General features: G+C 49.1%; 48 protein-coding genes and 1 pseudogene (2 of these 49 running past the window's edge). 19 read left to right on the plus strand and 30 right to left on the minus strand.

What is annotated here, in order from left to right; genetic code table 11:
* From ACQ5BJ_RS14815 to ACQ5BJ_RS14825, 3 genes are all read right to left on the minus strand, one after another.
* A protein-coding gene (locus ACQ5BJ_RS14815) for an acetyl-CoA C-acyltransferase (protein WP_005543274.1) crosses the window boundary here: on the minus strand, positions 1 to 578 show its beginning. It extends 604 nt beyond the left edge of the window; only the first 578 of its 1182 coding nucleotides appear in the window; its start codon is at positions 576 to 578; its stop codon lies off the left edge, out of view.
* A gap of 34 nt (positions 579 to 612) precedes the next feature.
* A complete protein-coding gene (locus tag ACQ5BJ_RS14820; RefSeq protein ID WP_268598941.1) occupies positions 613 to 3009 on the minus strand; it encodes a 3-hydroxyacyl-CoA dehydrogenase/enoyl-CoA hydratase family protein in 2397 nt (798 codons plus the stop codon).
* Positions 3010 to 3413: 404 nt separating this feature from the next.
* Positions 3414 to 5585 (minus strand): (Fe-S)-binding protein, encoded by a 2172-nt coding sequence (locus ACQ5BJ_RS14825; RefSeq protein ID WP_289356981.1) that lies wholly within the window; start codon positions 5583 to 5585, stop codon positions 3414 to 3416.
* Positions 5586 to 5805: 220 nt separating this feature from the next.
* On the opposite strand from ACQ5BJ_RS14825, the gene ACQ5BJ_RS14830 reads away from it, so the two are divergent.
* The 3 genes from ACQ5BJ_RS14830 (at position 5806) to ACQ5BJ_RS14840 (ending at position 8418) form a co-directional block, all read left to right on the plus strand.
* Entirely contained in the window at positions 5806 to 6390 is a 585-nt protein-coding gene (locus ACQ5BJ_RS14830) for a TetR/AcrR family transcriptional regulator (protein ID WP_163974339.1), read from the plus strand.
* A 232-nt stretch (positions 6391 to 6622) separates the two neighbouring features.
* Positions 6623 to 7381: an electron transfer flavoprotein subunit beta/FixA family protein gene (locus tag ACQ5BJ_RS14835; protein ID WP_005543278.1), complete on the plus strand. Its 759-nt coding sequence runs from the start codon at positions 6623 to 6625 to the stop codon at positions 7379 to 7381.
* A gap of 56 nt (positions 7382 to 7437) precedes the next feature.
* Positions 7438 to 8418 carry an electron transfer flavoprotein subunit alpha/FixB family protein gene (locus tag ACQ5BJ_RS14840; RefSeq protein ID WP_005543279.1) on the plus strand — a complete coding sequence of 327 codons (981 nt, stop codon included), beginning with the start codon at positions 7438 to 7440 and terminating at the stop codon, positions 8416 to 8418.
* 228 nt (positions 8419 to 8646) lie between these two features.
* On the opposite strand, the gene ACQ5BJ_RS14845 is transcribed toward ACQ5BJ_RS14840, so the two are convergent.
* A complete protein-coding gene (locus ACQ5BJ_RS14845) occupies positions 8647 to 8970 on the minus strand; it encodes a hypothetical protein (RefSeq protein ID WP_005543280.1) in 324 nt (107 codons plus the stop codon).
* 339 nt (positions 8971 to 9309) lie between these two features.
* On the opposite strand from ACQ5BJ_RS14845, the gene ACQ5BJ_RS14850 reads away from it, so the two are divergent.
* Together ACQ5BJ_RS14850 and ACQ5BJ_RS14855 are read left to right on the plus strand one after the other, a co-directional pair.
* Entirely contained in the window at positions 9310 to 10296 is a 987-nt protein-coding gene (locus ACQ5BJ_RS14850; protein WP_005543281.1) for a hypothetical protein, read from the plus strand.
* A 30-nt stretch (positions 10297 to 10326) separates the two neighbouring features.
* A complete protein-coding gene (locus tag ACQ5BJ_RS14855) occupies positions 10327 to 11400 on the plus strand; it encodes a hypothetical protein (RefSeq protein ID WP_289356977.1) in 1074 nt (357 codons plus the stop codon).
* 127 nt (positions 11401 to 11527) lie between these two features.
* On the opposite strand, the gene ACQ5BJ_RS14860 is transcribed toward ACQ5BJ_RS14855, so the two are convergent.
* The 13 genes from ACQ5BJ_RS14860 to ACQ5BJ_RS14920 all read right to left on the minus strand — a co-directional run bounded on the left by ACQ5BJ_RS14860 (position 11528) and on the right by ACQ5BJ_RS14920 (position 27867).
* The gene (locus ACQ5BJ_RS14860) at positions 11528 to 12469 is read right to left on the minus strand and encodes a hypothetical protein (protein ID WP_005543284.1); all 942 of its coding nucleotides are present in this window, start codon (positions 12467 to 12469) and stop codon (positions 11528 to 11530) included.
* On the minus strand, positions 12462 to 13850 hold the full coding sequence (locus ACQ5BJ_RS14865) for a nucleotide sugar dehydrogenase (RefSeq protein ID WP_430111201.1): 1389 nt from the start codon (positions 13848 to 13850) through the stop codon (positions 12462 to 12464). The genes ACQ5BJ_RS14860 and ACQ5BJ_RS14865 overlap by 8 nt, the downstream gene beginning before the upstream one ends.
* A gap of 39 nt (positions 13851 to 13889) precedes the next feature.
* Positions 13890 to 14696 carry a response regulator gene (locus tag ACQ5BJ_RS14870; RefSeq protein ID WP_268598947.1) on the minus strand — a complete coding sequence of 269 codons (807 nt, stop codon included), beginning with the start codon at positions 14694 to 14696 and terminating at the stop codon, positions 13890 to 13892.
* 28 nt (positions 14697 to 14724) lie between these two features.
* On the minus strand, positions 14725 to 16113 hold the full coding sequence (locus ACQ5BJ_RS14875; RefSeq protein WP_005543287.1) for a glycosyltransferase family 2 protein: 1389 nt from the start codon (positions 16111 to 16113) through the stop codon (positions 14725 to 14727).
* A gap of 31 nt (positions 16114 to 16144) precedes the next feature.
* Positions 16145 to 17338 carry a HEAT repeat domain-containing protein gene (locus ACQ5BJ_RS14880; protein ID WP_005543288.1) on the minus strand — a complete coding sequence of 398 codons (1194 nt, stop codon included), beginning with the start codon at positions 17336 to 17338 and terminating at the stop codon, positions 16145 to 16147.
* 124 nt (positions 17339 to 17462) lie between these two features.
* The gene (locus tag ACQ5BJ_RS14885; protein ID WP_430111205.1) at positions 17463 to 19682 is read right to left on the minus strand and encodes a hypothetical protein; all 2220 of its coding nucleotides are present in this window, start codon (positions 19680 to 19682) and stop codon (positions 17463 to 17465) included.
* Positions 19683 to 20086: 404 nt separating this feature from the next.
* A complete protein-coding gene (locus tag ACQ5BJ_RS14890; RefSeq protein WP_430111208.1) occupies positions 20087 to 21625 on the minus strand; it encodes a PH domain-containing protein in 1539 nt (512 codons plus the stop codon).
* Entirely contained in the window at positions 21615 to 22100 is a 486-nt protein-coding gene (locus ACQ5BJ_RS14895; RefSeq protein WP_040735244.1) for a PH domain-containing protein, read from the minus strand. Before ACQ5BJ_RS14895 ends, ACQ5BJ_RS14890 begins: the two co-directional genes overlap by 11 nt.
* Before the next feature lie 32 nt (positions 22101 to 22132).
* A complete protein-coding gene (locus ACQ5BJ_RS14900) occupies positions 22133 to 23179 on the minus strand; it encodes a LolA family protein (protein ID WP_262866377.1) in 1047 nt (348 codons plus the stop codon).
* Between the two features lie 5 nt (positions 23180 to 23184).
* Complete coding sequence (locus ACQ5BJ_RS14905) at positions 23185 to 24681, minus strand: HAMP domain-containing sensor histidine kinase (protein ID WP_430111211.1); 1497 nt, start codon at positions 24679 to 24681, stop codon at positions 23185 to 23187.
* Complete coding sequence (locus tag ACQ5BJ_RS14910; protein ID WP_005543296.1) at positions 24678 to 25385, minus strand: response regulator transcription factor; 708 nt, start codon at positions 25383 to 25385, stop codon at positions 24678 to 24680. The genes ACQ5BJ_RS14905 and ACQ5BJ_RS14910 overlap by 4 nt, the downstream gene beginning before the upstream one ends.
* Before the next feature lie 313 nt (positions 25386 to 25698).
* On the minus strand, positions 25699 to 26802 hold the full coding sequence (locus tag ACQ5BJ_RS14915; protein ID WP_197266293.1) for a D-alanine--D-alanine ligase: 1104 nt from the start codon (positions 26800 to 26802) through the stop codon (positions 25699 to 25701).
* A 60-nt stretch (positions 26803 to 26862) separates the two neighbouring features.
* Positions 26863 to 27867, minus strand: coding sequence for an amidase domain-containing protein (locus tag ACQ5BJ_RS14920; protein WP_268598951.1), 1005 nt, complete (start codon positions 27865 to 27867; stop codon positions 26863 to 26865).
* A gap of 325 nt (positions 27868 to 28192) precedes the next feature.
* Between ACQ5BJ_RS14920 and acnA the strand changes: the two genes are divergently transcribed.
* The 3 genes and pseudogenes from acnA to ACQ5BJ_RS14935 all read left to right on the plus strand — a co-directional run bounded on the left by acnA (position 28193) and on the right by ACQ5BJ_RS14935 (position 33322).
* Positions 28193 to 30916 (plus strand): aconitate hydratase AcnA, encoded by a 2724-nt coding sequence (acnA, locus tag ACQ5BJ_RS14925; RefSeq protein WP_268621285.1) that lies wholly within the window; start codon positions 28193 to 28195, stop codon positions 30914 to 30916.
* A gap of 490 nt (positions 30917 to 31406) precedes the next feature.
* Positions 31407 to 32027 (plus strand): annotated as a pseudogene (locus tag ACQ5BJ_RS14930) (flavin reductase family protein).
* Positions 32028 to 32236: 209 nt separating this feature from the next.
* Positions 32237 to 33322, plus strand: a complete 1086-nt coding sequence (locus tag ACQ5BJ_RS14935) for a glycosyltransferase family 61 protein (protein ID WP_268598952.1) — start codon at positions 32237 to 32239, stop codon at positions 33320 to 33322.
* Between the two features lie 272 nt (positions 33323 to 33594).
* Here the strand turns inward: ACQ5BJ_RS14935 and ACQ5BJ_RS14940 are convergent, their stop codons facing one another.
* Both ACQ5BJ_RS14940 and ACQ5BJ_RS14945 read right to left on the minus strand, forming a co-directional pair.
* On the minus strand, positions 33595 to 34134 hold the full coding sequence (locus tag ACQ5BJ_RS14940; RefSeq protein ID WP_430111216.1) for an S-layer homology domain-containing protein: 540 nt from the start codon (positions 34132 to 34134) through the stop codon (positions 33595 to 33597).
* A complete protein-coding gene (locus ACQ5BJ_RS14945; protein WP_430111219.1) occupies positions 34115 to 34444 on the minus strand; it encodes an S-layer homology domain-containing protein in 330 nt (109 codons plus the stop codon). Before ACQ5BJ_RS14945 ends, ACQ5BJ_RS14940 begins: the two co-directional genes overlap by 20 nt.
* A 401-nt stretch (positions 34445 to 34845) precedes the next feature.
* Between ACQ5BJ_RS14945 and ACQ5BJ_RS14950 the strand changes: the two genes are divergently transcribed.
* Positions 34846 to 36252 (plus strand): hypothetical protein, encoded by a 1407-nt coding sequence (locus ACQ5BJ_RS14950; RefSeq protein ID WP_005543305.1) that lies wholly within the window; start codon positions 34846 to 34848, stop codon positions 36250 to 36252.
* Positions 36253 to 36388: 136 nt separating this feature from the next.
* Here ACQ5BJ_RS14950 and ACQ5BJ_RS14955 read toward each other — a convergent pair whose 3' ends face one another.
* Entirely contained in the window at positions 36389 to 37102 is a 714-nt protein-coding gene (locus tag ACQ5BJ_RS14955) for a nitrous oxide reductase accessory protein NosL (protein WP_430111223.1), read from the minus strand.
* 211 nt (positions 37103 to 37313) lie between these two features.
* Here ACQ5BJ_RS14955 and ACQ5BJ_RS14960 point away from each other — a divergent pair, with 211 nt between their 5' ends.
* The 7 genes from ACQ5BJ_RS14960 (at position 37314) to ACQ5BJ_RS14990 (ending at position 43961) form a co-directional block, all read left to right on the plus strand.
* Positions 37314 to 38300 (plus strand): YncE family protein, encoded by a 987-nt coding sequence (locus tag ACQ5BJ_RS14960; protein ID WP_268598955.1) that lies wholly within the window; start codon positions 37314 to 37316, stop codon positions 38298 to 38300.
* Between the two features lie 18 nt (positions 38301 to 38318).
* Positions 38319 to 38996 (plus strand): response regulator transcription factor, encoded by a 678-nt coding sequence (locus ACQ5BJ_RS14965; RefSeq protein WP_005543308.1) that lies wholly within the window; start codon positions 38319 to 38321, stop codon positions 38994 to 38996.
* A gap of 4 nt (positions 38997 to 39000) precedes the next feature.
* Positions 39001 to 40404 carry a sensor histidine kinase gene (locus ACQ5BJ_RS14970; protein ID WP_430111228.1) on the plus strand — a complete coding sequence of 468 codons (1404 nt, stop codon included), beginning with the start codon at positions 39001 to 39003 and terminating at the stop codon, positions 40402 to 40404.
* An 80-nt stretch (positions 40405 to 40484) separates the two neighbouring features.
* A complete protein-coding gene (locus ACQ5BJ_RS14975) occupies positions 40485 to 41936 on the plus strand; it encodes a right-handed parallel beta-helix repeat-containing protein (protein WP_430111231.1) in 1452 nt (483 codons plus the stop codon).
* The gene (locus tag ACQ5BJ_RS14980; protein WP_005543311.1) at positions 41933 to 42391 is read left to right on the plus strand and encodes a nitrous oxide reductase accessory protein NosL; all 459 of its coding nucleotides are present in this window, start codon (positions 41933 to 41935) and stop codon (positions 42389 to 42391) included. Before ACQ5BJ_RS14975 ends, ACQ5BJ_RS14980 begins: the two co-directional genes overlap by 4 nt.
* The gene (locus tag ACQ5BJ_RS14985; protein WP_430111234.1) at positions 42388 to 43227 is read left to right on the plus strand and encodes an ABC transporter permease; all 840 of its coding nucleotides are present in this window, start codon (positions 42388 to 42390) and stop codon (positions 43225 to 43227) included. Before ACQ5BJ_RS14980 ends, ACQ5BJ_RS14985 begins: the two co-directional genes overlap by 4 nt.
* On the plus strand, positions 43224 to 43961 hold the full coding sequence (locus ACQ5BJ_RS14990) for an ABC transporter ATP-binding protein (protein ID WP_005543313.1): 738 nt from the start codon (positions 43224 to 43226) through the stop codon (positions 43959 to 43961). Before ACQ5BJ_RS14985 ends, ACQ5BJ_RS14990 begins: the two co-directional genes overlap by 4 nt.
* Positions 43962 to 44239: 278 nt before the next feature.
* Here the strand turns inward: ACQ5BJ_RS14990 and ACQ5BJ_RS14995 are convergent, their stop codons facing one another.
* Complete coding sequence (locus ACQ5BJ_RS14995) at positions 44240 to 44989, minus strand: IclR family transcriptional regulator (RefSeq protein WP_040735265.1); 750 nt, start codon at positions 44987 to 44989, stop codon at positions 44240 to 44242.
* A gap of 339 nt (positions 44990 to 45328) precedes the next feature.
* On the opposite strand from ACQ5BJ_RS14995, the gene ACQ5BJ_RS15000 reads away from it, so the two are divergent.
* From ACQ5BJ_RS15000 to ACQ5BJ_RS15010, 3 genes are all read left to right on the plus strand, one after another.
* Positions 45329 to 46351 carry an alpha/beta hydrolase gene (locus ACQ5BJ_RS15000; RefSeq protein ID WP_005543315.1) on the plus strand — a complete coding sequence of 341 codons (1023 nt, stop codon included), beginning with the start codon at positions 45329 to 45331 and terminating at the stop codon, positions 46349 to 46351.
* Between the two features lie 187 nt (positions 46352 to 46538).
* Positions 46539 to 47825 carry a Fe-Mn family superoxide dismutase gene (locus ACQ5BJ_RS15005; protein ID WP_268598959.1) on the plus strand — a complete coding sequence of 429 codons (1287 nt, stop codon included), beginning with the start codon at positions 46539 to 46541 and terminating at the stop codon, positions 47823 to 47825.
* 187 nt (positions 47826 to 48012) lie between these two features.
* Positions 48013 to 48840, plus strand: a complete 828-nt coding sequence (locus ACQ5BJ_RS15010; protein ID WP_005543317.1) for a DNA adenine methylase — start codon at positions 48013 to 48015, stop codon at positions 48838 to 48840.
* 62 nt (positions 48841 to 48902) lie between these two features.
* On the opposite strand, the gene ACQ5BJ_RS15015 is transcribed toward ACQ5BJ_RS15010, so the two are convergent.
* The 9 genes from ACQ5BJ_RS15015 to ACQ5BJ_RS15055 form a co-directional block, all read right to left on the minus strand.
* Positions 48903 to 49046, minus strand: coding sequence for a hypothetical protein (locus tag ACQ5BJ_RS15015; protein ID WP_163974398.1), 144 nt, complete (start codon positions 49044 to 49046; stop codon positions 48903 to 48905).
* Positions 49047 to 49063: 17 nt separating this feature from the next.
* Positions 49064 to 49909, minus strand: a complete 846-nt coding sequence (locus ACQ5BJ_RS15020; protein WP_289356964.1) for a PhzF family phenazine biosynthesis protein — start codon at positions 49907 to 49909, stop codon at positions 49064 to 49066.
* Between the two features lie 176 nt (positions 49910 to 50085).
* Positions 50086 to 52443, minus strand: a complete 2358-nt coding sequence (gene helD, locus ACQ5BJ_RS15025) for an RNA polymerase recycling motor HelD (RefSeq protein WP_430111240.1) — start codon at positions 52441 to 52443, stop codon at positions 50086 to 50088.
* A gap of 223 nt (positions 52444 to 52666) precedes the next feature.
* Positions 52667 to 53182, minus strand: a complete 516-nt coding sequence (locus tag ACQ5BJ_RS15030) for a YcxB family protein (protein WP_005543321.1) — start codon at positions 53180 to 53182, stop codon at positions 52667 to 52669.
* 236 nt (positions 53183 to 53418) lie between these two features.
* Positions 53419 to 54483, minus strand: coding sequence for a DUF7309 domain-containing protein (locus ACQ5BJ_RS15035; protein WP_005543322.1), 1065 nt, complete (start codon positions 54481 to 54483; stop codon positions 53419 to 53421).
* Between the two features lie 106 nt (positions 54484 to 54589).
* Complete coding sequence (gene folE / locus ACQ5BJ_RS15040) at positions 54590 to 55183, minus strand: GTP cyclohydrolase I FolE (RefSeq protein WP_005543323.1); 594 nt, start codon at positions 55181 to 55183, stop codon at positions 54590 to 54592.
* A 44-nt stretch (positions 55184 to 55227) separates the two neighbouring features.
* The gene (locus ACQ5BJ_RS15045; protein WP_005543324.1) at positions 55228 to 55446 is read right to left on the minus strand and encodes a YneF family protein; all 219 of its coding nucleotides are present in this window, start codon (positions 55444 to 55446) and stop codon (positions 55228 to 55230) included.
* Positions 55447 to 55644: 198 nt separating this feature from the next.
* Positions 55645 to 57351: a tRNA epoxyqueuosine(34) reductase QueG gene (queG, locus tag ACQ5BJ_RS15050; protein ID WP_430111244.1), complete on the minus strand. Its 1707-nt coding sequence runs from the start codon at positions 57349 to 57351 to the stop codon at positions 55645 to 55647.
* Between the two features lie 163 nt (positions 57352 to 57514).
* On the minus strand, positions 57515 to 57671 hold the 3' portion of the coding sequence (locus tag ACQ5BJ_RS15055) for a DUF402 domain-containing protein (RefSeq protein WP_005543328.1). 401 nt of this gene lie beyond the right edge of the window; 157 of the gene's 558 nt are visible here — the last part of the coding sequence; its start codon lies off the right edge, out of view; it ends in the stop codon at positions 57515 to 57517.

The raw sequence follows: 57671 nt of genomic DNA on the forward strand, positions 1-57671 counted from the left end.
ACAGGCACGATCTCGTCACGGAATTTGCCTTCAGCGATAGCTGCCGCAGCCTTGCGATGACTGTCAGCAGCAAATCGATCCTGTTCCTCACGGCTAATGCCGAATCGCTTCGCTACATTTTCCGCTGTGTATCCCATGCCCATATATACTTCTGGCATATCTGAGACCAGCTTCGGATGCGGCGCAAGCTTGAAGCCGGTCATCGGCACCGCGCTCATGCTCTCTACTCCGCCGGCAACAATCGTGTCCGCAGCGCCGGCCATAATCCGTTCTGCAGCGAACGCAATCGACTGCAGGCCAGAAGCACAAAACCGATTAACCGTAACGGCAGGCACCTCCTGCGGATAACCTGCATACAGCGACACAATGCGTGCCATGTTCAAGCCTTGCTCGCCTTCCGGCATTGCACAGCCGAGTATGACGTCCTCAATGTCCGATTTGTTCAAGCCTGGTGCGCGTCGAACAACTTCCTCCAGTACAGTTCTCCCCAGATCCTCGGCTCTCGTCTGCGCGAGGCTCCCTTTCTTCGCCCGGCCAACCGGCGTACGCGCTATAGATACAATGACTGCTTCTTTCATTGCGATCTCCCCTCATTCATAATTTGGAAGGATATTAATTGCGCAGCGGCTTGCCCTTGGAGAGCATGTGCTGCATGCGCGCCTGCGTCTTCGGTTCGCCGCACAGGCTTAAGAAAGCTTCACGTTCCAGATCGAGCATGTATTGCTCGCTCACCAAGCTGTTCGCCGGTACGTTGCCGCCCGCAAGCACATGCGCCAGCTTATTGGCAATCAGCCGGTCATGATCCGAGATATAGCCGCCGAGCTGCATCGTATAGGCCGCCAGCTGCAGCACGGATTTGCCTGGTTCACCAACGACACGGATGCGCTCCTCTTCTCTCGGCGCATATCCGGCCCGATCCATTTCCAGTACAGCCATCTTCGCCTCATGGATACGGCGATCCGGGTTGATAACGACGGAATCGTTAGGTCCCATATAGCCGAGCCGCTTCGTGTCATGTCCGCTCGTCGACACCTTCGCCATGGCAATGGTTTCGAAATAGCTGTTCACGTATGATTGCAGGTCTGGATTCGTCTTGCCGACGATCTGGCTTGAGCGCAAGGCCATCTCTTTGCAGCCGCCGCCCCCTGGAATCAAGCCAACGCCCGTTTCAACCAATCCGAAGTATGTTTCTGCGGAGAAAATGATTTTATCTGCCGGCAGGCACGCTTCTACCCCGCCTCCAAGCGTCATTTGATGCGGCGCAGCTACGACAGGCTTCTCCAGTCTCTTCAGCGTCAGCATCGCATTCTGGAACTGGCTGATGATGAGATCAATTTCATCCCATTCCTCTTCCTGAGCCTCCATTAGAAGTAGCATGACATTTGCGCCCACGCAGAAGTGGCGCCCTTCATTTGCAACAACGAGTCCGCGATAATTGCGGCGAACTTCCTCCACGCTTTTCAGAATCATCGTCAAAATGTCCGCGCCGATAGCATTGTTCGGCGAATGGAACTCCAGACAAGCTACGCCGTCTCCGATGTCGATCAAGCTAGCACCCGGATTAGACAGCACGACCTTGTTCTGCTGCTTAAGCTGCTTGAGGGAAATATGCTCCGCTGCCGGCTCCAGCTCAGTCCACGCCCCGCCATGAACGTAAAATTGTTGTGCCTCCCGCTTCTCATAGAAGTGAGTATGTCCCTCAGCAATCCAGGCACTTACCCAATCCGGCAGCACGTCGCCCTCAGCCTCCATGCGTTTGGCTGCCGGCACCAGGCCGATCGCGTCCCACACTTCGAAAGGCCCGAGCTCCCAATTGAAGCCCCACTTCATCGCATTGTCGATATCGACAATCGAATCGGCGATTTCGCCCAGTTTGTGCGCCGAATAGAGCAGCACCGGCTTTAGCGTGTTCCATGCCAGCTCGGAATAACGATCCTTTGTTCCGAGCAGCGCCTTGATTTTATTCGCTGCACCCTTGGCAGACTTCGATGCTTCCAGGGAGGCGGATGAGATTTTACGTACCGGTTCATATTCCATCGTATCGAAGCGCAGTGCCTGTATGACCTTCCCAGAATCGGTTTTCACTTTCTTATAGAAGCCTTGGCCCTGCTTTTCGCCAATCCAGCCCAGATCAACCATCCGGTTAAGAACGTCCGGCGCACTGAATACATCCTTCTCTACTGTCGCTGCCGTTTGATCATGCACATTCGCCGCAACATGCACGAACGTGTCGAGCCCGACCAGATCGAGTGTGCGGAAGGTTGCGCTCTTTGGACGGCCAAGTGCAGGTCCAGTGACAGCATCCACTTCCTCTACCGTGTATCCAAGCTCCATCATATTCCGCAATGTAATCAGCAGCCCAAATGTGCCGATTCGGTTGGCGATAAAGTTCGGCGTGTCCTTGGCTACAACGACACCTTTGCCGAGGCGACGCTCGCAGAACTCGTGCATGTAGGACACGATTTCCGGATCAGTCGTCTCACCTGGAATGATTTCTAGCAGCTTCATATAGCGTGGAGGATTGAAAAAATGAGTTCCTAAAAAGTGCTTTTTAAATGACTCTCCACACAAAGAAACCATTTCGTTGATGGATATGCCTGACGTATTCGATGTTACGATCGTTCCCGGCTTCCATACTCCCTCGATTCGCTTCAGCAAGTCGCGCTTAACGTCCAGTCTCTCGACGACGACTTCAATAATCCAGTCCACGTCTGCAAGCTTCGACAGATCATCTTCCAGATTGCCCGGTGTAATTCTGCCTGCGAACTCTTCACTATAAAGCGGTGCCGGCTTCGTCTTCTTCAGGCGTGCGATGGCATCCGTAGCTAAGCGATTGCGCACAGCAGGATGCTCCATTGTGAGCCCTTTTTTGGATTCAGCTTCTGTAAGCTGTTTCGGAACGAGGTCGAGCAAAAGGCAGCGAATGCCTGCGCCCGCCAAGTGAGCGGCAATAGCCGCACCCATTACGCCAGAGCCGATAACGGCGGCGCTTTGAATCGGTTGAACCATATGCGAGTTCCCTCCCAATTTGAAATGGTCTGTGTCACATGATGAGAACAACAAGAACGATATCGATATGAAATTGTTGGCTGATGACGCTACTCTGAGGTGTTCCCTGCTTCAGGAATGTTGGGTGCACTTCGTAAGATGTTCCCTGCTTCAGGGCTTGTAGGTGTGTGTACTTCGTGAGGTGTGTACTGCTTGAATGGTGTACTTCTGAGATGTGCAATGCTTCAGTTCAGGTCACTGCTCTAAGACAGGCACTTATCTGAACTTTGCTTGTCGTTGTGGTTGCAGATTCATAGAAGAAAGGTTTATGGAGTAGTTCATTGATGGTGAAATTAATGATATTTTGACCCCTGTTCAAAAAATGTGAAGCTGCTACTTTGATGTCTTTATTACAGGTTGTCTGATTATACTGATATCGGCTGTCTGTCATCCGTTTTAACCGAACCGAATACGGCTAGTTCAAGGATTTCAGCGATGTCGCGCGTCTGAACGGATTCATCGGCCTCAAGCAGCTTGGTGCCATCCTCCATCATCGTGAGACAATACGGGCATGCCGATGATATAACGGTCGGCTTCGTGGCCAGTGCCTGTTCGGTGCGCGCTAGATTGACGCGCTTACCTGCGGTCTCTTCCATCCACATCATGCCGCCGCCGGCTCCACAGCACATGCCGTTCTCGCGGCTTCGCTCTATCTCAAGCAGGGTAACGCCTCGGATCGCCCGCAGTATATTGCGCGGCTGCTCGTAAACGCCGTTATAGCGCCCAAGATAGCAGGAGTCGTGATACGTAATTCGTTCGTCCACCTCGTGCTGCGGCACAAGACTTCCCGAACGTATCAACTCGTCAAGCAACTCACTGTGGTGGAGAACTTCGGCTTCCAGCCCGAACTCGGGATACTCATTTTTTAACGTGTTGTACGTATGAGGACAGGCCGTAACAATTCTGCGTACCTTATATTTTTGGAATGTGGCGATGTTTTCCTCGCATAGCTGCTGGAACAAAAACTCATTGCCCATGCGCCGCGGAGTATCGCCCGAATTCTTTTCCTCATTGCCGAGTATGGCAAAGTTCACGCCAGCTTCATTCATTAGGCGCACAAGCGCCCTCGTCACCTTCCGGCTGCGATTATCATAAGAGCCCATGGAACCGACGAACAGCAGAATATCGAACTCTGGATTCTCCTTCACTGTCGGTACATGCAGCACTCCCTCAGGATCGACTTCCTTTACCCATTTCACCCGATCACTGCGGCTGATGCCCCACGGATTGCTTTGACGCTCAATGTTCTGCAGCGCCCGCTGTCCGTCATGCGGCATGCTGCCTTGCGTTAGCACCAGATAACGGCGCATATCTACGATCTTGTCGACATGCTCATTGCCGACCGGACATTGATCCTCACAGTTGCGGCAAGTCGTGCATGCCCATATTTCAGCTTCGGACATGACGTCGCCAATAAGCTCTAATTCTTCCGGCGGATGCTGTGCGATTTGCCAAGTGGCAGCCTGTGCCTGCATTGTCGAAGCAATGTCGGTCATTCCCTGTCCCTGCCACTTCCCAAGCTCCGCTCCCTCAGGATTCATTCTGTGCGTGCCCGATGACTTGAATGCAAAAGCAGGGGCCCACGGCGATCGTGATGTAACGGCCGCCCCTTTCTCTGTCAGGTGATCGCGCAGCTTGACGATCATGTGCATGGGCGACAGCCATTTCCCTGTGCCGGCAGCCGGACATACATTCGTGCAGCGGCCGCACTCTACGCATGCGTACAGATCCATCAGCTGCTTCTGAGTGAACTCCTCCACTTTGCCCACACCGAACGATTCCGCTTCCTCATTTTCCAAGTCAAGCTTGCTCAAACGTCCGACCGGCTCTGTGCGCCGAAGCAGTAGATTGACCGGCGCCGACAGCAGATGGAAATGCTTGCTCTGCGGTACGTAAACAAGAAATGCAAGCAGAATCACCAAGTGCGCCCACCAGAATGTCATATAGAGCGCCTCGGCCACTCCGTGAGAGATGCCGGTAAATGCCCCTGCAATAAGAGAAGAAATTGGCGCGTATCCCGATGCGCCTTCTCCTTCGGCTAATCGATGGAATCCCATCGTCAATAAGACAGACAGCATTAGAGAGTAAATGAAGAAGACGACAATAGACGGCTTCCATCCACGCTTCAGCCTCCCCAGCTTCTCGCCGTATCTGCGATAGGCGGCATAGCCCATGGCGATGAGCACCAAGGTCACGGTTGCTTCTTGCAGAAGCTCGAATGCCTCATACCCGGGAATAGGCAGCGGCTTGCCCGACAGTCCTTTATAAATAATATCCAGCGCGCCGACTTGCAAAATGATAAATCCATAGAAGATGACAATATGCATCAGACCGCTTTTCTTATCCTTCAGCAGCTTCGTTTGCCCGAACACTTGAGCGGCAAATGCATGCAAATTGTGCTTCACACGTCCGCTCCAATTCACCGGCTGCCCAAGCTTGACATACATGAATCGGTGATAGACCGCTTTGGCAAACCAATACACGCCGAGTCCCGTGACGGCCAAAAACAGGACGAGCTGCACGATCGCTCCCGGCATCGGAACCATCCCCTTTCTCAGTATTGAAAATGAATGAACTACCCATAGGAAGCGTTTACATCCCATTAGCATCATGAGCTTATCATGTGCTTATCTACTGCCTAAACCCAGATCGATATCCAATGATTGACAATGATCTCAGTTCTATTTTATGATAGCAGCAGAAACTGAATGAGCATTCATTCATTTGTATTCCATATTCTAGCACCGAGGTGATTCCATGACAAGTCAGAAAAAAGAAAAATATTCCCAAATCCTCGAGGCAGCGGTCAAAGTATTTGCAGAACACGGGTTTCACCGATCACAAGTTTCTAAAATTGCGAAAACAGCTGGGGTCGCTGATGGTACGATCTACCTGTATTTCAAACGAAAGGAGGATATTCTGATTTCGTTGTTTCGCGAGAAGCTTGGAGAGATGATCGCCAAATTTCACGCAAGCCTCGAAACCACGACCGGAGCCAAGGATGCGCTGCGCAATGTATGCCAAATCCATTTTACCGTGCTGGAAAACAATCCGGATTTAGCGTTCGTCACGCAAATCGAGCTGAGACAAAGTTCTCTTGAGCTGCGGAAGGAAATCGGAAAAATTATTAAGCCCTATATTGTACTTATTGAGCGTATTATAAAGCAGGGCATTGAAGAAAAAGTGTTTCGCGACGATCTTGACGTCAAGCTTACCCGCCTGCTTATTTTCGGTTCCATGGATGAAGTTGTGACGTCATGGCTCATTTCTGGACAGAAGTATTCCCTGGTCGGGCAGCTTGATGGCACAATAACATTTTTTCTAAAGGGGCTTGAGCCTTAGCTCTCTCCCCTTGATTTTCCGATTGCGCAGCCTGTCTTAGGTTAGACTTTTGTTCTGCCAAGCCTCGTCTTGGATTCCTTATCGTTTGATCGCCATAAAGGAAATGGACATCGATGTTGTCAATTCCCCTTCTTAGAGCTGCAGTTCTTCCAAATTTCCTGCATGGCAGTCCACTTGTTCAACAAGTCCGCTTTAGATTACAAGCCAAATAAAGCGAAAGGGGCAATGAACGATGAATATCATCGTATTAGTCAAGCAGACATTCGATACGGAGGAAAAAATCATCATCGAAGAAGGCAAGATCGCAGAAGACGGAGTCAAATTCGTCCTCAATCCCTATGATGAATATGCGGTCGAGCAAGCGATCCGCATTCGCGATGACCTTGGAGGCAAGGTTATTGTCGCCTCTGTAGGCCCGGAGCGTGCTTCCGAGGCGCTGCGCACGGCACTCGCCATGGGCGCTGACGAAGCCATACTGATCAACGACGAGCGAATCGGCAGCGATGAGCATGCCGTAGCGCAAGCTCTGCACGCATTTGTCGGAACGGAATCCTACGATCTCGTTCTTGGCGGCAACTTTTCCGTGGACAACGGTTCCGGCCAAGTGGCCGTCAGACTTGCGAAGCTGCTCGGCATTCCGCATGTATCGTCGATTACGAATCTGGAGATCGCAGATGGCCGTGCTGTCTGCACTCGGGACGCTGAAGGGGATGCAGAGGTGGTAGAGGTGCCGCTCCCGGCGCTGTTCACCGCTCAACAAGGGCTGAATGATCCGCGCTATCCTTCGCTTCAGGGCATTATGAAGGCGAAGAAGAAGCCTTTCCGTGAGCTCACGCTCGATGACTTCGGCGTAAAAGTCGAAGCTCGCACAGCCCAAACAGAGCTATTCCTTCCTCCGCAGCGTCAAGCAGGCAAGCTGATTTCCGGAGAGCCGGCGGATCAAGTCCAGGAGCTGTTCCGACTGCTTCGAACGGAAGCTAAGGTCATATAGTTCTGCATCGAATGCAACGAATCCGGTAAGTTCATATTCCAAGGAGGCGTATTGATATGTCCAGAACGATTCTTGTCGTAGCCGAAGCGAAGGGCGGCAATCTTCGCCAAGTGTCCTACGAAGCGATTGGGGCAGCCCGTATAGCTGCAGGCGATGGGGGCTCTGTAGCCGCTGTGATCATCGGCGCAGATGCAGCCCGCTATTCCAACGACTTGGCAGCCTACGGCGTTGATCATATTTATACTGTTGAGCATACCGCACTCATTCATTATCATCCGGAAGCTTATTTTGCTGCGCTGCAGGCTGTTGTGCAGGCAGCGAACCCGGACGGCGTGTTTTTCGGCCACACCGCATGGGGCAAGGATCTGGCACCGCAGTTGGCAGCTTCCCTGCATGGCGGGCAGATTTCCGATGTAATCGCAATCGAAGCAGACAGCAGCGGCAACGTATTATTTACGCGTCCGATCTATGCAGGCAAAGCCATGGAAAAGAAGAAGTTCCTAGCCGCACCGTGGATAGTTACCATTCGACCAAACAACATTCAGCCTCCAGCAGCAGAAGCTGGCCGCACCGTGCCTGTAACAGCTATTGCTTACCCGGAACCGCCGCTTACGGCCATTGTTCGCGAGGTCGTGCAAAATACGGTCGGGAAAATGGATTTGAGCGAAGCGAAAATCATTATTTCCGGCGGACGGGGCGTTCGCAGCGCCGATGGCTTCAAGCCGCTTGAGGAGCTGGCCTCTCTACTGGGCGGTGCTGTTGGAGCTTCCCGCGGAGCATGCGATGCAGGTTATTGCGACTACGCCTTGCAAATCGGACAGACGGGCAAGGTCGTCACGCCAGAGCTGTACATCGCCTGCGGCATTAGCGGTGCCATTCAGCATTTGGCGGGAATGAGCCAATCACGCGTCATTATCGCGATCAACAAGGATCCAGAAGCGCCTATCTTCCAGATTGCCGATTACGGCATCGTAGGCGACCTGTTCGAAATCGTGCCGCTTCTAACCGAGCAATTCAAGCAGGCGCTGCAAGCTTAACATAAAAGCTGTAAGCAGGGCATTCCGATTGCTTAAGATGATCGGAGTGCTCTTTTTTACGCAAAATGCCTGATTAACCATCCCCCAAGCTCCATCTCCATAGAATTTATTCAGTTCCTTCAACTTTAACTACCTATATAAATGTGTATATAAACGTCCATCACCGCATGCAGCGAAGATGCAAAAAGCCCCAATACCTCATGGTAATCAGGGCTTCTACTGACTTATTTATTTGCGGTCCGGATTTCCGAAGAACATTTCATCTGCCAACGCTGTCTGAACGCGTGATTCTTCCTCGTTCAGCTTGCGGACTAACTCCATTTCAACCTCGGTCACTTCATCCCCTTGGAAATTGATTTCCGCGATCGAAGCAACAATCTTCACGATAGCTACGGCCACATTATCCGGCGTGTACGCAATGACCTTCTGTCCTGTCGGAAACACTCGAAAGCCCTGCTTCGTCATTTTGCCTCGCCCGTACTCCAGTAGCTCATTTAGCTCCTGCTCTGTCTTAAATTTGCATACCGAATTGAACTCTGTTTGAAATCCCATGTTATCCGCTCCTTTGCCTGTAAAGTTTGAAAATAAAAGTGATTGCACAACCTAATATGCACTACATCCCCCAGAGAAGACGGAGATAAAGTCAGTCTTAATTCCGGGGGTTTATTATTTCGAAAGCCCCCTCCAAAAAGGATATATTTAGACTGCTGATGAGGCAAGACAAAAGTTAGAACTAGAATATCGGAACAGTCCGCAGCACAACACCTTCTAAGACTAAATAATAGTGATGATGTCACAAATGAGCGGATTGATATTGTTATATATTGTAGGCGATAGTAGGTGATACACCAGTGGTACACAATGAGAATATGAAACATAGGAGGATTTAGTATGAATTTAAAGAAAGTCATTCTAGCATCCCTGATCGTATCTAGTATGTTGGCCACATTGGCCGGCCCAATTCCTGCCGGAGCGAAGGCAGCGCAAGAGAATCAGCAAGAGCAGCAATCCGATAATAAGAAGGTTCCCATCGATAAGAAGTTGGCTCCCAAGCTGCAAAAAGCGGTAAATCAATATGCGGGGAAAGAGGTTAAGCTTAAGGATACCGGTGAACATATCAATAACAATGAGAGTTTGGTCACGGTTCAATCTGCAGATGGAAATTACGGTGTTGGCTTTGATCCCAAAAGAGGAAATATATGGTTTGTTTCCAACAAGACGACAATCGACAAAGTCGACAAAAAATTTCAAGACGAAGCTTTAAAAGAGTTAAAGAACGCCTATGCAAAGAAGAAATACGTATTTAACAAAGACGTTACACAGTCACGATCCTACGATAATAGCAAGGGCAAATTTGGAGATTATATGTTTTATGAGTTTTCCGGGAAGGATTTTACTGTTTCAGTAAATGCTAATATTTCAGAAGGTTATGTCATCCCCGTTGCGAGAATCGATATTGACAAAAAAGAACTTGATCTGAATTTGCTGAAATCGGCAACGGAAGCGATCAAAACGGCGTTCGATCATCAATTCGACGTGACGAAGGCGCAGATTGAGCAACGTACGTGGGTGCTTGAGGACGACAAAGTGACGGTTTACATGGAGAAGGGGAAAGCAATCAGCCTGATCAATAAACAAGGCAATCAGGTCACGACGAACAAAGAGATGACAGAAAAAGAAGCCAAAGAAGCGGTCGCCCCGCTCGCGAAGAAATTATTCAATATCGACATTACGGGATATGAAGTGAAATGGGACAGCTTATTTAAAGATTACCGCTTCATCGAAAAAAATGATGTTACGGCGGTGAGAGCGGCATTGGATGCCGAGAAAAACGTCGTGTATATAAAGTCCGGGAGCAGAGCGGCCGCAGGGAATTAAAAACACAAACAGATGCATAGGAGGATGATCATGTTTATGAAAAAAGCTATCATCGCAACATTGGTCGTATCCGGCATGCTAGCCGCATTGGGAGGATCGATTCCTGTCGAAGCCGCGGCTGCACAGGAACAGAAGCAACCGGAGAAGGTGAAAGTTCAAATCGACAAGAAGATGGCCGACAAGCTGAAAAAAGCAATGAAGGAATTGGCAGGCAAAGAGGTCAAGATGCAGGATGTTGGCGAGAGCTACTCCGGTTCGGGTGGGAGTGCAACAATCCGATCTGTGGATGACAAATATTCAATTGACTTTAATCCGAAAACAGGTGGAATATGGTGGGGTTTTGCAAAAATCTCGATCGATGAAGTCAGTAAGGAGGATCGGAATAAAGTCCTTCAAAGATTAAAAGAGCTGTATCCAAACAAAACCTATGTGTTGAGTAATGAAGTGGAAATGCAACGACGATATGATGACAAGCAGGCTAAATTTGTAGATACGAGATATGTTTTCACAGAGGAAGACTTTTATATCTCGCTCTATAAACCAGGTGCTGGATCTAAAGCAAATGATCAACTCAATGGGTACTCGATTACAGTTGATGCCAAAAAACTTGATCCAAAATGGACAAAAGCAGCAGCAGAAATCGTGAAAACAGCCTTCAATCATGAATTGAAAGAAGTGACGGAGGCAACACTCAGACATGGTAATTATGACTATAAAAAAGTGCTGGCCATACCGAAGTGGGTATTGCAAGGTGACGGTATTTACGTTGAAATAGACACAAAGTCAGGAAAGGCGATAGAAGTCATTCACAAATCGCGTCTAAAGGAAAAGGTAACGACCGACAAGGAGATTACGGCAAAAGTTGCAAAAGAAGTGATTGCTCCACTGGCCCAAAAGGTGCTGGGTGTCGATATTAGCGGATGTGAAGTGGAGTGGGATAACAGACTGAAAGAGTACCGCTTCCACAATGACTATACGGACAAAAAGGACGGAAAGGTAGTTGCAACGAAGCTGAGAGCTGCATTGGATGCTGACAAAAACGCAGTGTATCTGGTGGGTGGGGAGCACGCGATACACGGTTCGATGGAGACGATGGTGAAGTAGACGTTACAACCTTTTTACCTTACACAGTAACGAGACGGTACGAGCCTGTGGATGCAGATCCACAGGCTCGTTACGTTTTCGATAATATGAAGGTTTTACTGCCGTTTATTGAATCGCGAGCAGCTCTTTACTTCACTCGGTCATACCACACGCGCAAATGATGAACCGCTGCTCCTGCGAAGGAGGAGTGGCTTGCGCCCAGTTCCTTCACATCGCGCAGTTGCTCCTCGAAATAGTCCAGCGGCTTGCCGTGGAAGGACAAGTAGCCTCCTTCATTGGTCTTGCCCAGTTCAAGACCAATAATAATCGGCTTGCCAAGCTCGTCCGCCTGTGAGAGCAGCTTTTTGGCCGAATCATAGATTGAATCGGAGTTGTCCCGGTACGCCATAATCGTCAAGGAGTCGAACTGGTCCAGCATCCAACTGCTTACCTTGCCGTTCCCAGTCGGCATGTCCACACGAGGCAGCCAGAAAGGTACATCAGCGGCCATGTACAGACCAGCCCTTCTCCCCTCCTGCAGCCACGTCTCCATGTTGTCGATCCAGCTTCGGACGATGCGTGCTTCATCTTGCTTCCACTCTGGCAGCAAATACGGCTCTACGTCCAGGTGAATGCCGGCAAAACGCTCCTCTGCCGCAACCTGCCGGTTGTAATCATTTACCCACTGAATGAAAGATTCCCCTTCTTCTTCATGCCGTTCCTTCGCCCATTCCGGCGCACCGTTCAATGCATGAACGTCAATTCCGGCTTCATGCGCCTTGCGAATGAACGAACGATACGTATCCGAGCCTACAGTGGAACTAGTTTGCAAATAGATCAGATTCACATGATTCGAGCGGCAGAATGAGACGATTTCCTCCCCTGAATCACGTATCCACTCTGTGTCCCAAAGCCATGTTGCCTTCGTTTTCCCCGCTTCAGAGGATCGAAACGTTAAAAGGATTAGTATTCCCACACAACAGCATAGCAGCAGTGCGATCAGCATCCTCCGTGAACGGAACGCTTGGCGCGGAATACTCAGCTTACGTTCTGCTTGTGCGCGAAACGATTTTTTGTCTGTTTTAGACAAAAGCCGCTGCCTCTTCTACTTCTCTAACAATCTCCTGCTCTCTTACAATCTCCTGCTCTGTATGCCCAAGCTTATGAATGTTCGGGCGTTGAATACCTTTGAACGCATTGCGCGTATCCAGAATCGGAATATTCAAATCCGCGAGCTGTTTGTAATCGAACGATTGATGGTTCGTAATCAGCACCATGCAGTCATATGTTTGGAACGTCGGCAAATCATAATCGATCGTATTCACCGTCTTGCCGGCCTTGTCCTTGAAGTGTGTCGCATGCGGATCATAATAATCGACCTTGGCGCCGCTCGCCTTAAACAGCTCATAGATTTCAAGCCCCGGGGATTCGCGCAAATCGTCAATATTCGGCTTATAGGCCATGCCCAAAATTAAAATTTTCGAATTTTTAATCGACTTCGAGCTTTGATTCAAAATACGCGATGTTTTCTCCATCACATGGTACGGCATATTGGCATTGGTTGCCTGAGCGATATCGATAAACTTGCTGTAGAAACGATACCCCTTCGCCTTCCAGGATAAATACATCGGATCAAGCGGAATGCAGTGGCCTCCAATACCCGGTCCTGGATAGAACGGCATAAAGCCGAACGGCTTCGTTGCTGCAGCGTCGATCACCTCCCAAATGTCGATGCACATCCGATCGCACATCATCGCCATCTCGTTAATGAAGGCAATATTTACGCTGCGGAATGTATTTTCCAACAGCTTTGACATTTCCGCCACCTTCGTTGAGGATACGGGTACAACACTTTCCACAATATTTCCATACAGTGCAGTTCCCAGCTTGAGGCATACTGGCGTTGTTCCGCCAATTACCTTCGGCGTGTTAAACGTATTAAATTTCGGGTTGGACGGATCCACACGCTCCGGAGAGAAGCAGAGGAAGAAGTCCTCTCCTGTCCGGTATCCTAAAGAGGCTTCGATTTCATGTTGAATCAGCTCCTCTGTCGTGCCTGGATACGTTGTACTTTCCAGTGTGATCAGCAGGCCCTTCCGCATATATTTCTTAATTTGTTCCACAACGCGTGTAATATAGGAGGTGTCCGGATCTTGATTCTCACTAAGCGGTGTCGGCACACAAATACTGACTGCATTCAGCAACTGAATATGACTGAAGTCGCTCGTAACGAACAATCGACCTGTGTTCATGCACTGTGTCAACGTGTCATCGCTTATATCCTTAATATAGGAATGTCCGTTATGGATACTCTCAATCTTGCGTGAATCAACGTCAATTCCGACAACCTGGAAGCCCTGCTTGCACATTTCAATGGCAAGTGGCAGGCCGACATAGCCTAACCCGATGACTCCGACTACAGAAGTTTTGTGTTCAATTGCGTGATGTAAATTTGCAGCATACATGTTCACAGTTGTTCACCCTTCCATCCACTAGTTAATTGTATATAGTTATGACAAACAGCGGCTAAGCCGTTCATCAAGTTCTACCGGCGAAAATGGTTTTGTAATATAATCGCTGACGCCCTGCTCGAAGCAATAATCAATCGTCTTCCCTACCCGCTGTTCGGACAAAATCACGATCTTCGGCTGCTTCTCCAAATTCATCTTCTGAATGTGCGAAATGAACGGCAGACCGTTTATTCCATATAAATTCAACTCCGTTAAGATTAAATCGAATTGCCCTCCATCAATGAGATTCAACGCCGTCAAAGCATCCTCTGCCTCGTGCACCTCGTAGCCCTGCATCGTCAGCCATATATTCAAAAACTCTCTTACACTAGCATCATGATCCACGACCAGAATCCGCTTCGCAGCTTCGAGTTCAAGTTGATCATGGAGAATCCGAATATGGGAGGAGTCTGTAGCCGGCCACTCATTCCAGCGACCAAGAATAATGTCCTCTGCCTCCTGAGAATCCGCCACTGCTGCAACCGCACATACAATTGGCGTTCCTGCCAATTGCTCTTCTACCATGCTCTTCAGTACAAGCGCATAGTAGTGGGTCTGATCCAGCGTCGCGCGCGGCAGCATTACAGCAATGACTTGCTGGGCATCGGCAATCATTAGCTCGAATGGGATCTGCTCTCTCTCCAGCGCAGAGCGGAGCTCCTTCTCCCACGTCTTGCCGAGCGGATTCGCATGGATGAAAATAATGCCTACGTCATGTCCGGGATAGCTCATCACCAGATGATTTACGGTTTGCTTAAATGTCGGTACAAATCCAAATTCCGCATTTCGTTCCACCAATTGCAGCATGTGCCGTTTCCACCTTTCCCATCGCCTGTTAGGCGGTTTTCTTTTGTTCTCCTTCTTCCTTCCAGCTTTGGCGCGTCATGGCGCCCCAAGAATTGTTCTTCTGGAAAAATTGAATATGTCCTTGAATGCGCCACAGGCTGCCGAGCTGCCGGTATCCGAAGAACATCAGCACGCTGAACACAAGCATACGCACGAGATCACTGATGCGCGGATATCGCTTGAACGCAATCTCCTCCAACAGAAGTGAGCCTACAGCTAACAGTAAACCTGATAAGAAGTTTATTAGCATAAATATCAAGACAATTTCCCAATGGGTCATGTCATACAGCGCATAACCGATCAGGGACATCAATCCCGTCACTTTAAAATAAGGATTGAGCGCTTCAAAAATAATCGTGTATGGCATCGACAGAAGTCCAAATACCTTATATTTCGGCCTAAACGTCATATCATAGTTTTCGATCATGTTCTTCAAATTGCCTCGACCCCAACGCTTCCGCTGGTTTGATAGGATATGATACGTATCGGGCGCTTGGGTCCAGCAGACTGCCTCCGGACAGAAGGCAATTTTATAAGGCAATTTATTTTCCAGCATATAGCGGTGAAGCTTGATAATGATGTTCATGTCCTCGCCGGGATACCCATCTCGGTACCCGCCAACCTTGATTACGTAATCCTTGCGGAACAGCCCGAATGCCCCCGATACAATAATGAGTCCATTGAGCGCACTCCAGCCGATCCGCCCCCCAAGGAACGCCTTCAAATACTCCAGCGTTTGAAACATTGGCCACCATTTCTTCGGCAAACGAACTTCCTTCACCGTTCCATTTTCGATCGTGCATCCGTTGGCAATGCGCACATTGCCCCCAATCGCTACATATTGTTCCGGATCGGACATATACATGGTCGTCATTTGAATCAAAGAATCTTTCTCCAACAGCGAATCCGCATCAATTGAAGAAATAAGCGGATAATGCGAGAAGTTAATCCCTGCATTCAAGGAATCCGCTTTGCCCCCATTCGCCTTATCAATGACGTACAGGAACGGATATTCCGGATTATGATAAACCGCGTTAATCTTCGTGCAGTTCACGGCGTACCGAATAGACAGGTTATCCATCCGATATAAGCCAAACTCTTCAATCAGCACGTTCAAGGTCTCATCATTGGAGCCGTCATTAATGACAATGACCTCGTATGTCGGATAATTAAGTGTCATTAATGACTTCACATTTTCAATAATAGTCAGCTCTTCATTATAGGCAGGCACGAGCAGCGAAACAGGAGGAACATGCTCCGATCCCGCTATCGTTCCGCTTAGTGCGTAGCGCTTCCTGCGAACGATCGAGAATATATTTTTAAAAGAGAACAGCATAATGCCGAAATAAATACTATTAACGACGATGACATAATACATGGCGAACAGACCATATATCAGAAGCAAATCTCTAAGCAGAATAATCGCCTCCTACACTTCGGAATATCGGTGCGGCCGCTGCCTTGCCGAAATACTGTTCATACAGCATCCGCTTTGTCGCTTGGCTCGCCTTCTGCTTGCGTCGCTTGGCAAAATAGTGCTCGCGCAGCAGCTCCTCGTGGATGCGGTCTTTGGCCATATCCGATTTGTAAGGGTCGTCTTTTTCGAGCGCCGCCTCACACAATGCCCGGAAGCCCTCATCCCCCATCGTAGCTAAGCTCTTCGAACTGTAGTAACGAACCCACCAGTTGGTGTCGGTCAACGCTTCCTTCAGAATGACAATACTAACAACATGGTGGTATGTACCGAGCGACTCCGCAACCGCCGCCCGAACCTCCCATTCCGGATCCTTGAACCAACTGCATAATCTATCTTTCGTCAGTACGCTGCCAGTGCGAACGAGCAGTTTAATTGCCAAGGAACGAATATCCTTATCTTTGTTGTCCGCAAGCTTGAGCAGCGCCGGTGAAAGCTCCGGTCCCGCATGCCCGCGCAATGCAAGCAGAACCGTTTTGACCAAACAATTATTGTTATCACCTAAGCATTTGACAAGAAGCGGAGTAACATCTATAGATGATTCCTCTAATATTTCAGCGGCAAACAGCTCATTATGCTGCTCGCGACCCGCAAGCTCACGCAGCATCACTTCCAAGGAAGTTGCATCGTCCGCACATTTGGCTATCGCCCGGGCAATGACACGCACCAGTTCAGCCGCCTTCTCTTGTCTTAGCAGTTCCAGCAGCTGTGGTACCGCTTGGGGCGATCTCATGCCTCCCAAGCGGAAGGCTGCTTGCATTTGCTTCGCGTAGAACATACTGTTCAGTTTCTTCAAATCTGCTTGAACGAGCCCCATATCCTCACACAGCCTCGTCAGCTTTTCCCGCTGCTTTCCACGGAATCTCTCTATCCATTCCATCAGTTTGTCCTGGATGACCCTAGCCTCCAATTGAGTTACCGCCCCCTTCGGCGGCTGGAAGGAGCCTTCGTCCCCAATATGGCGCTGCAAATAAATGAAATAGGGTTTGAATTTCTTCATAATCGCGTCCTGTTGCTGCATTAGACGTATATTCCTAGCTTTCATGATGAGCAGTATGAATACGCCGACACTAATAAGGCCAAGGCAAACGTAGATGAAAGATACAGCAAAGTCCAACTTGGTATACATGTAACGTGTGCCTCCTTTGTTTCACGAAAATGACAGTCCTAAAGCTCCCTGTTGGCCTTGCAAGCTGCATGGAACTCAGAACATCATTAGGAAATCGTGTGCAGCCTACATATGGCCGCTTATGTCATGGAAGACGATGAAATATTTCCTTCATGTCGTAATAACTTTGCTTCAAGCGTTCAGTGTAACCAACTTTATCCCACTGTTTCCATGTGTAAACTTGGATATTGTGTAAGGAATAGTTCTTCAGTGCACGTGTCTGTGCCCCAGCCATGGATTTCGTTTCTTTGTCGACTACCCAAGGCAAAAATCGAATGCCTTCTGTCTGTATCGTTGACAGATCGCGCTTACGCTCTACTTTCCCGTAAGAAATCACTTGTTTCGTACTTGGGTCGGCGAAGCCAAGCAGCATCCACGGGATTCGAATTTCGACGATGTTATCCTTCGCATTCCAAGTTGCTAACGAATTGTATGACTTACTGTTCGGATCGTTCGTCCCTCTTATCAGCTTGCCTACGACGATATCCTGGAATGGATGGGCAGATCTCGTATCCGGCGGCTCCATTTTCAAACTGACGGCCAGCTTCCATGGATTGAACAGTCCTGAGTTATCCTTCATTTCCTCCGGCTTCGGTTCAACCATCCAATAGCCGGAAGGGCCATATAAACGGTTGTTAAAGTCATAATTTGAAGCGATGCGCACCTCGCTATTTTTACCGATAACGGTCAGCGTTTCCAGCCCTTCATCCAGCTTCAAGCCAGGAAGCTCCTTCATCGAGCGATTGCCGCCAGTCTGCGTATGCGCTCCGATGTACAAGGTCTGCTTCTCTGGATCGAACGGCTTATCCAACTTAAGCATCGTATATACATAGCCTTCGTCATGGGTCGCCCACATCTCCTGGACACCCGGCAAATCTGGCTTCAGCAGCATCTTCTCTTCGTCAGGAATTGCATCCCAATCCTTCGCGTCGCCATCAATAACAATGGCGTCTTCCTTGCTCGGATACATTCCTAGTAGCCCGAACATTTTCTCATTCGTCAATACGTTGAGCCAGTATGGCCTGCGATCAGCTGGAACTTCGATTTTCATCGTATTCCATGTCTTCTTAAACCACTCGTCCTGCCACATGAACAATATGGCTCCCGCATAATGCTCATCATAAATATCCTGCGTGAGCGAAGCATCGATACGCCCTTGTTCCCGCTCATCATGGCCGCCTTGATTGCGCCCACCCATGCCTAAATGGGAGATTCCAATCGAAGACGGTACGCCATATTCCGTTATCATGACTGGCAAGTCCTTGAACTCCGCCTTCAGCTTGCGCAAATAAGCCTTATACGTATTGAACTGTCCCTGCTTATCGCGTATCGTCTGCAATGAAGCATCCAAGTGGAAGAAGTCCGGGTAATACGGATAGACGTGATAGGCAGCAAAATATCCCGCATTCCAAGCCTTCGGCTGAATATGTCTTGCATCGACACTTACCATATCTTCCTGAAACAAGGGCTCTCCCGGATGCTTTAGCACATCCGTCGTCACCCAATTCGTGAATGTCATCGGATGATGCCAACCATATTCGTTCTCCACCGCGGCAGTGTAATCAAGCATTTCGGCGAGCCAACTCTCGAATGGACTCGCTTGCCTTGTGGAGCTAAAATGAGCGCCGGTATAGGCCTCCACTTTGTTATGCTTCTTATTCGTCTGATCAACCATCACAGGATCCCACTCTGTGCCGATATGCCAAGCCATCAAGTAGTCTCCTGCATTTGTTCGGTACTTGCCCTTCGCTGTCCCGGCATTGTCGGGGAGCGTGACATCTCCGTATACGGCGCGAACGACCTTTTCAATTTCACGCTTGAACTTATCCTTGATGTTCGGCAAATAAGCATCCTGAGATTCGATAAGCTCTTCTTCAGGTGACCATATGCCTTGAATAAAATAGAGCGGGCGCTCCGCCTTATCGCGGTTAAACTTTACAAGCGCTTCGTAGAATACCGGATTATGCACCGTGTATACCCGAATCACATTCGCGCCCATATCATGTATTTGTTGGAACCAGCGCAGATAATCCTCCTCTTGAATCGGGAATTCCCCGGGGAAGTAACCTGGCAATGTTGCGCCTAAGTTGACTCCCTTGGCAAAGATCGGCTCAAAGCCGCCTTCTTTGTATTCCAGAATGCGGTCGCCTTCCGTCTTGAATTTCAGCTTGATGCCATCCTCACCAGCATAGGCAACAGGCTTGGAAGACAGCAATTCCGGCATCCAATACAATCCGCCTGCAAGTATGATCACAATCGGCATCAGTATGCCTATTATTAGATTTCGTTTTTGTCTACGGTTCATGAATATTCGCCTGTTCACCCTCTCTGCGAGTGTTGTCCGCAACCTTATCTACTATCTAACCAAGTTTTTTTCTGGAATAACATGGTTATTTAGTCGCGTTTTGAAAACTAGGACCCTGATTTTCCATGATTAATTGCAGCGTTGAAGTAGTGAAAAAGCCTATTGTAAAGCGATTTATCCCCTCCTTTCTCGATATGATAAATGGATCGTTTGGAGAATTTGTAAATCGACTTCATTTGTCATCATTAGACGCTGCAAAAGCAAAAAAGTTTCGTTTTTGTAACCATTTTACCAATAATATGTATTTCTCTCGGACTTTGGTCACCCCTTTTCGTAAAGATCCGTCCATCTGTACCACAGCCATTTGGTGCACACAAAAAAACAGGAGGACAGATCCTCCTGTTTTATTCACCCTTTTTCCGGCTGTACCACAGCCATACGCGCGCAACGTCCTGTTCTGAAAAACAATTCGCGGTATAGGAATGCCCGCTCATAATCGTAACCCGCAGAGAGCGGATGCACCGCTGCCGCTGAAAATAATTGTCCTTCGCCGAGATAGATACGATATGCGGTCTCAGCATGTAATGCGACTTTCTCGCGATCGCGCGAGTACGAATCATGAGCTGCTTGTCCTGAATCCCCATTCCCGCGTCCTTTAGTCGCAGTGTCCCCATTCCAAGCAATATCGGCATCAGGAGCCACAGCCAATGGGCCATCGTCCCCTGCCACCAATAGAGCAGGCCATGAGCAATGAAGAAGAGCAGCAGTTCCATGCGAACATAGTACCACCAAGACCGTCCAGGAGGCCGATGCTGCACTGTATTCTGATCCATATTGACTTGGGGTACAAAATGAGCTACTAAGTCCGGGATATCCCGAACTCGCACAAGCGGATGAAGCAACAGCGATTCCTTCTTGTCCGCCGACAGAACTCCTACCTCCACCTGCGCATAACCGAGCAGTTGCCGAAGCATGCCCTCTTTCACGATAATCTCTTGTACACGTCCTGGTTTAAAGGCGTTCACCTTTTTTTCGAACAGCCCATAGGAAATGACGATTTCCTCTCCCTGTACAACTGCCGTAAAGCGGTAGTATTTCGCAACGAAAAGCAGTGTTGAGATGAACCAGGCAAGGATAAAGCCCCCAACTCCGAGCACAATGTAAGTCAGGTGACTTGGAAGCAAGGACATGACCTGATCCATAATTTTTTTGAGAAGTCCTTCGGGCAAAATCAACTTCAACAAATCATCTGCGAAATTCGTAATCGCCACATAGAAGGCAAGCAGCATGCCCAGATGGATCGTTGTCGCCGAAGAGAGGAATAACGTTCCTATCCCCAGCCTTATGTCCCGTGCCGAGAAGCCCGTGCCCTTCGTCTGCCTGTCCTGATCCATCTGATCCACGCCCGCTGTCGCACGGACATTGTTACTAGACCGCGAATCAACGGCTTCCGCTATCGTCATAGTTGTAGGTACATCGCCGCGTTCCAGGCCGATATGCTCGGTTCCTTGCTTGCGCAGCATCAAGACTGTACGCAGCTCCTCAGCATGTGCAAGCGACAATGTAGGCAGCACGCCGTCTCCATCCGCCTCTCCGCCAGGCGTTTCGATCTTTAGTTGAGCCGTACGGCTTAAGCGCTGCAGGAAGGACTGCTCCAAGCGTACCGAGTGAATGCGCCGATAAAAAATCGTTTTTTCTTCCCGAACAAAAATTCCTTTATTGATGACGAGCTTATCTTCCTCAAAGCGGAAGGTAAACCTTCTCCAATCCAGCACCGCATCTATGAGCGCATAGACAACAATGGCAGCAAAAAGCATCTGTATCCACAAATGATCCTTAGCCTTCCATGCGTAGAGAATGAGGAAAGGCCATATGGCCTTGGCTACCTGTAGAATCGAAAATCCCATGTGCAGCGGATGAAGGCGCATCTCCTTATTCTTCATGGTCATCCACCTTCGCCAACTGTGCGATTCTTGCTTTCAACCACTGGGCCTCCTCCTCCTGCACTGCAAGAATATGATGCGTAGTGGCTGCCGTCACAACAGATACCTGCGACAGTCCAAACTTGCGGAGTAGTGGGCCGCGTTCTGTCTCCACATGCTGTACCCGATTCATAGGTACAATCGTATGTTTCAAATAAATGACCCCTGACTGAATATGCAATTCTTCCTCAAACACTTCAAATGCAAAATAACGATAGGTTAATGACGGCTCAATCCATACGAACCAAACGAATGATAATCCCCATAAGCCTGCTGCAATCCATGCAGGATACAATATCCAGCCCTGTATAGAAGCAATTATGGCATATGCAGCAATAATCGCAGCCAGTATGACGTGGGCAATTACACCTGCAATTCGAGATGCTTTCTTATAATCAGGATGCAGCCTGTGCCGTAGCTTGATGTCCATATCCATATCCATATCCATCCCCTTCACCAGCAGGAAACTTATTTGCTCATACCCTCTGCAATCTTGATCAACTCTTCTTGTCCCACATCCGGATTTGTAGGAATTAATGTATATCGGAAGCCGCCTTCATCCCAAGTTAGCGAGTGTATTTCATCCCAATACCATCCCGTCGTACCGCGTACCTCAACTGCCGTCCCTCGATCCCTTTTGGAGTCGGCAGGCGTTTTGAACAGACTTTCATTTATATAAGACACATTGTTTTTGTCATACTCCAAGGAGATTTCCGTGCGCTTCATTTCTCCCTCCAACTGCGTCAACTCCGTCTTCTTTAATGAAAATTCCTTATCTTTTATTTGTAGAAATGGGGCTCCTGCCGCTTGCTTCGCTTCTTCCAAGGATACCAGCTTCACCGGATTCAGCTCATTAATATCACGTACCGGAATGTCTTTCGGTATGCTCAACTGGAACGTACCTGCCGTAAACTTCGGCGCCATATCCAGCTTCGTATATTCGAACATGGATTTGACCGCACCGCTATCGATTTTGCTCTTTATCACCATCCAAGAAGACTGATCGACCCATAACTCCATTTGCTTCAGCAGGGCATCCTTCTTCTTGGATGCAGCCTTAATATGAACCGTTTGATGCTCGCCGACTTTCTCTTTCCCCATCGATTCAATATGATATGATTTGTTTAAATGCTCCAGCATACTTTTCAACTGCTCCCGCTGTGACATCGGCCGCATCCCGTCGCCTACTTCCATTTTGAACGCCTGCTGATTATGCTCATCCCATACCGTAATCAGCTTGCCGTCACTCACAGATACAGCCCGTTCGTTATCCTTGATTACTTCTTCTCGTTTTTTCTTCGTCTCTGCATCCGACCACTCCTTAATCGCATAACGCTCTGTTTCCTTCCCGTTCTCGTACGTGACCATGACCCCTTCCGCATAGTACGATAGTTCTCTTTTTCCTGCTTCCAGCGCCTGGCTAACGAGCTGCTCTCCGCTCCATTTCGCACTATCGGCACATCCGGTAAAGATCAAGCTGCTTGCCAGCAATAAGCTTCCTGTTATTCGGAACATCTGCTTCATCCTTCCTCTATTTCTGATTCCCGTTCGGACGAAAATCGACATGCTAACAACGTGCCATGCGGTGCGGCCGACCAAACGCCAATGCACCCGCCATGCCGCTCTGCAATCATGCTTGCGATACTAAGTCCGAGCCCCGATGATCCCCCAGTATGAGATTTTGTCCTTGCCCTGTCAGCCTGGTAAAATGGCTGGAACAGCTTCTCCAAATCCTGCGGCGCGATCGGCTCCCCTTCATTCTGAACGAGCAGCACTAATGAATTTCCTCGCCAAGCTTGTACACTGTCTGCAAATTCCGGGAACAACCATTCCGGCAATGCCTGATTCTCTGAAAAGGCCCCCAGCCAAATCCTCTGTTCGCACGGTGTATAACGTATGGCATTGCCCATCAGGTTATCTGTCAGCCGCACCATCTGCTTCGCATGGAACGGGTAGACACCCGACACCTCATTGCTCACTTCAAGATGAATGCTGCGCTGCGCGCATATCGCATCATAACCCGAAAACAGCATATCGAACAGTTCTTCTCCATCGACGAAAACACGCTCCTGCTCATTTCCTCTCTCTGAAGTACGAAGCGCTGTGTAGGTTGCCAAATCGTCCAGCATCTGTTGCATGTAGCCGATTTTGTCGAACATAATGTCGAAGTATTCCCGCTTCTCTTCCTCCGTTACCTGCTTGTCCTGCTGCAACGATTCTGCATACGCTCGAATCGAGGTAAGCGGCGTCTTCAAGTCATGGGACAACGATGCGATCATATAGTCCCGCTCCCGCTGTTCCGCAGCAATTTGCCCTCTGGCCTGCTCAATCTGCTCCTTCATGCCGTGAAAATGTGCGATCAAGGCCCCCATTTCGTCCTTTGTAGTGCGGCCCATATCGGGAACCGGTTCATTGCGGGCAAAGGCTGTCATTTGCCGCATCAGTTGCTTCATCGGCTGATTCAGCTTTCGCTGAATCACCACGAGCGCACCGCCATACAGGGCAATAAAGAACAGCACGGCACAGCCGATGACGGTATACGTACGGTACTGGAAGGCATTAAGCCACTGTTCGCGCACCATCGTGATTTCATAGAACCCAATGAGGGATCCTTTCTCGAACACCGGCTTTTTCACCATATACGTATCATGGCTTTGCTCCAGCTTGTACAGGTTCTCGTACAACTGCTCCGGATTAACACGGTATATAGAAGGGAGCAGCCTATTCTCCATTGAAGTAAATACTTGAACACCATCTGCTCGATACAGCGTGATCTTAAGCGAGTGACTTGCGACTCTACTGACCGTTAGGAACTTATCCTGCGGCTGGATGTGATACAGCGAAGGTGATTCTATCACCTGCTCTACTTCACTTAGGCGCTTCATCACATCCATATATTCGGCTAGTCCCTTCGTCTCATCATAGGACTGCAGCAGCCCAAATAAAGCAGCGAATGCCACAAGGGGCAAAATCATAACGACAAGACAGGTGATCATCAGCCAATGAGTAATTTTCATGTGCACCGCTCACCAATGAATCGATAGCCCGTTCCCCATACCGTCTGTATATATGTGGGATTGCGCACGTCATCCCCGAGCTTCGTGCGCAGGCTCTTAATATGAACGGACACGGTATTGTTGCCTTCCGCATCTGCCTGCTTCCATACATGTTCATACAATTCCTTCTTCGTAAAGGCGCGCTGTGGATGATGAGCAAGAAGTACTAGAAGCGCCCATTCCTTGACTGTTAAGGCGATGGGCTGACCTCCCACGCTAGCGAGTTGCTGCTCTTCATCAATGGCGAGTCCGCCTTCGAAGGACAATCTGTTCGTTGAGACCTCAGACCCATCCGCGTACCGTTTGAATCTTCGCAGGTGCGAATCAATTCTAGCCGTAAGTTCGGACAGGCTGAACGGTTTTGTTACGTAATCATCTGCTCCGAGCTTCAAGCCCTGCACCTTTACCTCATCCTCAAGCCGGGCACTTAATATAAGAAGCGGAGCGTCGCTCGACAGCCGGATATTTTTACATAATGTGAACCCATCCATCTCCGGCAACATCAAGTCAACGATAGCCATGTCATACGCACCGCTGCGAAAGTCCTCCCAGCCCTCCAGTCCTGTGGAAGACCAAGTAACTTTGAACCCTTCCCGGCGCAAATGATCTCCAACAATTCTCGCGATTTCTCTATCATCTTCGACAAGTAATATGTTCGCTTTCATGTGTCCCTCGCTCCTTGTCTACATTATAGTTGTCTCTGTGCGCATTCTTTCGGATTTTATACTTTCTTTATAAGCGATCCGAATTAGATGCTGACATAAATACCTGCGATCTCTTTTACTTTCGAGCAAAATAATAGATATAGCAGATCCAACTTTCGGTTCCTATTTCTGTAATTCTCTGATTTCCATTTCCAACCATAAGATATCCATACTTCCTATCATAAAAAATGGGCCCGCCCAGCAAGTAGATTCTCTACTTACAAGACAGCCCATTCGTATCTTCCTATAAATATGTTACATAAGTGCCGTATGCTTACACGTTCTCAAAATAAAGCTGCTGCTTTACCTCATAGCGTTCAAGCGCCAGTTGAATCAAGCGATCCAGCAGCGCACCGTACGCAAGACCTGTTTCCTTCCACATGAGCGGATACATGCTGAACGGCGTAAAGCCTGGCATTGTATTTACTTCATTGATGAACACCTGCATATCTGAACGGCGTACAAAGAAGTCTACGCGAGACAAGCCGGAGCCATCTATCGCACGGAATGCGGTAACTGCCATCTCGCGAAGGCGATCCAACAGCTCTTCGTCCAGCGGCGCAGGAATGACAATTTGAGATTTGCCGTCGAGATACTTTGCCTTGTAATCGTAGAACTCACCCGAGGACACAATTTCCCCTGGCACGGATGCGTCTGCTTCGTCATTGCCAAGCACGCTTACTTCTACTTCGCGAGCATCTACGAACTCCTCTACAATAACCTTGCGGTCATAACGGAGCGCAACCTCAATCGCTTGTTGCAGCTCCACATCATTGCGCGCCTTCGAAATGCCTACCGACGAGCCCAGGTTAGCTGGCTTAATGAAGCATGGGAAGCCAAGCTCTGATTCAATATTAGCCATAACATCAGCCTGATGATTCTTCCATTCACTGCGAATGAAATGAACATATTTGCACTGAGGCAAGCCCGCATGCGCAAATACCTGCTTCATCACGGCCTTATCCATACCAACAGATGATGCCAGTACGCCTGCGCCGACATAAGGTACGTTTGCCATTTCAAACAAACCTTGGATCGTGCCATCCTCTCCATTCGTTCCGTGAATCAGCGGGAACATGACGTCGATCCGCTGCTCCGCTATCCCATTGCGATCCACTCGAGCGAACAGCATTTCCATTGCATCCTTCGTGTGCCCAGCAGCCTCTTCTAATGTAAGTTCCGATTTATCGCTAAACGGTTGATGGCGCACTTCTCCTATGCGCCATTCCCCTACCTTCGTAATATAGAAAGGAATAATTTCATATTTCTCGTAATCCATTGCTCCCATAACGGCAAATGCCGTCGATAATGATACTTCGTGTTCTCCTGATTTGCCGCCGTACACCAAGCCGACGCGCATCTTCTGCTGTTGTCCCATAATTCCCTCCGTCAGCGCATCAAGCGCCTGTTGTCCCCCTACGCTGTCTTCATTGTCCTTTTATAAGGCATCGACAATATGAAGGAAGCGATATTGCGTCGCCTCTGTCCACGCGTAAGAATCCTGATAGTCCCAATAACGGTGGCGGCTATTTGTCGTATGTGCATTGATGAGCGGCATGCCGTTCACATCAAATGCGGTAACGATCGTTGTATGTTGGTAATGGCCGTTGCCATCCCAGTCATATGCGATAATATCGCCGAGCTGCAGCTCTGTTGGCTGTTCAACCAGTTCCGCCCGCAAACCAGTTCCACTATTCGCAAGCAAACGCTCCAGGCTGTTTGCAACTGCCCAGCTATAGCTCCAACCTTCTTGACCGTTGACCATCCCTTTATACCACCAGCCCGCTTCTCTTCTACCAGTATAGTTCATAGGCACTCCCCCTGCAAAGAGACATTGGGAGACATAATTGGTGCAATCGACCTCAAACGACAGAAAACGGGGATTGGGCTCATTCCACCACTGCTCTGCATATTGTACAGCCTTCTCCCGGCGATACGGAACTGATTTCTGAGGCCGCATATTACCTAACACATCACGATTTAATAAAGGTAAAGAGCGGCTCTGCTTTTCGGCGTAACTTCTCGTCTCTACTAGTTCGCCCTCTACTTGATTGCCATGACGCTCATAGGCCGGTGTTTCTACACGAGTAATAATCCACCTGTCACCGTCACGGTTCAAAATTAACCGCTCGATATCGATTCGCTCATCGAATAAGGTCACGCCCTGCTGGTCATATTCGCGCTGGACATGAAACTCTAAATCAACAGCTACCTCTCCGTCGCCTTCATGCTTGCGCACAATCTTCGCCTTCGTCTCACTTTTCAGCGGTGTCGTTCCGCGTTCGCGATACCACAATTTCAATCTTCTAGCCCGCTCGCTTGCCTTCATGACATAATCCATATCTTCAATAGGAGCCTGAACTGCGTAATTCCGATCATCCACTTCAGATCGATTATGTTGATCTACATATAGGTACAGCGTATTCTTCCAATCTTGCCGCATGCTACTGCCTCCTTGTACGGGCGCGCCTCCGGCGGACAACCGTCCTTGAAAGCCGCGGTATATTGCTACCATTATATGCATCTATCACATCGCTCATGTCGTGAGGATATTTGAAGCAAAGAGCACGTACATTTAGGCATTTTTATGCAGAAAAACCTCTTTACGCTCATACGGGAACACGCTATACTGGAGATGTGAAGCAATTATGAAATTATGTTTCATCTGGTGAAACAGAAAGAAAAACAACTACCTGTAATACCTACCAACATACTTTGATTCAGCATCACCAAGCAAGAGAACACAGAACCAAGAAGGAGGTTTCTCTATGGCAAGAACAGATGCTTTTTCTACAGCACGCGAGCTAACCGTCGGCAATCATTCCTACCGTTATTACAGCTTGGAGGCGTTCGAGGCGCAAGGCCACGATATTTCCCGCCTTCCATTTTCGATCAAGGTGCTGCTTGAAGCAGCCCTGCGCCAATTCGATGGCCGCGCCATTACGAAGGATCACGTGAACCAAATCGCCAATTGGGCGAATGGCCGTGATGAGAATAAAGAGATTCCATTCATTCCAGCACGTATCGTGCTTCAGGACTTCACGGGCGTACCAGTCGTTGTCGATCTTGCAGCGATGCGGGATACAGTGAAAAAAGCCGGTGGAGATCCGAAGCAAATTAACCCGCTTGTTCCGGTTGATCTCGTAATCGACCACTCTGTCATGGTTGATGCATTCGGCTCAAAGGATGCTCTCGAATATAACATGAACGTGGAATTTGAGCGCAATGAAGAGCGCTACCGCTTCCTTCGCTGGGCGCAAACCGCGTTCGACAACTTCCGTGCAGTACCGCCTGCAACAGGTATCGTTCACCAAGTTAACTTAGAATACTTGGCTTCCGTAGCTGCTACGAAGCAGGTCAATGGCGTTACCGAAGTATATCCTGACTCGCTCGTTGGCACAGACTCGCATACGACGATGATCAACGGTCTTGGCGTTGTAGGCTGGGGTGTCGGCGGTATTGAGGCAGAAGCTGGCATGCTCGGACAGCCGCTCTACTTCGTTACGCCAGAGGTAATCGGCTTCAAGCTGACAGGCAGCTTGGCGGAAGGCGCTACGGCGACTGACCTTGCGCTGACGGTTACCCAAATGCTGCGCAAGAAGGGCGTAGTCGGCAAGTTTGTTGAATTCTTCGGCCCAGGCCTTGGAAACATCAGTTTGGCCGACCGCGCAACTGTAGCGAACATGGCTCCAGAATACGGAGCAACGATCGGCTTCTTCCCAGTTGACCAAGAGACATTGAATTACATGAGATTGACTGGCCGCTCCGAAGAGCAAATCGAGCTCGTTAAGGCGTATTATACAGCTCAAGGATTATTCCGCACGGAGGCTACAGAAGATCCGGTGTTCACGGATGTCATTGAATTGGATCTCGGCTCGATCGTACCAAGCTTAGCAGGTCCAAAGCGCCCGCAGGATCGTGTGGAACTGACGAACATGAAGCAATCCTTCCTTGATATCGTGCGTACGCCGATTGATAAGGGCGGATATGGACTCAGCGACGAGAAAATCGAACAGCAAGTTACTGTTGCTCATCCGAACGGTGAGACAACACAACTGAAAACAGGTGCTGTTGTGATCGCGGCAATCACCAGCTGTACGAATACTTCCAACCCTAGCGTAATGATCGGCGCAGGACTTGTTGCGAAGAAGGCGGTAGAGCGCGGCTTGAAGAAGCCAGCTTACGTGAAGAGCAGCTTGACTCCTGGTTCGCTGGTCGTTACAGAATATTTGAACAAATCCGGCTTGATCGAGCCGCTCGAAGCGCTTGGCTTCCACGTTGCTGGCTACGGTTGCGCTACATGTATCGGTAACTCTGGTCCGCTTCCTGACGAGGTAAGCAAGGCGATCGCAGATGAAGATATGACCGTTGCAGCTGTCTTGTCCGGTAACCGCAACTTCGAGGGCCGTGTCCATGCACAGGTAAAGGCGAACTACCTTGCTTCTCCTCCGCTCGTTGTGGCATATGCACTCGCAGGTACAGTCAACATCGACCTTGCGAGCGAGCCACTCGGCTACGACAACAACAATGAGCCTGTATTCTTAAAGGATATTTGGCCTACATCTGAAGAAATTAAAGAAGCTGTTGCCCAAGCGATTTCGCCAGATATGTTCCGTGCCAAATACGAAAATGTATTTACGCAAAACGAACGCTGGAACTCCATTCCAGTTCCAGAAGGCGAATTGTATGAGTGGGATGAAAAGTCCACGTACATTCAGAATCCTCCGTTCTTCTCGAACCTCGGTTCTGAATTGAACGATATTGCAGATATCCGCGACGCGAAGGTATTGGCGCTGCTCGGCGATTCCGTAACAACTGACCATATTTCTCCAGCCGGCAATATTAAGGCAGACAGCCCAGCAGGAACATACTTGATCGATAACGGTGTTGCTCGTCAAGACTTCAACTCGTACGGTTCCCGCCGCGGCAACCACGAGGTCATGATGCGCGGTACATTCGCGAATATCCGCATCCGCAACCAGATTGCTCCAGGCACAGAGGGCGGCGTAACGAAGTACTTGCCTACGGATGAAGTCATGTCCATCTATGATGCTTCCATGAAGTATCAAGCGGAAGGGACGAACCTGATCGTTATTGCAGGTAAGGAATATGGTACAGGAAGCTCCCGTGACTGGGCTGCTAAGGGCACTTATTTGCTCGGCGCAAAAGCTGTTATCGCAGAAAGCTTCGAGCGCATCCACCGTTCCAACCTTGTCGGTATGGGCGTGCTCCCGCTGCAATTCCAAGACGGAAACAGTTGGAAAACACTTGGCTTGACGGGAACAGAAACCTTCAGCATCGTTGGCTTGTCCAACAGCGTAGAGCCGGGACAAACCCTGCAAGTGCAGGCGACACGCGAAGACGGAACGCAATTCGAATTCCCGGTTACCGTTCGTCTCGACAGCATGGTTGATGTAGACTACTATCATAACGGTGGTATCCTGCAAACGGTGCTCCGCCAAATGATTGCGCAAGAACGCTCGCACGCGTAACCATAAATAAGATCGGCCCAACATTGTAAATGAAAGAGCACCCCTTACAGCAATATTGGCAGGGCACCTTATGTGTTCATCCAATAAAGTGTAAGGGGTGCTTTTTAGTTCAAAGAAAAAAAGAGAAGTATAACTCAACAATTTACGGCTGTAATGATTGAATGATTGTAATGAAAAACTCAGCAATGGCAGCTTCAGCTATCTCCCTTTTCTGCAAGTTTTCTCTGTATGGAGAGCTGTTCACGTCTCAACTCCATCTGTTTTCTTTGAGAGTCACACACATCTAAACGCCGACCGAATCCGAAAGGAATCAACCTACGCCTTCTCGTTTCTATATAAACGTCACCCTGAGATTACTCTGTAGGAATCGTTAGGTCGATTCCGAGCGTTTCTTTCAAGCCTGCCGCCCCCGACTTCGTTATATGAATGGCCCTCGTATCCGGCAGCCTCTTTATCCAGCCCAGCTCCAGCATTCTTTCCGCATCAACCTATGGAAACGAGCAAACAAAAAATCGTAACAAAACACATTCAACCGAAAACCCTCTATTATGGAACACCCGTTATTTTATTGAGCACCTTAAATGAAGATGGAACTGTCAATATTAGCCCCCTGTCCTCCTCTTGGGCGTTAGGGAAATGCGTTGTGCTCGGAATCGGGCTAGAAAGCAAAGCAATTGAAAATCTACAGCGTCATCAAGAATGCGTCATCAATGTGCCAAGTCCTGATTTGTGGAGAAATGTCGAAAAGCTGGCGCCTTATACAGGAAAGCAGCAGGTTCCTGAATGGAAGCTGCCGGTAGGGTTTTCTTATTATAAGGATAAATACGAGGCAGGTGAACTGACGCCGATTGAGTCATTTGCCGTACAGCCTACACGCATTGCGGAATGACCGATTCAAATTGAAGCACAGGTGAGACATATCCGTATCCCCGAGCATACTTCGTTTATGGCAATTGTCGAGACGGAAGCTGTTCATGTGCATGCCCACCAGCATTTCCGCATCGACGATAATCATATCGATCCTCGGAAATGGAGTCCTCTGATTTATAACTTCCGCCATTACTTCGGATTGAGTGCTGAGCTGGGTAAGACATACCGAGCAGAAACATAAATCAGCAAAAAAAGCCGCCGTACCGGAAAAGTAAGATCCTTTTTCCGGTCAGCGTATTTATCATTCCAAGTTGAACATGTATGTGAAAATTGTGCATCTTCCCCTTTGGAACTGCCCTCGCTGCCCCTTGTTCTTTTGCATACTCTATTCATAGAGTCTATTCACGGCATATTGCAACTGAAACAATCTGCAAAAGGAGGGCTGGAGTGATGAATATATTTCCGAATCAGACTTATAAACGAACCCGAGACTGGGCTGCCGGAACCGCTCTTAACCTTCAACAATTTCAAGAACGATATCGTGTGATTTATCCTAGTGAAACGATTATGCTGCCCCCGCCCAAAGGAGTGGACACGCCTCGATGGGGATCTATCTGTCACTTTGATGAGGCATTCGTGGCAGTAATACCGGGAGGAAGGGTCATGACAGGGAGCGGTCACGTCGTAACCCCCGACCATTTCCGGCTTCAAGACGTTGAACTTCCCCCTTATCCTTACCCGTTCAATGAGCTTCCTGAGCCGCAATATACGCCAGAAACTGTAGCCACATTAATGTGGGGCTGGAATATTCCCGGCTATGCATATCACCAAGCTATTTTTGGGCATTGGTTTTTTGATTATTTGCCTCGCATTCATTTGCTGGAGCAGAGCGGAATCGCTATCGACAAGTATTTGGTTGGCCAACTGACGCATTCTTTCCAATATGAGTCGCTGCAAATGATCGGCTTTCCGATGGAAAAGTTAATTCAAGTTGACCGCAACGATTTCCATTTGGTCGCAAACAAGCTGGTCGTGCCGGCCATCCCGTTCCTTATTGGCGGGTGTCCACGCTGGGCCAATCAATTTATTCTCACCCGTTTGAAAGATACTTCCATCGCTCCCCGTCCTGGCTATGAACGAATCTATGTCAGCCGCCAAGATGCATTCGCTCGTCACGTCATCAATGAAGAGGAAGTCATGCAGGTTTTGGCCGAGAAGGGCTTTGTCCGCATTGTGCTTACACCGCTGTCCACGGCGGAGAAGATTGCAATCTATTCATCCGCGCAAGTTATCGTCTCGCCGTTCGGAAGCGGAAGCATTAATACCGTGTTTTGTAATCCAGGCTCTACATTGATCGAACTGACGCCGATAACGGTTATGGATGGATACTTTTGGAAGATAAGCAATCATGCAGGGATGAATTACTATGAGGTTCTATGTGATATCGAGCAGCCGCCAAAACCGCTCGCTGGCTTTGATAATCTGATCGTCAACATCGACAAGCTAAAGCACGTGCTTCATATGGCAGGCATTTAAGTATCTAAGTATTTTAGTATTTAAGGCATGCCTGCCATATGGTGGGCCAAGATCCCAGTGAGGATTAGGGGCCAGCACAGGACAAGATCAATAAACGCAACATCCTTATCGATTACAAAAAAGAAAGCATTGCTTTATACCCACTGTGTGGAATGAAGCAATGCTTTCTCCTCTAATCGGCACCTTTCCGTTTCCGATCCTGAATCACTCATTAAAGAATGGGAACGGAAAAAACGTAATGCTATTAATCCGTAATTTCTACCACGACAACATTACCGCCAAACGGATCCAAGCGATATTGCCCTGGAGCCAAGCCCTGGGTTATGATCCCCGCCACCATATACGTATGTATTTCCTTTGACCTTCACGTTTTTCAAATGAACATCGCCTTCACCAACTTGTTTGCCGATAATCAGATCCCCGTCAATAACGGTGTTTTGCAGTGTTACTCCTGCCGCATTGATGAAAACCGTGCCTTTCAATTGCTGCTCTCCCGTTGTGGGACCGTGTACACCTTCCGCACCAATCCATGTGCCATAAGCATCGAAGACACGATCGAGCAGTGTAATTGCTTCAGCTCGCGTGATTCCTTGATTCGGGCGGAAGGAGCTATCTGCATATCCCTTCATCAGCCCTTGTTCGGTTACCGCGGCAACCGCCGCTTGCGCCCATGTCGCGATCCGCTTACTGTCCTTCCAAGGCAAGTTGCGCTCAGAGGATGCGAGCTTCATTATCGTTTGCAAGGACACTTCCGCCTCTTGGCGCGTTAATGTCTCTTGCGGTTTGAATTGCTTAGTGCCATGCCCTTTCATATTTCATATAGCCTGCGTTGACAGCTGCCGCTATATCTTGGGTGTACCAATTCTTCTCTGCCACATCGATAAAGCCCGGCTGCTTGCCTGGCTGTGGCTGGAACATGCGTCCTAGCAGCGCTGCCCACTCCGCTCGCGTCACCATTCGATTTGGGACAAAGGATTGCGCCTCATTGCCTTGCACAACACCGCGCTTGCTCCATTTTAGTGCCGCCTGCTGCGCCCAATGGCCTGACAAATCCGTGTACAATACCTTCGAATTGTCATTCTCCTCCTGAATGCCCCCCCATCCTACTATCCTTCGAGTCATTCATTGCCGCATGTGCCGGTGCAGCCATGGTGAAGAGCAAGCTGCTGACTAGCAAGCTGGACAACCATGTTCTCCAATTGTCTTTCAATTCTTTCATCCCCTAACGTATATCTAAGCTGCTATAGTAGTTCCAAATACTCATTTCATTCTTTTTTAACATTTATGAATAAGTATTTAGACCTTCTCACTCCGTACAGGAAGAGGTTCTTTAGATCTACCCCTTTTTGCCTTACTTGTTATTGGAAAGTAGATTGAAAATGTTAATATGATCGTTAAAATTTCAACCATTATCATGACCATATGATAGGTATTCGCATAGGATAAAACACATAATTCGAAGTGGCTTCACGCTTCCGAAATCTATGTTAACGCTTGCAATATTTTTTGGGGAGGCGATTCCATTGGATGTCACGCTTGTCGGGATACACTGGTTGTATCTCTTGTTCATTGGGCTTATTATTGGCTTTCTCATCATGCGGAGGGATACAACAATCGTATGTATGGCGGGGATTTTCCTGCTGGGCTTGCTTGCGACTGCCTCAGTCAGCTCAGCGGTCAGCGGCATTTTCACCAGCTTCATTTATGCTATTAGAGAATTACTTGGCACCATTCTTATCATTTCTATTATTGTTGCGATGAGCCGCGTGCTTCTCGCATCCGGCATTAATGAAACAATGGTTTCACCGTTCACCAAGCTTATGCGCGGACCCGCGCTTGCCTACTGGACGGTCGGGATCGTTATGGTTGTCATCAGCACCTTCTTCTGGCCCTCTCCCGGCGTTGCCCTTATTGGCGCTGTCCTGCTGCCTGCCGCGATTCGCGTAGGGCTGCCGCCGCTAGCTGTAGCAATGGCTATGAACCTATTCGGTCACGGAATCGCGTTATCCGGTGACTTCATTATTCAGGGAGCTCCGAAGCTTACCGCCGATGCTGCCGCATTGCCGGTGAAAAGCATCCTTGAAGCAAGTGTCCCGCTCGTGCTCGTAATGGGAATTGCAACAACATTCGTTGCTTTCTGGATGATGCGCCGCGATATGGGACTCGGACGTCTGACTATGAGCACAGGAATCGCTAAAAACAACGACCGCAGCAGCTTCGAAGTGACCCGTATCCCCTTATCCCCTGTCGCAAAAATGATTTTAGCCATTCTTATTCCCCTCCTCTTCGTTATCGACCTCATCATGTTGTTCCAGCTAAATCTTCAGGGCGGGGAAGCAACTGCGCTTGTCGGCGGGACGGCTGCAATTATCCTCATCACGGTTACTCTACTTACGCATCGCTTGCAGGCATTAGAGCAGACGACCAGCTATCTGGTCGATGGCTTTCAGTTCGGCTTCAAGGTGTTTGGCCCCGTCATTCCGATTGCAGCCTTCTTCTATTTAGGCGACTCTGCCTTCTTCGAAATCTTCGGTAAAACCCTGCCCTCCGCTTCACACGGCATTGTGAACGATTTAGGGATTGCGCTTGCGCACAGTGTTCCTCTCCATCCGGCTGCCGGCGCAATTACGCTCACCATCGTTGGCGCAATTACAGGACTGGATGGCTCGGGATTTTCAGGCATCTCGCTCGCTGGCTCCATCGCAGCTCTATTCGGTACCGCCATTGGCGGCGGAACCGACACCCTGACTGCTCTTGGCCAAGTAGCTGCAATCTGGGTCGGAGGCGGAACACTCATCCCTTGGGCGCTCATTCCCGCTGCAGCTATATGCGGAGTCAGCCCATTCGAGCTGGCGCGCCGGAACCTCGTTCCGGTTATCATCGGTTTAACCGTGACGACATTTGTTGCGATGCTGCTGCTTTTCTTATAACAACAAGTCCCGCCTGCCACCACTTTACAGCAACGACAGGCGGGACTATATATATGTCTAATCCAGCATTATCTAGACTCTTTTCAGCGTATTCATTTCAATTATGCCTGACAGATTCTCATTTTACTGTTCATCATCATTTATTGTGCTTATCCTCGCTTTTGTGTTTGCCATCCCCATTACTTCCATGATCCATTGACTTGTTCATACTGTCATTATGCATGCCGCCATTTTTCATTCTCGCTTTTCGCTTCAAATAGCGTTGGTGGGATATTTCATCAATTTCCTTCCACGTTGCTTCCTTGCCCTTTAGCGCTTGATTGTCCGACACGAACTTCTTTGCCGCGTCCTGTGTAGCGAACAACGCATAGCCATATTTCATCGGTGTCTTAATTTCCGCCTTTACCGGAGTTGAATCCTTCGCTGACACCCATTCCAAGGTACTATAATCTCTTACCCAGGATGCGGCCGGCTTCTCTTTCATATCTCGCTCATAATTCAATAAGCAGCCGACATCGTCAAAATAGAGATGCTGGCCATCTGCTGTCTGCATTTGCGCTGTAAACATCCCCATATCTTCTTCTCTCAAATAGATTTTCATTTGGCAAAAGGCGCATAAGTCCTCATGAGTCGGCTCCTCCGCATGTGGTGCAGCCAGCTCTTGCTTGGATTGTGTCTTATTTTCAGTTGATTGGCTAGCGAGTTCCTTCCCCGTATTCGAAATCGCTGCTCCTTCAACTGGTGCCGCAGCTTGTCCGCTCTTCTCTCCCGCATGGTCTGCACCGCCGCATCCAGCCAGCATACTCAGCATTATGATCGAACAAATAAAAATAGTTAACCCCTTTTTCATATAACACCCTCCACGATGGAATTCATTGACAAAACAAATGCTAGCAAGCAATTGTGAGGAGATTGTGAAGGAAATGAAATGAATTGTTGAACTTTATGTTGCAATTTTCCAAAAAGAAGTACAAAACTTCATAGATTTGATCAGATTTTATGTCTAAAGCCGCTATAATGTTGCTATATTCCATTTTTTGAATAACAGGAGGAAGCGCCTTATGCGCCCTGCATCTCTCATACTCAAGCTGCTGCCTATGCTTGTGCCGCTCGCTCTTGCTTTTGTTCTTGCCGGGTGCGGCAAGGAGCATTTCCAGCCCGTAGAGCAGCAGCCTATTATCGCCAGCGCCAATGTGAAGGATCACAGTCTCACCTTCCTTGATCCTTCCCGTAATAAAGTGTCCGCAACCTGGCAGCTTGATTTTCCGCTAAGCGGCGCCCTATTCCTCGGACAAGATCAGTTACTTGTCTACGGCAAGCAAGCGGACAAGGCCCTTATTTATCAATTGTCTACAGGAAAGCAGATCAAGACGTGGAACGTAGGCAAAGGTGTGGCTAATGCGCTGCTGTCCCATTCGAAGCAGCTTGTCTATGTTGTCGATCAGCACCATAAATCCATTCGTGCTTTCCGCCTGGACGGCACGCTTGAGTACGAGGTGCCTGTCGGCAAGCAGCCCCTGCATATGTATGAAGCGAAGGACGGAAGCAGGCTGTACGTCATCAATTTTGATGATACGACAATGTCCATTATCGACACAAAATCACACAAGGTTGTACAAACTTTCGGCATTAATGAATCTTCAGCTGGCGGACTGCTCTTGGACGATCGACGTGAGCTGTGGGTTGGCGGCCACGGAACCGGAGCAGAGGTCGAGTCGGACATCCATGTATACAACATGGATACTGGGTTGCTGATTCGACGCATCCCAGCTCCTTATATGCCCGTAAGCTTCGCTCAGACGAATACAGGCATATTTGCATTGAGCCACGGTTCCAATACGCTCCGCAAGTTCGATCGGAGCGCCGGCGCTGAGCTTGGCACGCTCAAAATTGGCGCCAATCCTTTTGAAATGAAGGCCATTGGCAGCTACTTATACGTCGCTAGCTATGACAGCAACGAAATCTATGTTATCGATCCCGAGTCACTCACCGTCAGCTCAATCATTCCCGTGGGTCAGGGGCCATTCCAGATCCTGTCCAACTCATAAGCACAAGGAGGAGCAAGCATGAACCAAACTCGATTGCTCATCATTGATGATGAAGATGATATGAGAGCACTCGTGCAAATGTACTTAAAGAACTCCGGATTTGAGGTGCATCAGGCCGCGAACGGCGAGGAAGCACTGGAAGTCCTGTCTGCCATGCCCATCGATCTAATTGTTGCCGATGTCATGATGCCGGTACTCGATGGCTTTACGCTCTGTCTGAACATACGCCAGTCCTCTAACGTCCCGATCGTCTTCTTGACCGCAAGAGGAGAAGAATGGGATCGCGTCTATGGCCTAAAGATCGGCGCCGACGATTATATCGTAAAGCCGTTCAGTCCAAGCGAACTGATCGCACGTATCGACGCGGTTCTGCGCAGAGTGCACCGGGAATCCGCAGAAGACAAAACGGTTCAACAGTACGGCCAGATCGAAATTAATGAACGAGGAAGAACAGTGAAGGTATGCGGCGAACCCTTATCTCTTACCTTGAAAGAATTTGAGCTGCTGCTCTTCTTATGCCGCCACCGTGGACAGGCACTCAGCCGTGAGCAGCTTCTGGAGCACGTGTGGGGCATCGATTACGAGGGCAGTGTTAGAACTGTAGATACGCATATCAAAACACTGCGCATTAAGCTCGGCAATGTGGGGGAATTCATTCAAACGATGTGGGGCATCGGATATAAACTTGAGGTGTAAACGCATGAAGCAGCTTACCTTAGCACAGAAAATGTGGCTTATTGTGTGCGCGGCGATTATCGGAACCGTGTCTTTTTCGTATGCGCTCACTCACTATTTCTATGAAAAATACTATGTCGAAAAGGTAGACGAGGGACTGCGGCTGGAAGGGCTGCGCCTTGCAAGCAACTATAGCGGCGGAGAAGTAACCGCCAAGCTGCGCGATCAGATTGATTGGTACAACAAGATGTCAGACTCGGAGGTGTTTCTTGTCACGAATCCTCGTGAATTAAGCGCCTGCCTCCCTTTTGAAATTGAATACGACTCTCTCATCAGCGAGCAGGATCGCCAGCAGCTCCTTCAGGGAAAACCCGTTACCAAATCGGGGTTCGAGGAACGATTCGGCCGTACGATTTTATCTGTCAGCATCCCGCTTCTGGACGAGAATCGCCTACAGGGCATTTTGTTCCTGTACATCCCGCTTGCAACCATTACAGAGATGAATAAGGAACTGACCAGTATTTTCATTCCGATCACCGTCTGCTTCGTGCTCCTGTCTCTTGTGCTGGGCAGAACATTAATCAATCGCATCACGCAGCCTCTTCGCCGCTTGGAGGCTGCCGCCCATGAGATGGCTCTCGGCAATTATGAGCAGCGCGTTCCAATTACGACACATGACGAAATCGGCAAGGTGGGACAAGCCTTCAATCAGATGGCGTGCGCTGTTGCCCAGGAGGATAATCGAAAGAAAGAGTTTCTCGCAAACGTATCCCATGAGCTGCGAACGCCGATCAGCTATGTGAAGGGTTACAGCGAAGCGATTCTCGATGGGGTTGTAGAATCCGTGCAAGACCAGCGCAGCTATCTTGGACTGATCCATCGTGAAGCTGGCCGCATGCAGCGGCTGGTTCATGATCTGCTGGAGCTGGCCAAGCTGGAGAACAATGCCTATCCGCTTGCCATCACCCATCTTGTGTATGCACAGCTTATTGAGGACGTGCTGATGACATACAGGCCCATCCTGTCCCAGCAGCAAATTACACTGGCAACTGAGCTTGATCCGGAGCTTATCATTGAGGCCGACCAAAATCGAATTGAACAGGTTCTCCATAACCTGCTGGACAATGCCATAAGGTATACGCCTAAGCACGGGACAATCAGCATCGGATTGCGTGCAACCTCGAACACCCATTGTGAGCTGAGCATTAGCGATACCGGCATTGGCATTGCCCCTGAACATCTGCCTCACATAAGCGAGCCGTTCTATCGAGCCAATAAGGCGCGAACCCGTAAGGACGGCGGTACTGGTCTGGGGCTTGCCATCGTGTCTAATATTGTCGCTATGCATGGCGGCACGCTGGCTTTGCACAGCATCGAGCATGAGGGCACGACCGCGACGATTGCACTGCCGCGATACAGAGAGACATGAAGACTTGCGGGTTGTCATGCTCCGTTCACACATTCTTTCATCTTTTCACACAATTGTGTCGTAATGTAGGAGCCAAAGGAATGAAGATGGGAACAGGATGGTGGCCAATTGTGACTAATTGCAGGCAAATGAACAGAAAGACGCTGCTAGCCGCTCTAGCATTGCTATTGTTTCTCCTCACCTGCTTCCCAGGCACAAGCAAGCTGTATGCCTCTAACGCTAACGGGAAAATGCTAATCGTTCGTGCCGGAGATTCGATCCAAAAGGCCATTAATGAAGCTGAACGAGACGCAACCATTACCGTACAGGAAGGCAGCTATCATGAACAGCTTGTCATTAATAAGCCGTTGAAGCTGCAAGCTGCCAACAATGCCAAAGTTATGCTGAGCGGCAATCATCAAGGTCATGTCATCACGATTACCGCCTCCGGCGTTTCCCTGAGCGGATTTCAGATTAACCAGAGCGGAAATAAAAAGCAGGATGCTGGTATTTATATCGCCTCCTCGGACAATTTGATCGTGTCCAATACGCTGTCTCGCGTCCAAAATGGCATCTATGTCAACAAAGGACACGGCAATCAGATTGAGAACAACACGATAACGAGCAATAACAACCGTATCTCTAAGCGAGGCAACGGCATTCACCTGTTCTACGGAAGTGGCAATGTCGTGCGAGGCAATGATATTTATAATGTGCAGGATGGCATTTACATTGACTTCGCGGCCGACAGCACGCTAAGCAACAACACGATATCCGATTCGCGCTACGCTATTCATCTTATGTTCGGCAAAGGCGGTCTCGTATCGGGCAATCAATTCACGTACAACATTAATGGAATGATGGTCATGAGCTCCTCCTCCTTTCGAATTGAGCAGAACATCATGCAGAAGCAGCTTGATTATCGTGGTTATGGAGCGCTCCTCTATAACACCGATCGCATCACTATGCGGGGCAACCACATAATGGACAACAGCAACGGTCTCGGGCTGGAGGATGCAAGAGACAGTATGATTGCAGACAATGTCATTGCAGGCAATCATCTTGGCCTTAGTCTGCTGAAGGGCAATACCGGAACTACCCTATCAGGCAACCAGTTCATCGGCAATGTCGTACAAGCACGAAGCTTGGACGACAAGCAAGCCATTGATGACGGCACATCAGGAAATTACTGGGACGACTATTCCTCCTTCGATCTTACCGGTGATGGCATCGGGGAGCTTCCTTACTATGCAAGCTCCATCTATGACAAGCTTCTGCCGAAGCAGCCGCAGCTGCAATTCTACTTCGAGAGTCCTGCCATACAGCTGTGGAACGCTGTCAATCGCATGCTGCCTGCCACTAGCACTGCGAGTGGAGCAGATCGATTTCCGCTTACACAGCGGCCCGTCCCTCAACCGATTGCAGACGGTACAGCACAAGCAGGCCTGGAAGGGGAGCTTCCTGCAGACAATCGCCAACTTATCGGCATCGCGGGATGCTTGTTCCTAATTGGCGGCATATTTATTCTTGCACAAGGGAGGATTCAGAAATGACTTGGAGATTCGGGACAATCGTAGTGGCAATCGGCCTTATGCTCGTCACTTCATGCGGTAAGCCAAGCTATGAACCGCGACCGATTAACCCTGATATCGATGTATGCATCGTATGCAATATGAGCGTAGCGAACGAAAGCTACGCAACAGAGGTTGTATTAACAGACGGCAAGATTATGACCTTCGATGACATCGGCTGCATGATGGATTATATCCAAACGTATCATAATGCAGATAATCCAATTGCTAAATCCTATGTATACGCCGCAAGCAATTGGGTGGAGCTGGAGCAGGCTTGGTTCGCCTACCATCAAGACTTCTGGACACCAATGGCGAATGGCGTGCTGGCCTTTCCAAGCAAGGAAGAAGCAGAGCACTACGTGGCACAGGAGGGCAAAGGCAATGTGTTGTCATTCCCTGACCTGAAGCAGCATAAATGGGACGGTCACCAATGAAGCACATAGGTTCAATTGCGAAGCAGGAAATGAAGCTGATTATCCGCAGCCGCTGGCTGGCAAGCTTCTCATTATTATTTACATTACTGGCGCTATTCATCGTATTCTTCGGCAGCGCCGGTTATCAATCCGGGTATGAAGGGTTTACGAGAATGACAGCCGGACTTTTGAATTTGTCCCTGTTTCTCGTTCCGCTGCTCACCCTGTTAATGGGCAGCACAATGCTCGCGGGAGATAAGGAGGACGGGGGCTACCAGCTCCTGCTCACCTATCCGGTATCGTCTACCTCTATTGTACTCGGCAAATATATAGGCATGCTGGCAGCCATAGGAGCCGTTATCCTAATCGGCTACGGCATTGTCGGAACTGTGCTATGGATCACGAATCGCACTGGCATATTTGCCGCTTCCTTGTTTTTTCTCTTCATCGCCCTGACCCTACTGCTTGCAGCCGTCTTTCTGGCAATAGCTTCGGTCATTGGCGTATATGCCGGTACGCGCTTCCAAGCGCTCGGCATCAGCATTCTGACATGGGCGCTCTGCGTGCTCCTGTACGAATATATCGTGATGGGTATCTCCAGTGTTGTCCCTTATAATTGGATCATTACGCTCTTAACCACATCCATCCTGTTCAATCCAGTCGAGCTGATACGGGTGTGGAGCATCGTTCAAATGAAGAGTGGCATGATATTCGGGCCGACGCTTTATGACTTTACGATATGGGCTGAAGGAAGCGCCGGACAAATTGCCCTCTGTCTGGCGGCTGCAGCGTGGATCATTGTCCCGCTTGTCTTATCCATCATCATTGTGAAGCAGGGGGTGCGCATCCGCGAATGACCACGAATGCGATGATTCAATTCGATAACGTATCCAAGATTTATTCCAAGCAGAATCAGGTGCGCAATATCCACTTCTCAGTTGGTCAAGGCGAATGCTTCGCCTTATGTGGAGGCAATGGCGCTGGGAAGAGCACGATCATTCAGATGATGATTGGAATCGTAAAGCCGACGTCAGGCAGCATTTACTTGAACGGGCGCATGGTATCGTCGAAGGACAACGCCTATAAATCCACATTCGCCTATATGCCGGACAATATGGTATTTCCCCGTTCCTTAACGGGATACGAGGTGCTGCACTTTTTCTCCAAGCTTTTGCAGGTGCCGCGGAATCGCATCGATGAACTGCTCCGCCTCGTTGGATTGGAACGGGATAAACATAAAAAGGTAAGCCACTATTCCAAGGGAATGCAGCAGCGGCTCGCTCTCGCACAAGCGCTGCTGCCTGAAGCACCGATTATCATTCTGGATGAGCCAACTAACGGACTTGATCCTTATTGGGTACATACGTTCAAGGAGCTGCTCCATGCAGAACGCAGGAAGGGAACAACAATCCTGTATTCGACTCATATTTTGTCTGTCGTGGAGGACACGGCCGATACTGTCGCTTTCATGAACGAAGGAGTCATGGTCGCCTGCGATTCAGTTGCTAGGCTTTGCCGTACAGAGAATGGACATCGTTCCTTGGAAGCCGTATTTTATGATACGTGCCAGCGCGTAGCCACTAGTTCGTAATTCGTGCTTCTTCTCTTGTAGTAGAACGATGTCGGTACTTGCTTTAACTGGCGCAAGGTTCGTATCATTCACAGTGCATGCTTAATCATACAATCCCTTAGAAGCATTTTGCTAAGGAAGACCGAATCATTCGCTGTCATTCAAGCCCATCGGCCTGATCATTCCGATAAATGGAATCTCCTTCAGGTTCAATAAATGAATAGGCCCCTCTTCCGCGTCAATCAGAAGAGGGGCCTATTTACTTTCGTGTACGCTGCCCAAGTTCGATTACCGGAACATTACTGCATCGTAAGCAGCATTGTCCCCATACGCCGAGCTGTCTCCATCATCTGCGGAGCAAAGGAAACAAGTGTCTCTGCCGACATTCGGCTAACTGGCCCCGATACCGATAAGGCCGCCACAAGCCGCTGGTTCCGATCCATGATCGGAACAGATACAGCCGCCGCCCCAGGCTCGCGTTCTTCCAAGCTCACTGCATAGCCCAAGCGTCGTACTTCCTCAAGCTGCTTCATATAGCTGTCCTTATCAATGGACGATGGCCAGCGCGGATCACGCAATGCGGCTTCAATCTCATGCATTTCAGCAAAGGCAAGCAGCACCTTGCTGGAAGCTCCCACGAATAACGGCAATCGTACGCCTACCGGCGCTACTCGACGAATTGCCTGATTGCTCTGAACAGCCTGAATCCGTATCCGATCATTGCCATCTCTCACATATAAGCTAACAGTCTCATCGAGTTGATCACGCAGATGCTCCATTTCCGGCTGCAGCAGTTGGGCTGGATCATCTACCTGCGTCAAATTCGCTGCCAGCTCCCATATCCGATAGCCAAGGCGGTATTTATCGCCATTTTTAAGTACGAATCCCCGATCCTCCAGGGTTGTCATCAGCCGATGAACCGTGCTTTTATTCAAGCCAACACGAGTGGCGAGCTCCGTCAGACTCATGTCCCGCTCATTGGCAAAGCACATTAATATATCGAGTGCGCGCTCCACAGCGCGTACAGTTAGCTTTCCTCGTTCTTCCACCATGTATCTCCCTCTTTAGTTCCATAGTATGGAACGGCGTTACAACTAGTATAACTCTCTTCCTCGTTTTCGTAAAGAATCTCATGCCCTGCACTTATCTCCTACGAACGTCCTTTATTTCGACATGATTTTACAGGGAGATTGCAATGTTACGGTACGATTACAAACACCTTACAAATCACGCAAATTCGTTGACCCTATGCGGATTCCCGCATACGATGATGATATGAAGATACCGATTACACGAATAAGCTCCTATCGGGACTTTTGTTCTATATAAATTTCTTTTGCTCGACATTGTTCTTCATTGTTATTCCATCATCGAAGGAGGTCACCCCCATGAGCACACCTGTCATTACATCTCCCGCGCTTCAGCCTGAATGGCTTGGCCCTTCCGGGGCCGCCCCTGCCGCGGCCCGCAGACTTCGAGTGAAGCATGTAGCGATTGCGCTGTCCTTATCGACCTTCTTCGCTGCAATAGTCATTTTTCTCGCCCTGCATGGATTCATTGCTTGGATGTTCGCCAATCCGCAGGTACCTCCTCTGTTTTCGAATCCGATGGAGGCCAAGGGCATGAAGTATGAAACAGTATCATTTCCCGCTCGTGACGGTCATACGCTAATCGATGGCTGGTACATTCCATCCGAAAAGCCTTCCAAGCGCACCTTGATATTCAGTCATGGTTACGGAGCCAATCGCGAAGAATACTGGGTTCCGATGTACGATCTTGCCAAGTTCGCCCATAGACTTGACTACAATGTGATCATGTTCGACTACGGCTTTGCGTCCGAACAGCACCCTACCAAAGCTACAGGCGGCCGTTTGGAGAAGGAACAGCTACTTGGCGCAGTGAAGCTGGCGAAGGAGCGCGGCGCAGAACATGTCGTCGTCTGGGGCTTCTCCATGGGAGCCGGAACTGCGCTTCAAGCGGCCCTGCTCACGCATGATATTAATGCTATGATTCTGGACAGCACCTTCTTGCTGGAACCGGATACGTTATATCATAATTTACAGCAGTACACTTCGCTGCCGAAGCATCCATCGCTTGACTTGCTGCGTACGTTCTTCCCAGCGGTAAACGGCACGAGCCTACAGCAGATTCCATACAATGAAGTGAAATCAACGAACTATTCGATACCGATTTTCTTCATTCATGGTACAGCCGATTCTAAGGCGCCATTCGAAATCGCAGAGGGTATAGCTGCTCACCAGTCCAACAAGCTTTCAGAGGCATGGATCGTTCCTAATGCGCAGCATGAGCTTATCTATCGTACCCAACGCAAGGAGTATCTGTCGAAAACATCCGCATTTTTGAATGCGGCCTATCATTCTGATCCTGGCTTCTATATTGCTCAGAACTAAACTTTCAGCTAACTCGTTCGGTACCAGGTTAAGGTTTATCCTGTTTAGCCAAAATCGAAGCTGATTATAAAAATGAAATATGAACCGCAAGCAGCCGGCTTGCGGTTTTTTTATACCCTTTTACATAGGTCAACCTATGAGGATAATACAATAAAAAGAACCACCTTAATCAGAAGGAGGGAGAACATTGCAGCTCATTTACGGGCCGCTTATGCCTGTTCGTGTGTTAGAAGAGAGCACGTACTGGAAACAGCAGGAGAAGAGAAATACAGAAGTTATCCGGGCTGCTGTGCCGCAGCTGGAACCCGAATATGTGCAGCTGCTCGCCCAATGGGAGCAGGTGCTGTCGCAAACGGAGGCGGCGGCCAAGGCCCAATTGCGTACCGCATTACAGCGGCCAGACGCCCTTCAGCCCGAACAGCTTCAACAGCTTCAGGAATTGCTGCGCGCCTCTGTCTATCAGTCCGAGCAATTTGTCCAGCATCTAGAAGCCATCAAGCACAGCAGCCAAGCTGTGCAGCTCACCGAGCACGCCCCTGTCGTCTTGGATCACATTGCAGAACGGTCTCAATATTTCCTCCAAGCAATCAAGCCTGTATTTTACCCAGCACAAGAACAAGGGAGCAGCAGTCCTGTTCGCTCAAGCCATAACACTGAACCACCCGCTCGTATTCACTCTACCGATGTGAACGAGCCTTCTTCCAATTGGCCTCCATATCCACCTTATCAGCATCAACAATATCCACAGCACCAGCAACAGCAGTATTCCATGCAGGGCATTCACGCATTTATAGGCAATTCTCGCAGTTCACAGTTTGAACACAGTGAAGAGTCAGATGATGAGTCCTTCGTTCCTATTGGGGGACACAAGCTTCCACCGCTCCCCTATCCGTATAATGCACTAGAGCCATATATTGATGAAATGACAATGCGTATTCATCACGACAAGCACCACAAGAGCTATGTCGATGGCTTGAATAAGGCTGAAACGGCACTGGCAGAGGCTAGACGCACGAATAAGTTCGAACTCGTGAAATATTGGGAGAATGAGCTAGCCTTCAACGGAGCAGGACACTACCTGCACACTATATTTTGGGATGTAATGAGCCCACAGGGAGGCGGCAGACCAACAGGCCCGCTGCTCCGCCAGATCGAGCACGACTTCGGCAGATATGAAGCCTTTCGGAAGCAATTCACGAACGCTGCTGAGAAGGTAGAGGGAGGCGGCTGGACGATACTTGTCTGGAGTCCGCGCAGCCGCAGATTGGAAATATTGCAGGCAGAGAAGCATCAGAACCTATCCCAGTGGGATATCATCCCACTGCTGCCAATCGATGTGTGGGAGCATGCCTATTATTTGAAGCATCAAAATGAACGGCCGAAATATATCGCTGATTGGTGGAATGTTGTGAATTGGCCTGTAGTTTCTGATCGATTTGAGCAAGCTCGCACCTTAAAGTGGACTCCATTTTAAGTTTGCAACACTATTCGATGAATGAGGAGCATACTTCCTATTTTTCGAGCTTATTCGCCGTTGCGCCGCGCCCTTTTCGTTCTATACAATAATAACTGGAAAATAATTGGGTCATGTGCGGTTCTGCGCCGTGCTTTCCTTTTGTACCAGAACTATGGGTTATCGACATCGAAAGGGGTGAGGCGAATTGCTCAGACCTATTGTGAAATGGGCTGGCGGCAAACGCCAATTACTTCCCTGCATCCGTCCCTTGCTTCCTCCGGCAGACTGGACGCGAGCAGCCTACTTCGAGCCGTTCATCGGCGGAGCGGCGTTATTGCTAGCATTAACGCCAGACAACGGGGCCATTAACGACGTCAACCAAGAGCTCATCAACGTGTACCAAATGATAAAGCAGCAGCCAGACCGACTTATTGAAGAACTGCGCAAGCACCGCAACGACGAGGACTATTATTATGAAATACGTGCCTGGGATCGGAACTCAGAAGCATATACCTCCATGTCCCCTATTAAACGTGCTGCAAGACTGATCTATTTGAATCGGACATGCTATAACGGATTGTACCGAGTCAATGCAGGCGGACAATTCAATGTTCCATTCGGGAAGTACAAGCGGCCAAATATTATACGAGAAACCGCCATTCGCAGCATGTCCGCTTATTTGAATCGCGCTAATATTCGAATGATGGATGGAGATTTCGCTGACGCTGTGCAGGAGGCACGAGCAGGTGATTTTGTCTATTTCGATCCGCCCTATGACACCTTGACTCCAACTGCTGCCTTTACTTCTTATGCCAAAGGTGGATTCGGCCGCCCCGAACAGCAGCGGTTAGCCAATGTATTCAAAGAATTAAGTGAGCGCGGCGTGTATGTCATGCTGTCCAATCATGCAACAGACTATATTCAAGAGTTGTACAAGGGATATCGGATACATACGGTAAAAGCGAGGCGAAGCATTAATTCCAAGGGCGACGGGCGTGGTGTAATTAATGAGGTCATTATTATGAACTACTGAAGTGAATAACGTGATCTGGATATAGGTCTACTTGATGTGCACGTCCCAGCATCATGCCGGCATCAATCCATCTCGTACTTTTTCTTCGCGCGTTCGTAAGCTTCCTGGGCGCGATCCCGCCTAGGAAGCTTACTGTTAATGCGCAGAAGGAGCAAAAGATTGCAGCAGAGCAAGATAAGAATGAGCAGTTCTAACATAATTCCCATTCAGCTCCCTCCTGAACTCATATTGATAACGATGAAAAAGTGAACTGACCTTCCATAATGGATACGGCCGTTCCTGTTAATTGTACGCGCTTCTCTTGCAGTTTCAGCTTCACAATGCCTTCTCTAGCAGAGCATTGACGACCGACAAGCGATGATTTGCCAAGCTTGGCGCCCCAATACGGCCCCGTTGTACAATGTGCAGACCCAGTAACCGGATCTTCATTCACACCAAGTCTTGGGAAGAAGCAGCGTGATACAAAATCAATCCCCTCATGGGCCGATTCATCTGCTAGTGCTGTAACAAGCACGCCTATCTCTTCATGACCGCATGCCTTCAGCTGCTCCCAATTGGGCTGTAATGATCGTACGGTCTGCTCCGAATCGACGGCAGCCACCAGTTCATTCCGGCTTCTGAACACCTCATGAACGGAGCAGCCTAGCGCCTCTTCCAGACGTATGCACAATGCTTCGTCGTCAACAGGCGTTAGCGTAGAAGCAGGGAAATCCAGCGTAATTTCACATTTGTCCCCGTCCTCCTTATATTCTGCATGAAGTATCCCGCTTAGGGTATCGAAGGAGATGCTCTTGCCACGAGCAATTCCGCATTGCCGCAGCACATGAGCCGTTGCAAGCGTTGCATGTCCGCACAAGTCAACTTCGACCTCTGGCGTGAACCAGCGCAGTCCGAGGATGTGTCTATCCCCCTCAGGCGCAATACGAACAAATGCCGTTTCTGATAAATTCATTTCGGATGCAATATGCTGCATCAACGTCTCATTCCATTCCTGCTCGACGAGACATACCGCAGCGGGATTGCCGCGGAATGGCGCATCTGTAAATGCATCTACGATGTATACCTTCATATCCATACCTCCCTAGCTAAGATACCATAGCTTACGATTGGGAAGGCCCGAAACTGTTCTATTTCTGTTCTATTTCATTTCTATTGTTGAACCTATTCCATGCTAATGCTTTTTCGATTCACAGCGTCGTCTCTTGCTGCGCTTATCGAATGGATCAGGCTCGGAATCACCTGATCTCATCCTTTTTGAAAGATGTATGTCTCCTGCGGAACCTCTACTATCCATGGACTTGGCTGGCCTACACTGTACACATGCAGCTCATGCATCGCCCGCGTGCAGGCCACATACAGCAGCTTTTGCTCATTTGCTCGCCCATAAACCGCTTCTGAAGCATCATAAATGACGACGGCATCAAATTCTACACCCTTGGCCAAATACGATGGAATGACAAGCGCTCCTTCTTCGAACGAAACCGTATCTTGTTCCACAAGATAAATAGGAAGCTCGTTCCGCAGTGCCTCATACGCCTCTCTGCTCTCCTGCGCCGTCTTGCAAATAACAGCCACATTGCGATGTCCATTCTGCAGCAGTTGACGTACACGATCCGCTGTCATTCGATTACGCGCTGCACCATCCTTCGCTACAGTTACGGTAGGCTTGCTTCCAGCACGATCGAACGGATCAATATGCTGACCATCAAGCGCAAGATAGCGGGCAAATTCCATAATCGGACGCGTTGTTCGATAGCTGCGCGTCAAGTGGAAGGTTTCCGTTGGCGAGGATCCTCCTATGTCCGATGCTCTCCAACTGCTGTTCATATCCCCTTCCCCGGTATGCGGATATATCGCTTGCTCCCAATCTCCAAGCAGTGTTATGCCGCAGCGCGGAAACATCCGTCTCAGCAGAGCGAATTGGAACGGTGAATAATCTTGTGCCTCATCAATGAACAACTGCCGGATTGAGGTATTAACACGAAACCCCTTAATGCATTCATTCAAATACAAATATGGCGTTGCATCCTCAAACGGCATCTCTCCTGAACGAAGCCGCGCTTCCGTGGCATCACATATCTCATTCCACTCCGCAGGCAAGATTCCAGCAGGCGCACAGCGCTGCGATACTTCTCGTTCTGCAAACAGCTGCCGATATGTGCCTGCCATATCAATGAATTCAAGCTTCTTCACCATCGCGTACAGCGACTTGAATTGCTCATTCACAATGGCAGCAGCAAGCCAATTGCGCTCGCGTTGGAAGTCATCGAATGTCTCCTCCGAGAACTTCTTCTTGCGCTGCAGCTGCGTGTAAGCCTCATGGTATGCATCATCATCGAGCATCTCTACTTCCTCATCCACCCACGGCTTCGAACGTTCTTCTTTGGCTGCTCGATGCAGTTCCCCACGCAGCCATTCCGCCAGCAAGCGCAAGCGATTCGGCAGCGGAAGCGATGCATCATAACGGTAGAGCTGGTCGCATATTTGCTCAGACGTGATCAACACCGCATCGCGGAAGCGAATATCATGGAACTGCAGCCCTTCTGTCCCTAGCCACTTCACATATGCATGGATCATCTCCACATAGCCTCGACCCGCCTTAAAGCGAATCGATACCATACGTGCCGAATAACCCGGATCTCCTGCAGCTGTTAACGAATATTCCATTTGCTCGAATGGATGCTCCAGCTTGAAGCTGTTACTTAAGCGATGCTCTAAATAATCCTGGAATGTCGTCTGCTGCATGTTCCGTTCCCCAAGCTCCGGCAATACGGTCGATACATAACGGTTAAACAAAGGGTTCGGAGAGAACAGGACGATCTGCTCTGCTTGTAGAGTATCCCGATAACGGTAGAGCAAATATGCGATACGCTGCAGCGCAGTCGACGTCTTGCCGCTTCCCGCAGGTCCCGTCACAATGAGTATGCCGCTTCGTTCATTTCGAATAATTCGATTCTGTTCCTGCTGGATGGTCGCGACGATACTCTTCATATGCTCGGCAGAAGGCTGGCTCAGCATTTGCCGCAGCAGCTCATCGCCAATGGTGACCCCTGTATCGAACATCCCTCGGAATCGTCCCTCCGAGATGAGAAATTGCCGCTTCAGCTCCATCATTCCATCGATTTCCCCTACCGGAGTCGAATAATGAGCAGGTCCTGGAGGGTAGTCATAATACAAGCTGGATACCGGCGCACGCCAGTCGTAAACGAGAAATTCACCTTCTGAATTGCGGAAGGATCCGATACCTAGATAAATCTGTTCGCTTCTTGATTCTCCCGTTTCCTTAAAATCAATCCGGGCGAAGTAAGGCGACTTCGACATGCGAGTCAGCACATCCAATTGACGAGCGGCATGCCGATGTCGATGCTCGCGTTCTGTCAGCACCTCTGCCTGCTGCTTCATGCTGGCAAAGGTTTCGATAGCCTCATTGACATCATCCATGTTGATTTTGACATCGTCCCAAAATGTCTTGCGGAATTCGACTACCTCATGCTTGATAGTGCCGATGTCCTGCTGCAGGGGTTCAATGTGCTGCTCAATAGCCTCCATCACTTGAACCGCTCGTTCCTCTTCCAGACGCCATTGTTCTTCCTTCGTACTCATGCAACCACCCGCTTCTTAGAAATATAATAAATTTAAGTTGACAGCATGCGATTCGATATGATATTATATATTTGGGATAAAATATTTTAATTACATATACCCATATCGCATATTTGATCATAACATAACCGTCCTCTGCTTACAAGACGTTGGTTTGGCAATTGCCTTGTCAACTCTTGTCTGCAGAGGACGATTTTATTTGAACGATACAATTGTCTGAATGCTATCCATGTACGATAATCTTTTTCTTCGCATACTTCTCAAGAAGCTGTATGAGCTGCGTTTGCTCTGTTGGGGTGGATAAGCAGGCTAGAGGGATAATATGCGCCTGCATCGAGCTGATGAAGATATACAAGTAGTCTTTGGTCATCCGAATCTCCGGTATCGCATCCCAGTTGTAATGAGCGTTGCCAACTGGAGTCGTCTCATCAATCCCCTGCTCCGTAATCTCCATCGTATGATCTCCAAGCCAGGCCGCATTTTCTTTGGAATCAGCCCATCGCATCACTTTTCTTTTAATCGAAAAATACATAAATACGTTCAAGAGTGCACCCAGCGCTACCCCTACGAGAATCGAGTAGGCCCATGTTTTGCCGATAACTTTAAAAATAATGCTGCAAAAAATAGGCAATCCAATTCGATTTAAGAGCATGATCTTCCGATATTTCGGCATGCTGTACATGACGAATTTATTGAATCTCCAGTAGTCTTCCTTCGTAATATGCATCGAAATTTTCATAGCATAACTCCTTTGTCATAAAAGAATAACTTGAACGCCTGTCCCTCTCATTATACATGCAGCGATAATGTTAGGACACCCAACCTTGCTGACCTGGAAAATACCCCCAACCTAACTTAACTAGCTTAAATTAACAAAAAAAGAAGACATCCTCCGCCTTACAACGAAGAAATGTCTTCTTTCGATTCTCGATTCCTTTAAGACATATAACATGTATAACGTTAATAAATGAGTTCCTATCCTTCTTGCTTGGAGAAATAATCGAACAAATCTCCACGCGCTTCTTCCAAATACGCAAGATGCGGCTCGCGCTCGATACGAATTTTCAGGCGTTGTGCCGTTTTCTCGAATAAATCAACGCATTCATTCGTGCGAATAATAAGCTTTTGCGGACGCACGCCCTGCTCTTCAATGAGCTGCAGGAAGTGATTTAGGAATTCCTGTTCAAAATTGTCATCATAGGCGACATGGAAACCAACGGCCGCACGTGTAGTACGGTCTACCCACAAGCAGAGGCGCGGATAGTACGGACGCTCTCCTTCACCCTTAACGGCAACAGGAGCATAGAAGTATTCCGTTTCCCACTGGCCCTTCTTATTCGGGAAACGGTTCATAACATCATTCAGGCGGTCTCGATCTTCGATTTCGACTTTCACAGGACGCTCCAATACGAAATCAGGATCCATCCAACGATCAGTCCATTCCCCATTTTCCAGTACACGAACCAATACTTGGCCGGATTGCGGCGCAGCCATCAATTCATTATCCTTCTTCACACGCGCTGCCAGATCCATCGCTTGTTCTAAGGCGATCGCCAAGAAACTGACCTGCTTCTCATCAAGCGTCCATGGAACAAACCCCGGGTCATACGCGCGGAACATTGGCCAAGCATTGCGACCGCGGAAGCGGAACCCGAGCTCCTTGATCTGCGCTAAATCGTGCTTTTCCAAATCCGTACGGTCTTCAAAAGTAACCATAATGCATTTTTGGCGGTGCAGCCATGCATTCTGCTCATGATTATCCAGCATCATGCTGTTCAGGCTCTCCAGCCCTTCGCCGCCGCGGAACAACGACAAGCCGAATAAGTAGTCTGTCCCATTCATAATCGTGCAATAGCCTACTTCTCCATCCTCCGGGTTGCTCACGCCAAAAATCACGTTCTCCGGCATCCACTCCCAGCTCGCCTGCTTCTTGAACGCAGAGGCTGCTTCATATAATCTAGCCCACAGCATCTGTTCCGCAGTCAATTCCACTTCTTGTTCTGCATTCTTTTGTTCCGGCTTCTTCTTTGCTTCTGTCATGTGACTTGTAACTCCTCCTGTTCAATTTCCTGTTCTTTCCGAAAAAAACCCCGTCCCATGCCCGGAACGGGGTTCATCAGTTCTCAGTTCACCCACATGCATCACATTACTGCTTAATCAGTGACAAAAATTCCGCGCGCTGCGCTGCATCCGTTCGGAAGCTTCCGCGTGTTGCCATTGTTACCGTCTTGCTTCCTGGCTTCTTTACGCCACGGGCGCACATGCACAAATGCTCGCCTTCCACGACAACCATGACACCGTGCGGCTTGAGCACCTCATCCATAATGTCAGCAATCTCGCTAGTGATCCGCTCTTGCACCTGCAAGCGACGGGAGATTGCTTCCACCAAGCGAGCGAACTTGCTAAGTCCAGCAATCTTGCCGCTTGGAATATATCCGATATGCACCTTCCCGAAGAAGGGCGCCATATGATGCTCACATTGGCTATAATACGTAATATCCTTTACTATGACAAGCTCTTCGTGATTTTCATCGAATGCAACCCCGAGCGCATCACGAGGATCTACCTCATAACCGGCGAAGATCTCCTCATACATGCGAGTTACGCGTGCTGGCGTGTCCAGCAATCCTTCGCGCTCAACATCTTCTCCGACGAGCCTCAAAATTTCCTTAATATGATGCTCAATCTGCTCGCGATTCGCATCAACCTGTGTATTCACATAGTCCTTCAAACCAGCCACGAACGTTCCTCCTTCCGCCGCGCTTGTGAGCATATCTCGTTAACTTAGCGGGATTTCTTGAAATTCTTGTTCTTCATCATTTGCTGTGCTTGCTGCATCTGCTTCGAATTCAGATTGTAGCCCATTTGCTTCGCCATTTTCTGCAGCATTTGAGGGTCGGACTGCATCTTCGTCATTTGGTTACGCAGATAATATACGCCGCCAGCAAAGCCGATGATAATGCCTACAATTAGTGTTACGATCGCCGTAATTACTGTCCACATCTTCCCATGGTCACCCCAACATCGTCAAGTTTTGCTCATTGCTTCTATATTTCAATAGGTACAGATTCATTGAATGATCCACCGAAATCCTCATCTAGAAAAATAAAAAGGTATCGATGTGCCGTTCCACTTCAAATTTACCGTACCGCCACTATGATAGCACGTACCATCAATCGTGACAAATATCCCCTGTTCCAATTATGGAGCAATCAGCAACCGCTCTTCATTCGCCTGCATGCCCTCCAGCTTGAGCAGCGTAACCTTCTTGTCCATTCCGCCGCCGTACCCGACTAAGCGACCGTCCGCACCGATTACGCGATGGCATGGAGCAATAATCGGAATCGGGTTGCGATTGTTCGCCCCACCGACTGCACGTACCGCCTGAGGGCGTCCAATTGCCTCTGCGATCTGCTTATACGATCTTGTCTCCCCGTACGGAATATCCATAAGAGCGCGCCATACATCACGCTGAAATGCCGTCCCTTGGAAATCAAGCGCCAAATCAAACGATTTCCGCTCTCCTCTGAAATATTCCTCCAATTGGCGAATCGCCTCCTGCAGCCGTTCCGGGTGGCGTTGTAAAGCTGCGCGTCCATATGTGCGCTGTGCCCATGCGTTTAAGCGCGCCGATGTATCAAGCACACTTCCAAACTCAATGGAACAAAGTCCCGTTGCGGAAGAGGCAATGGTTAGCATCCCCAGCGGCGATTCCATCTCCTGAACATAGATAGGCTCCACATGATTGTCGAATTGCTGCAATGCAGCTTCTATCGCTTGCACAACCGCATCCTCCTTTTCACGATTCAAGCCTGACAGCAGCGCCTGCTTCGCTTCGAGGCCGCCTATCTGGCCAAGTGCCCAAGCGGCTGTCGCACGAATATCGTAACGTGTATCCTCCCGAAGCAGCGATCTCAGCTCGCCTACCGCGCTTCGGTCACGGAAGTTGCCGAGCGCAACGATCGCATTGCGCTGAATCGGCTTCTTGCCTCTCCAGGCCGCAGATAACGAGCCAAACTGCTCCTTGAACTCACGATTTGATAATTGCAGCATCGGAACGAGAAGAGGCTTTGCCTTCTCAGGATCGGGCTGCATCTCAGGGTGGTGCGTCCAGTTCATGCCTTTATTTTTCGGACATACGATCTGACATGTATCACAGCCGTACAGCCGATTCCCCATCTTGGTCATCATTTCATGACTCAAGAGATCCTTAGATTGGGTCTGAAATGAAATGCACAACTTTGCGTTCAGCTGTCCTGGGCCTACGAGTGCGCTCGTTGGACAAGCATCGAGACAGCGCGTGCATTCTCCACAGTCTTCTGTGACAGGATCGTCTGACGGAAATGGGATATTCGTTATCATTTCGCCCAAGTAAATCCATGATCCCCACTGCGGTGAAATAATGGAACAGTTCTTGCCGCTGAATCCAATTCCTGCACGTTCTGCAACTGCCCGGTCGCTCAGCTCGCCGGTATCTACCATACTGCGAACCTTCAGCTCTTGATCCGGCACACGCTCACGAAGGAACGCTTCCAGCTTCGCAAGCCGATCCCGCAGCACAAGATGGTAATCAAGCCCCCAAGCCGTTCGCGCGAACATTCCCCGATAGGAGCCCGCCTTCGACTTCGGCGATTCCTCCAGCTTGGAAGGATAGGCAACAGCGATTGCAATTATCGAGCGTGCATCCTCCAGCAGCAATTCAGGGCGGGTACGCTTGTCCAAATCAGGCTCTTCAAAGCCCGAGGCATAGCCTTGATCGATGGAATGCTGCAGCCGAGCCTTCAATTCAATGAATGGGTCTGCCGTCGTAAAGCCCACCTGATCGATCCCCAAAGACGGGGCTGCTTCAATAATGTCCTGCTTCAACTTGCGCCATCGGTCCTGGGTATGAGCTAATTTTTCATGCATCCCATTCACCTCCTTGTCGTCACATGCTCCATACATTCTTAACATCCATTACTTGCACTGCAATAGCCTGCTTACACCAGCCGCTAACATCGGAAACGGCACCTTGCATTCCAGAAAACGAATTCTTGGAACAGGCGCCGTTCACCGAGCGTGATACCCGCTATTATTCACGAGCTTCGTCTAACAACTGCTTCCATTCTTCGTAATACCAACGTACCGTGTCATCATGGAAAGGAGTACGACTCTCCTTAATGTACTCCAATACCCGATCCAGGCCAGCCTTCACCTTCTGCTCGACAAGCTCTGGGTAATGATAGGCT

This window comes from Paenibacillus sp. B1-35, from assembly GCF_050474385.1.
Lineage (GTDB): Bacteria > Bacillota > Bacilli > Paenibacillales > Paenibacillaceae > Paenibacillus_B > Paenibacillus_B alvei.

Bases quoted from the DNA above. Each gene is read 5' to 3' on its own strand.
- ACQ5BJ_RS14875 (WP_005543287.1), bottom strand. From the start codon at position 16,113: ATGTATTATGTCATCGTCGTTAATAGTATTTATTTCGGCATTATGCTG.
- ACQ5BJ_RS14900 (WP_262866377.1), bottom strand. From the start codon at position 23,179: ATGTTCCGAATAACAGGAAGCTTATTGCTGGCAAGCAGCTTGATCTTT.
- ACQ5BJ_RS15035 (WP_005543322.1), bottom strand. From the start codon at position 54,483: ATGACAGAAGCAAAGAAGAAGCCGGAACAAAAGAATGCAGAACAAGAA.
- queG (WP_430111244.1), bottom strand. From the start codon at position 57,351: ATGCATGAAAAATTAGCTCATACCCAGGACCGATGGCGCAAGTTGAAG.
- ACQ5BJ_RS14870 (WP_268598947.1), bottom strand. From the start codon at position 14,696: ATGCTGCAATTGGTGGAACGAAATGCGGAATTTGGATTTGTACCGACA.
- ACQ5BJ_RS14880 (WP_005543288.1), bottom strand. From the start codon at position 17,338: ATGTATACCAAGTTGGACTTTGCTGTATCTTTCATCTACGTTTGCCTT.
- ACQ5BJ_RS14960 (WP_268598955.1), top strand. From the start codon at position 37,314: ATGCGCCCTGCATCTCTCATACTCAAGCTGCTGCCTATGCTTGTGCCG.
- ACQ5BJ_RS14890 (WP_430111208.1), bottom strand. From the start codon at position 21,625: ATGAAGAATAAGGAGATGCGCCTTCATCCGCTGCACATGGGATTTTCG.
- ACQ5BJ_RS14840 (WP_005543279.1), top strand. From the start codon at position 7,438: ATGTCCAGAACGATTCTTGTCGTAGCCGAAGCGAAGGGCGGCAATCTT.
- ACQ5BJ_RS14935 (WP_268598952.1), top strand. From the start codon at position 32,237: ATGAATATATTTCCGAATCAGACTTATAAACGAACCCGAGACTGGGCT.
- ACQ5BJ_RS15015 (WP_163974398.1), bottom strand. From the start codon at position 49,046: ATGGGAATTATGTTAGAACTGCTCATTCTTATCTTGCTCTGCTGCAAT.
- ACQ5BJ_RS14855 (WP_289356977.1), top strand. From the start codon at position 10,327: ATGTTTATGAAAAAAGCTATCATCGCAACATTGGTCGTATCCGGCATG.
- ACQ5BJ_RS14830 (WP_163974339.1), top strand. From the start codon at position 5,806: ATGACAAGTCAGAAAAAAGAAAAATATTCCCAAATCCTCGAGGCAGCG.
- ACQ5BJ_RS14845 (WP_005543280.1), bottom strand. From the start codon at position 8,970: ATGGGATTTCAAACAGAGTTCAATTCGGTATGCAAATTTAAGACAGAG.
- ACQ5BJ_RS15000 (WP_005543315.1), top strand. From the start codon at position 45,329: ATGAGCACACCTGTCATTACATCTCCCGCGCTTCAGCCTGAATGGCTT.
- ACQ5BJ_RS14965 (WP_005543308.1), top strand. From the start codon at position 38,319: ATGAACCAAACTCGATTGCTCATCATTGATGATGAAGATGATATGAGA.
- ACQ5BJ_RS14945 (WP_430111219.1), bottom strand. From the start codon at position 34,444: ATGACTCGAAGGATAGTAGGATGGGGGGGCATTCAGGAGGAGAATGAC.
- ACQ5BJ_RS14985 (WP_430111234.1), top strand. From the start codon at position 42,388: ATGAAGCACATAGGTTCAATTGCGAAGCAGGAAATGAAGCTGATTATC.
- ACQ5BJ_RS14920 (WP_268598951.1), bottom strand. From the start codon at position 27,867: ATGCGGCAAGATTGGAAGAATACGCTGTACCTATATGTAGATCAACAT.
- ACQ5BJ_RS14885 (WP_430111205.1), bottom strand. From the start codon at position 19,682: ATGAACCGTAGACAAAAACGAAATCTAATAATAGGCATACTGATGCCG.
- ACQ5BJ_RS14940 (WP_430111216.1), bottom strand. From the start codon at position 34,134: ATGAAAGGGCATGGCACTAAGCAATTCAAACCGCAAGAGACATTAACG.
- ACQ5BJ_RS14975 (WP_430111231.1), top strand. From the start codon at position 40,485: ATGAAGATGGGAACAGGATGGTGGCCAATTGTGACTAATTGCAGGCAA.
- ACQ5BJ_RS14955 (WP_430111223.1), bottom strand. From the start codon at position 37,102: ATGAAAAAGGGGTTAACTATTTTTATTTGTTCGATCATAATGCTGAGT.
- ACQ5BJ_RS14915 (WP_197266293.1), bottom strand. From the start codon at position 26,802: ATGGGACAACAGCAGAAGATGCGCGTCGGCTTGGTGTACGGCGGCAAA.
- ACQ5BJ_RS14990 (WP_005543313.1), top strand. From the start codon at position 43,224: ATGACCACGAATGCGATGATTCAATTCGATAACGTATCCAAGATTTAT.
- ACQ5BJ_RS14825 (WP_289356981.1), bottom strand. From the start codon at position 5,585: ATGCCGGGAGCGATCGTGCAGCTCGTCCTGTTTTTGGCCGTCACGGGA.
- ACQ5BJ_RS14835 (WP_005543278.1), top strand. From the start codon at position 6,623: ATGAATATCATCGTATTAGTCAAGCAGACATTCGATACGGAGGAAAAA.
- ACQ5BJ_RS15045 (WP_005543324.1), bottom strand. From the start codon at position 55,446: ATGTGGACAGTAATTACGGCGATCGTAACACTAATTGTAGGCATTATC.
- ACQ5BJ_RS14980 (WP_005543311.1), top strand. From the start codon at position 41,933: ATGACTTGGAGATTCGGGACAATCGTAGTGGCAATCGGCCTTATGCTC.
- ACQ5BJ_RS15030 (WP_005543321.1), bottom strand. From the start codon at position 53,182: ATGAAAATTTCGATGCATATTACGAAGGAAGACTACTGGAGATTCAAT.
- ACQ5BJ_RS14970 (WP_430111228.1), top strand. From the start codon at position 39,001: ATGAAGCAGCTTACCTTAGCACAGAAAATGTGGCTTATTGTGTGCGCG.
- ACQ5BJ_RS14820 (WP_268598941.1), bottom strand. From the start codon at position 3,009: ATGGTTCAACCGATTCAAAGCGCCGCCGTTATCGGCTCTGGCGTAATG.
- ACQ5BJ_RS14910 (WP_005543296.1), bottom strand. From the start codon at position 25,385: ATGAAAGCGAACATATTACTTGTCGAAGATGATAGAGAAATCGCGAGA.
- ACQ5BJ_RS14905 (WP_430111211.1), bottom strand. From the start codon at position 24,681: ATGAAAATTACTCATTGGCTGATGATCACCTGTCTTGTCGTTATGATT.
- ACQ5BJ_RS15020 (WP_289356964.1), bottom strand. From the start codon at position 49,909: ATGAAGGTATACATCGTAGATGCATTTACAGATGCGCCATTCCGCGGC.
- ACQ5BJ_RS14850 (WP_005543281.1), top strand. From the start codon at position 9,310: ATGAATTTAAAGAAAGTCATTCTAGCATCCCTGATCGTATCTAGTATG.
- acnA (WP_268621285.1), top strand. From the start codon at position 28,193: ATGGCAAGAACAGATGCTTTTTCTACAGCACGCGAGCTAACCGTCGGC.
- ACQ5BJ_RS14895 (WP_040735244.1), bottom strand. From the start codon at position 22,100: ATGGATATGGACATCAAGCTACGGCACAGGCTGCATCCTGATTATAAG.
- helD (WP_430111240.1), bottom strand. From the start codon at position 52,443: ATGAGTACGAAGGAAGAACAATGGCGTCTGGAAGAGGAACGAGCGGTT.